The following is a 57,671-nucleotide window of genomic DNA, read 5'->3' on the forward strand; positions in this document are numbered from 1 at the left end:
ATATGTAGTATTAATTTATTTTGTTTTCAAAATAAATTAACTACTTCTCGATGGGAATTTCCTAAAGAAGATATAATAAAAAAAAATTTAAAAATAGGAATAATTTATCATAACTATATAAATCCCATCTTTTACAATGAAAACTATAAATACATTCCCTTTATCGGAATATTAACATCTTATAATGAATGGATTGAAATACAATTCAGCCCCATAAATTTTTTTACTATCCCAACAAATAAAGATTTTATTTCAAATACCTATTTCAATTTGGCTTTCACTATTTACATTGCTAAATATTCAATTTTAACTGATACACTTGCCATAAAATTATTTATTGGAACTCAAATCAATTTAACTCTGAGAACCGCTATATTCATAGGAAAAACAACTAATGCATTCCTCTATCCAATTCTTCCCCTAATTACCTTCAAATTTGAAATTGATTTCATGCCCAACAACTATAGTATTTACTATAAATTATCAACCTCTTTTAAAGAATTTATTCTTTTAGATCTAGGAATTTCTATATTTATACCATAAAAAATTTTAAACACCTTCCTTCTTTTTTTAAAATTCTAAGAAGAAAAGAGATTAATATAGTCCCTATTCCTTAGTGACATTGCAAAAGATCAAAAACAAATCTTCAAACAATTTCACTAAGGAATAAGGACTATATTGACACCCGAACTTAGAGACTTTTTAATAGCATTTTCAATATTAGAAAAACTTCTTGTAATTGCTCCCATATCATAAGAATCTGTTATCATAAGGCTAGTAATATTTAAATTTTCTCTTATAATATTAACAATACTTTTAGACATACTGGTTATATCTTTAGAAATTTTAGGAACATTTACATGGCCAATCATAATAAATTTAGCAGCTCTACCAAAAACAAATGGAACAAAATTATTTAACATTAAAAAGCTTTTACTGTAAGGCAAAAATGGTAAATATTTATGTGTATCTATGGTTGTTCCCCCTAATCCAGGAAAATGTTTGATTGCCGAAAATACTCCATGATTCTGCATACCACCAATAAAAGCTTCTACCATAAGTCCAATATTATAAGCAGAATCTCCTCCAAATGTCCTATTTAGTAAAGGAGTATGGGGTGCAAATTTTATGTCGGCAACTGGAGCCATATTTAAATTAATACCCAGTCTACGCAATTGTTTAGCAAGAACTTCGCCAATTTTATAAATAAGATGCAAATCCTTAACACCCCCTACATGCTCCATGGCCGGAAAATTATAAACCCCCATTTTTTTATTTTCACTAGCTCTACTAACTATTCCCCCCTCCTCATCAATAGCAATAAAAATATCATGTCCAACATGACTCTTTATTGCACTAATTAATCCTTTTGTCTGCTCAGCATCTTTTAAATTTTCTCTAAATAAAATTATACCAATCGGATTAATCTTTTTTATTCTATTAATATCATCGGTATTAAGCTCTTGAACATTCTTAAAATTTGTTAAATTTCTAATTCCAATAAATAGGTTTCTATCTTTTAAAATGGTTTGAAAATCTAATTCGCCTAAAAATTTCATCAAATCTACAAGATCTGATTTATCCTTGTTAAAATATTCATAATCTATTTCTGGTAAAGGTTCTATCGCAAATAAATTTAAACAAAAAAAGCTAAAAAATAAAAAAAATAAAGTTTTCAAAAAGTCCATTTATATAGCCCACAAAGCAAACCATAATCTTTTGATAACAAATCGGAAAAAGCACTAAAATTCTTAGCAGAATTATCAACCCTATTCTTACAACAATATCCACATCTATCTTCAATATTACTATTAAGCAACATATCAATAAATAACTTTGCGGGAAGAAATCTTCTATTTCTATCAACCGTTAAAATTAATGGATTTTCCATTAATTTTAACGCTTCCCACGTTACTTGCTCAACCGAAATATATTTACCGATTTCTTTATCTTGCTCTATAATTCTAATGGGCATTTTTTCTATTATTTCATCAATATTTTTTATCAAATAATCTAAATTAAAAAGTCCAGTTGCACAATTAAATAACAGTCTATTACCCTTATTCTCAAACTCTTGTACAATCTCTGAAGAAATCCCTCCACCAATATCAACACAAGTTAAACGATTTTCACCATTTACTGCCAATACCCCCCCCTTAAAATCCGCCTTGCTTTTAAAACTAAATTCAAACCCAGAAGAACAATTAGTCAAAGCCATTACAGCAAGTGCTTTAAAATTAATTGTAAAGCCCATATTATCAACATTGCCAATGTATATAAATCTTTTCCCAGATTCATAAAGCTTCAAATAAATATCTTTTAAAATTTTAAAATTTTGACCATGACCGGCAGGTAAAGCTAAAATAGAATTAGCATTTTTATTATCTTTAAGAGTAAAATATTGATAATTAGAGCTATTCAGTTTTTCATAACAATAAACTAAAGGTTGAACAGCTGTAAAAACATCTTCTTTTTTAAGATTACAAAAATTTACACTTTTAATCAAATCATCTACAAATAAATCATCCAAAAATTTTGAAATAAATTCATCCGTTTTGCAACTAGTCATTTGAAATATTGAGGGCTTGATCATTTTGCCATAAAAAGATTCATATCTTTTAGCAACCATTAAAAGATGCCTAATCTTCAAAGCCAAAAATGAAAATCCAAAACTACCGTCTTTATTAATATAAGCTGGAGTTATCCCCTTTGGAAATTCTCCAAATTTTTCTTTAAATTCAAGTATTTTAGATTCATATAGCATATATAAATCTTCATTTAACGCCCTATTTTTAGCTAAATCAAAATAACTTGTTGCAGAGCCCCCATTTAAGATTCCAAAAGAAAGGTACGGAAAAAGCATTAAACCTAAATTTTCAAGATCACAAGAAGAAAAAATATAACAATCACCTTCTTCTAATTGCAATAATTTAGAAAAATCATGAAAATATTTTTTTAAATTATTTTCAACCAAGCCTTTGTTGAACTTAAACCTCAATATTTTATCCGAAATATTAAAAATATTTTCATGGTTATCGCAAGGAAAATATTTAATGGATTCAAAAGTATTAGGACAAATCTCACCGGAATTAAGTTTTTCAAGTATCATTTCAGAAAAAATTCTATCAACTTTAACATTCATCAGTTAAAACCAAAATCCTTAAAAAAGCTTATTAATATAAGCAAAAAAATAAATTTTTAAGTATAATAATATTAGTGATCATTAATTATAGCAATAATATGGCTAGAATATCAATGAAAAGAAATTTACATGCTTAAACAATATTCAATTAACATGAAAAACTTTAAAAAAGCTTTTGATGAAATGATATTTTCTCCTTCAGGATTTAGAAAAATTTTTGCAATATCAAAAAATGAAGATTCAACAGAAACTGAAATAAACAATGAAGATAAAGCACTAATAGCACTAATAATCTTCACAATATCAAATTATTTTAAAAATGAACCTAAGCCCCATATTGGATTGGGATTAGACTCAAGACCAACTGGCAACATTATTGCAGAAATAACAATAAAAATATTAATAACAAACAAAGAAAAGATTAGGTTTTTTGGAATACTTCCAATAACTGAAATTTTAGCTTATACAAAAAACAGCAAAGATTCAAAAGGATTTATTTACATTTCTGCAAGTCATAATCCAACAGGATACAATGGGATAAAAATAGGATTAAACGATGGCGGCGTACTAAATTCTGCAAAAGCCCATGAAATAATACAACAAATTAAAAACAATAGCCAAAATGAAAAGCTAATAAACCATTTAATTAGCACTCTAAACAAATTTGATGAAGATAAATCCCATTTGGAAGATTATAATAAAATAATAAAATTAGAAAGAAAAAATAAAAACCAATCTTATGAAGCTTATAAAGCATTAATACATGAAATAACATATGAAAACTACATTAACAATAAAAATATCAAAATTTTAAAGAAAAGAATACTAAAAAATCCAATTGGAATAATAGCAGAAATGAACGGAAGCTCTAGAATTAATTCAATAGATAAAGAATTGATAGAATCTTTAGGATTGAAAGTAGAATTATATAATGATGAAATAGGCATTTTTAAGCATAATATTATTCCTGAAGGAAAATCTTTAAATGAATGTAAAAAGTTGCTACAAAATAAATATATACAAGACAATTCTTTTGAGCTAGGATACGTACCAGATTGTGATGGAGATAGGGGAAATCTAGTGTTTATAGATAAAGCCACAAACACTGCAAATATCATCGAAGCACAAAAAATATTTGCACTTGTAGTAATTTCAGAGCTTAGCTATCTCTATTATATAGGAATAAAAAATAACATAGCAATAGTAACCAATGATGCAACATCTCTAAATATTGAAAAAATTGCAAATTTTTTCAACGCAAAAGTTTATAGAGTAGAAGTTGGAGAAGCCAATATAACAGAAATGGCAGATGATTTAAGAGCCCAGGGATTGATTGTAAAAATCTCAGGGGAGGGATCAAATGGGGGCTGCATAATCCATCCTTCAAGGGTAAGAGACCCAATTACCACTCTACTTAGTATCGTAAAATTATTAAAAATGAAAGAACTTTACCAAATATGGTGCAAATTATCTAAAAACTACTATAAAGAAAAGTACGACTTAAAAGATATTTTAAATACAACAAATTTTTATAGCAATGTAATAGTATCATCCAAAAAAGCTAATTTAACAAATCTAAAAATAGAAAATCAAGAAATTTTAAAAAGCAATTATGAAAATCTATTGATTAAAGAGATAAAAAGCAATAAGTTATTTCAAGAATTATCAGTAGTTGATTATGAAATCATTAACTATGAAGGCAAAAGACAATCTAAGATTAGAACAGGAGATTCTTCGGGAGGATTAAAGGTATTGTTAAAAACTAATAAAGAAATTGTTGCAACCTTATGGATGAGAATTTCAAAGACAGAACCAGTAACAAGAGTACTTAGCGAAGTTATTTATGCAAAAAGAAACATTTTGTTCAAACTACTAGAATTTAACAAAAGATTGATAAAAAAGGCAAACTTACCTAATAATTAATATTGTTTGATTTAAATAATAAGTTAATCACCAATATAAGTCTAGCATAAAATCAATAATTTTCATTCTTCATTTTTTAATTTTTTCTCAGCACTATATTTTATTCCATTCCAAGTTTTTGAAAGTCCTATTAAATCCTTAACATCTTTTACTACTTTATTTGCAATAAACCTCGCCTTGCTCGTACCGTCAAAAATAATTTCATCAATGTACTCCTTTTTTTTGGCTTCATAAAAACTTCTTTTATCCCTTATTGGCTTTAAAAAGCTATTCAAAGCTAAAAATAATTTTTTCTTAACCTCAACATCACCTACTTTACCCTTCTTATACCTATTCTTAAGATCTTCAACTTCTTCATGATTACTATTAAAAATGCCGTGATAAATAAAAACAGGATTACCCTCAACATTACCAGGAATATCTGCTCTTATTCTATTTGGATCTGTATACATAGACATAATTTTTTTTTCTAACAAATTTTCATCATCGTTTAAAAAAATTGCATTATTAAGACTCTTACTCATTTTATTTTTGCCATAAATACCTACCAAGGGACGAGAATCTGTGAAAACAGATTCGGGTATTGGGAAAAAATTATTTTCGTACAAATGGTTAAACTTTCTTGCAAGCTCTCTTGCAAATTCAATATGAGATTCATTATCACGCCCAACAGGGACTAAATTTGCTTTTGTCATCAAAATATCTGCGCTCATAAGAACAGGATATCCCAAAAGGCCATAAGGAATCTCTTTAAGTCCAGCCGCAATGCTCATATCTTTTATACTTGGAATCCTTTGCAAGCGCGCAACAGTAACAATCATTGAAAATATTAAATGAAGCTCAAAAAGCTCAGGAATAGCTGATTGCAGATATATACTAACCTTATCGGGATTAATTCCACAAGCAAGATAATCTAAAACCATTTCTCTAACATTATAAGGTATCGTATTGATGCTCTTCAAGTCAGGCTTTGTAGTCAAAGTATGTAAATCGGCTATAATAAAATATGTTTCATACTCTTCTTGAAATTTCAATCGATTTACTACAGATCCCACATAGTGTCCTAAATGAAGAGCACCAGTAGGCCTATCTCCCGTAAGCATAACCTTTCTTTTCAAAATCAAATCTCCTTACCTTTACTCGAAATATGGCTAATATTACTTAAAATCTCAGAACCGCCTAAAAATACAGAAAAAGACTTAAGCCAACTCACATTGTCAACTATTACCTTTATAATCACAGTAAAAGGATAAGATATTAAAAGACCCACAATACCCCAAAGCCATCCCCAAAAAAACAAAAAACATAATAGCAAAAATGGTGATATATCAAGTCTTTTCCCCTGCATTTTTGGCTCAAGAATATTTCCAATCAACATTTGAATAGAAGTATTATATATAAAAATATAAAGCACTATATTTAAATTTGGATAAAATTGAATTAAAGATGTTATTACAATAAAAAACACAGCTAATATAGACCCAATGCTAGGAATAAAATTGAAAACAAAAGTAAGAACTGCCCATACAAGAGGAAAGTCCTGCCCAAATAAGGTTAATCCAATAAACACTAAAATGCCTGTTAAACAACTCACAAGAATTTTTATCCCCAAATATTTGCCAATTTGATTATTAATCGTATCTAGGGCCCCAATAAATCTAGTAGATACTGGCTTTTTAAAAGCTTTATCAAGCTTCATTCCAAAAACATGTATTTCTGAAAGCAAAAAATACAACAACAAAAATACTACTACTAAGCTGCTTGTAAATCCAATAATCTCATTATAAGCTCTTGTTAAAAACGGATATATGTAACCAGAAAAATTCATATCATTAATAACAGAACTATCAACTTTATATCGACTAAGCACATCTTTCATGATAAATGCTAATTGATTTTGATAGTAGGGCAATTGCTTCATTAAAACAGTAACGCTGTAATAAACAAAACTAAAAATCAAATAAGAAAAAGAAAATAATAAAAAAAATATAATAAAAACTATTAAAAATTTTGGAACTTTGAATCTTGCTAAAAAAGTATAAACGGGATAAACTAAAAATCCCAACACTATGGAAATAGCCAAAGGTTTAAATACGGCTTCTGCTATTTTAAAAGCCCCAATAAATATTAAAACTATGACAATACAATAAAAAACAGATTCCACTCTCCAAGGCTTTAGCCCTTGATTTGTATTTAAATCTTTAAGCATATTTCCCTCTTTTCGTTTTTTTACTGCTTTTATCAACTAAACAAAAGCAAGTTATATGAATCATACGCTCAAGCAAATTTTCTCCATTATCCAATTATACAACTTAGTACCCTTACTATAATTAGCCTCAGCAAAATCCCCAACTCTATTCTCATAAAACAATTTTTTTGCATTCTTATCATTTCCATGATACACTGTTAAAGTATTTCTACAATGTTTCAAAATATTATTTAAGATTTCAAATGCCGGAATATCGCTAAATCCATCTGCAATGTAAAATATATTTTTAAAAGGAATTTGTCTTTTACTCTTTGGCACTCTCTCATTAATCTTATCATAAGACCCTTTATTGATTTCAAAAATAACTCTAGTTTTTATTGTATGATCTACAAAATAACAAACACTACTTAAAATCTTATTTTTAGAAAATTTATCATCTCTGAGTTCGTAAAAAGGCATCAAATAAGAATCTATAAACTCACATGCCCACACCTTACTCACATAAGGCGCAATTTTACTTCCCAAAATCATTTGTCTAAACCCACTTGAAACAATGTAAATTTTAACCTGCGAATTACTATTTTCCAAATTCTTATTTATTTCAGCTATCTCATCAAATAAACTAATAACCCCTTCAAAAAATCTTAACTTAGCGCCCAAATTAAATAATACTCTATTATCCAGATTTTCAAAAAACCCTTCCCTTACGTAGGTTAAAAAATGGGACAAATATATCATTTCATTAGAAATTATATTATAACCGTTTTGCCTATAAACATACTCTAAACCTTCAACTTCTCTCCAAAAGGAACAAGAATCAACACAATACTCATCAAACAATACTTGCTGCATATTGCCATAAATAAGAGTATTATCAAAATCAAATATTAAAGCTATAATATTTTCTCTTTTATTCATAAATTCAAAAACAATTTAATTTAATAATTACAAACTGTGCTTATTTATATATTTTATATTATACTAATATAGGTTAATAAGTACAGTGTTTTCACATTGAGTAGAAAATTTATGATAGACATAAATGATTTAAATCAAATAAAAGATACTTTTTCAAGAATTTTAGATCTAAGCTTAATTAGTATCCTAGTATACTACATATATAAAAACGTAATCAATTCTTATTCTACAAATCTATTAAAAGGAATGTTGATCATCATCTCTATAGGAATTATCTCATATTATTTAAATCTCTATACCATTAGTTGGCTGTTAAATTATATAGCCAATATATTACCAATAGCAATAGTCATACTTTTTAATCAAGAAATAAAGAAAATAATAATGCAAATTGGAAATTTCAATTTAGCCTTTAAGCTTTCAAATAAAAAAGAAGAAACTTTAAAAGTTATTTCTGAAATCCTAAAAGCAGTCAAACACCTATCTGAAAACAAATCTGGTAGCCTGATATGCATTGAAAAAAAAATACAGTTAGAGCAAATAATAAACAAAGGAACTAAAATTGATGCATTAATATCTAGTGAATTGCTAATATCACTATTTGAACGCGAAACTCCTCTTCACGACGGAGCTATAATAATTAGTAAAAATAAATTAAAATACGCAGGCTCATTTTTACCATTATCTAATGTTGATTCTATTAGCAAAGCATTTGGGACAAGGCATAGAGCAGGACTTGGAATTTCTGAAAATTCTGATGCAATAACAATAATAACATCCGAAGAGACTGGGTCTATTTCTATTACAATCAATGCAAAATTGGAATACAATTTAAGCTTAAGTGAAATTAGAAATAAGTTAAATCTCGAGCTAATAGAGTAAAATAATGAAAATAGGCAAAAAAATAATAAATATAATAAAGTTGCTATTTGATGATTGGCAAAACAAGGCTATTTCCATTTTAATAGCTATTCTAATGTTTATAGCATTTAATTTTAATAAAATAGAATCAATAACAACTGAAAAAGAATTCAAAATTATCTTGAATGATCAAATAGCTCTTGGAAAAATGCCAGACTTTAGTAAAGTCAAGATTACAATAAAAGTCAATAAAGATGACTTAAAATACCTTGATCTTAATAAAATAATATTATTTATTGAAGCATCAAACATAAAGATTCCTGGAAACTATAAGCTACCAATAAAAATAAAAAATCTTAACTCAATACATATTGCAGAATATAAGCTTTCAAAAACAAATGTGTTGCTAAATCTTGATAACAAAGTCTCTAAATTAGTTAAAATAGAACCCAAGTTTAAACTTATAGAAAAAGATAGCAGAGGAGAATATTTTATAGCAAAATACAATATATTGCCTGAAAATTTATTAGTATATGGACCTGAACAAGAACTCAAAAAAATAAACACTATTCAAACCAACGTAAAAGAGTTTGACACAAGAACTCTATTTGTATCAGATTATCTTGAAGTAGTTCCACCAAATCCTCTAGTTATGTTTGAAAAAAGTCATGTGGTAGTCAATATTTATTTAAACAAAAAATATTCAAACACAACAATAAAATCTCCTAATCTTATTTTTAACAATCTTAAAAATGGCCTTGAAATTAAAGATAAAGAAAAAATAATAAACCCAGAAAATAAAATGTTTGTAAAAATAAAAACAAGACTTTCTGAAAAACAAATTAAAGCTCACATAAACAATCAAAATATAAGCCTTGCTTTTGATTTAGCAGATATAAAAACTCCCGGAATTTATAACATTGCTACAAATATAATTCTTAAAGAGAATATCAATGAAACAGAAATATATGATTATGAACCCAAAAAAATAAAACTAGAAATAATTGAAAGCTCAGAGATTAAACCATGAAGTCAATAGGATGTGATATAATAAAAGTAGAAAGATTTAAAAATTTTTTAGAAAATAAAAAAAAAATGGAGAGGTTCTTTACACATAAAGAAATTGAAAATTTTAAATTAAAAGGGGGCAGCATTATAGAAAGTTTAGCTGGAAAATTTGCAGCTAAAGAATCTTTAATTAAAGCATTAAGTCCGCTGTTGCAATATAAAATAAATTATACTCTTAAAGATATTGAGGTAATAAAATCTTTAAAAGGAAATGCCGAGTTTTGTTTGCATAATGAAATTGAAAAAATTGCAATAAAAATGAATTTAAAGCTATACCTAACAATATCCCATGAAAAGGAGTACGCTATTGCATTTGTAATAGTAGAAAATTAATTCATGAAAAAAATATCATATTTTACAAAAGAAAAAATTGAATGTCCTTTGTGCTCTTTTAAATTTCAAAAAGAAGAATTTTTGACTGGAAGCAGTAGATTAATAGCTGGAGAGTTAAAAATTGATCTAAAAAGAGAGTATATAAAAAACGACAAATATGGCAACATTTATCCTAGAATATATTCTATAACAGTATGCCCAAAATGTTACTTTGCAGCATTCCCAAGCGAATTTAATTCAATCCCCAAAAACAAGAAAGAAATTTTGCAAAATAAAAAATCCGAAAGAAAAAAAATAAATGTGATTTTTGATAACATGATAAACTTCAGCAAACCCAGAACATTAAAAGAAGGAGCTGCAAGTTATATTCTTGCCATGCTATGCTATGAGCATCTGGAAAAAAATTATAACCCCACGTTAAATCAAGCAAAATCAGCAATAAGAGCCGCTTGGACATTTGAAGACCTCGAAAAAGAAGAGCCAAATAAAAACTATAATTATCTTCAAAAAATATTTTACCACAAAGCTGCATATCTTTATAAACTAGTTATTGAAAAAGATAAAGACAATTCAGAACCTGTTAGCGCATCAACCATATTTGGCCCAGATACAGACAAAAATTATGGCTATGACAGTGTACTATACTTATCAGGTCTTCTAGAATACTTTTATGGAAATAAAGACAATAAAGAATACAGATATAAACAATTAAATGACATAAAAACCACTCTTTCTAAAATAGCGGGCATGGGTAAATTTTCAAAAGAAAAACCTTCAATACTTTTAGATAAAATCAAAGAAGTTTACTTTAAAATATCAAAGGAAATGAAAAATCTTAAATAAATGAAAAAAATATTAGCTGAAATTGCTTACGACGGATCTATATACCATGGATTTCAAATACAACCAACAAAGCCTACAGTTCAAGGAGAAATTGAAAAAGCTCTAATGAAAATTAACAAAAAAAAAGTAAAAATTCATTCATCTGGAAGAACAGATAAGGGCGTTCACGCAAAAAGGCAAATAATAACTTTTGATATAAGTATTAATATTCGACTAAACAATCTAAAAAAAGCTTTAAATGCAATATTATCAAAAAACAGCATAAAAATACTAAAGCTCAAGTATGTGAAAAATTCATTTCATCCACGTTTTAGCGCTCAAAAAAGAAAATATAGCTATTTTATATTAAACAGCAACAACTACTATCCCTGGGAAGGTTATCAAGCTCACTATGTAAATAAAAAACTAAACATAAACAACTTGAACCAAATGGCTAAAACATTGATTGGAAACCATGATTTTACCACATTTTCATGCATAAAAGATGAAAGCAAATCTAAATTTAGGCATATACATTTTGCCAAATTTAAAAAAAGAGGAAAATATATTATTTTTGAAATAATAGGATCTTCTTTTTTGTGGAAAATGGTAAGATCAATAATAGGCACAATGCTGGACATTGAAATAAAAAAAGAATCAATTTCTACTTTTGAAACAATACTAAAATCAAAAAATAGAAACCTTGCAAGAACAACTGCACCTGCAAATGCTTTATTTTTAGACAGAGTTTACTATGAATAATAGCATTTTAACTAAAAAACTTTTTTTACTTAAAATATTGACAAATAATATCGAAGGCAAAATTACAGAAAATTTTGAAAAAATAGACAATGAAATTAAACAAAAAATAGAAAAAGCTAAAACCACTAAAATTTATCAAAAAAACGAAAATAATAAAGAACCTACAAAATTACCTCTAGAAAACAAAAATTCAACAAAAGTATTGTTAAATAATAGCTTACAAGAAAAAAGTATTAACGATCACATCATAATATATGTAAACAAAACCTATCTCAACGAACCCTCAAAGGATATTATAACAAAATGGTGCAAAAGCATAAATATACACAATTATAAAATAATAGATACTATTGAATCACTTAACTTAGAAATCAGCAACAAAAATCCTAAAGCAATTTTATCTTGCGAAGAAATAGATTTTTTCTTAAATCAACCGCTAAGAATTCAAATTGTAAGAGGAATAGAGCTAAGATTTAAAGGAATTCCATTGGTTTTTACATATCTTCCTGCAAATCAAATAAAAAATCCAGAATTAAAAAAAGAAATATGGCAAGATTTAAAAATAATAAAAGGCATAATAAAATATGGTTGATCATTATAATTCAACTTATTACTATGAAATCGCAATAAATATTCCTTTAAATAAACTTTTTTTTTACAGATTTAACTTAAATCTAGAAATTGGAATAAGAGTAATGGTTAATTTTAATGGCTCCAATAAAATTGGAATAATTATTAAAAAATATTTTGAAAACGAATTTAATGAAAAATTTGAATTCAAAATAAAAGAAATTATTAAAATAATAGATACAACCAAAGTAATAACAGAGCATAACATTAATTTAGCACATTGGATTAGCAAAAAAACATTTTCGGGATTTGGTGAAACTTTATTCTTTGGGTTGCCCAAAAATTCAAAAGCTAAAAAAAATCAAACATTATCTTTAATAAATGAGCATCCAGATCATAAAAAATGCCTTCAGCTAAATAGCGAACAACAAAATATTTACAAGGAAATTATCGGGTCAGAAAAAACTAATATTTTTTACCTTTTTGGAATACCTGGATCTGGAAAAACTGAAATATTTATCAAATTGTGTGAATACTATTTAGAACTAGAACAACAAGTACTTTTTTTGATTCCTGAAATATCATTGGGATATCAAATAATAAAAAGAATAAAATACGCATTAAATATGCACCATAAAATTTATGAATATAACTCTAAAGTCCCAAATTCTAATAAAAATTTAATATGGAATAAAGTCAAAAATGGAGAAAGCCTGGTTGTAGTTGGCATTAAAAGCGTTCTAATGCTACCTTTCACCAAATTGAAATTAATAATTATGGATGAAGAACACGAAACTACATATAAATCTGAAAATATTCCAAGATTTCACTCAAGACATATATCATTTTTTTTACAAAAAAAATTTAATGCTAAATTTGTAATGGGAAGCGCAACACCTTCTCTTGAAGCATACCACGCAATGAAAAATAACCAAATAAAAAAAATAATAATGCAAAACAAATTCTCTCAAAGCAAAATAGAAGATATAAAAATAATAAATATGAAAAAAGAACCTAGCACAATTTCATCAGAGTTATTATACAGTATACAAAAAAGTTTAAAGGAAAAAAGACAATCTTTAATTTTCATCAATAAAAGAGGATATCTAAAAAATCTAGAATGCAACGAATGTGGGCATACAATTTGTTGCCCAAATTGCTCATTTGGCTTGATTTATCATAAAAAAGAAAATAAACTTTTATGCCACTATTGTAGTTATAAAACAAAAATAGCAAGCCATTGCCCTCAATGCAAATCAAAAGACATTAAATACAAAACCTATGGAATTCAACTTGTTGAAAAAGAATTAAAAAAATTTTTGCCAAATGCAAAAATTGCAAGAATAGATTCCGATATTACAAAAATAGAAAATATAGATTCAATAAATAAGTTCGAAAATCAAGAAATAGACATACTTATCGGAACACAAATCATCGCAAAAGGATTCAATTTTGAAAATATAAAAACACTAGGCATAATCAACGCAGACATTGGAATGGGACTGCCTGATTTTAGAAGTAGCGAAAGAATTTTTACAACACTCTCACAGATTATGGGAAGAGCCGCAAGATTCAAAGATGACAACACAATTATTATACAAACAAAAAATCCCAACTATTATGCCATAAAATATGCTTATAAGAACCAATATGAACAATTTTACGAACAAGAACTAGATATACGAAAAAAATTGAACTATCCCCCGTTTAACAAAATTATTAGAATAATATTTAGAGGCAAAAATGAAGAATCGGTTAAACAAAAATGTTGGGAATTTTTTGAAAAATCTAAAGAATTTTTGCAAGAAGGAATTGAACACTTAGGCCCATCAGAAGCTATTATGAAGAAAATATCTAAAAATTACAGATACAATATAATATACTTGTCAAAATCCTACAGCTTACTTGAAAAACTAGTTAACAAGGCAAGAGAAAGGGTGAAAATGACAAATACTGTTTACATTGAAATAGATTATTACCCAATATCATTAATTTAGGTAAAATCTAATCCTTCTTTACTTAAAGACTTAAGAAACGTTGAAAGCACATAAAGCGCTTTATCATTGTGGCCTCCCTCAGGAATAATAAGATCAGCATATTCTTTGGTAGGCTCAATAAATCTATAATAACCCCATCTAGTGGTATTTAGATACTGATTAATCACCGACTCTACAGTACGTCCTCTTTTTGAAATATCTCTTCTTAAACGCCTAATAAATCTAATGTCATTTGGAGTGTCAATATATATTTTAAGATCTATTAAATTTCTTACTCTCTCTTCAACAAAAATCATAATACCCTCAACAATAACAACAGGAGTTGGAACAACCAAAACCGTTTTAAGCTGTCTTTTATGATTAATAAAATCGTAAAGGGGCATATCTATTGGACTATTTTTTTTTAAATTTTTTAAATGTTCATAAAACAAATTATTATCAAAAGCATCCGGATGATCAAAATTTACCTTAGAAAATTCATGTTCATAATCACCCACACTCTTATAGTAATTATCTTGAGAAATAAGGACAAATTCTGGAATAAACTCACTAATCTTGCTTACAACTGTAGTTTTTCCGCTTCCAGAACCACCAGATATCCCAATAATCTTAGCCATCAACCAACTTCTTTTTTTTTCGTTTGTGGCATGTCTTTCAAGGTACCAGCCACAAACACATTCTTAAATCCCATGCTTTTTAAAACTTTTTTAGCCTCATAAGACTTATTAAAACTTTTACCATAAACAATTATTTGGGACTCAAAATCGCCTAATTTATCCTTTTTAGCAAATAAATTATTAAAAGGAATGTTAATTGATTTCAAATAATGAGATTTATTATATTCTTTGGGAGATCGAATATCCAAAATTTTTGCTCCATTTTGGATTTTTTCCAACAAAAACAGATTAGTTCTTTTCATCCTAAGGATAATAAAAAACCAAATATAAAAAAAAAGCAGAACTATTAATACTGCAAATCTTGCATAATTCATCGCCATAGTTTCATGAACATAATATCAAAAAAAATAAAAAAAGTGAATAAAATTGTTTTTTTTGCAAAATTAATATAGAATTCAAGTAAATTACTAGCTTTAACTTAAAGTAAATCTAGCGTTAAGATGAAAAAGAAAAAAAAGATACGTTGTCGTAGAATTAAAAAAAAACTCAAACTATTATTAATAATTCTAATAAAAAAATTAAAGACTATAGCCAAAAATCCCAAATTAATATTTGATAGCACAATACAAATAACTTTAGGCTCTGCACTAATGGCAATTTCCACTAATGTTTTGTATATTCCTCATGGACTTCTTAGTGGAGGAATCGGGGGCATTTCATTAATGCTGCATTACCTGTTAAGCTTCAATTTGGGATGGACAATATTTGCATTAAACATACCATTATTTCTTATTGGAATAAAATTTTTAAACATAACATTTATAATTCAAAGTTGGATTTCAATGGGATTGTATTCTATTATCATAAACTACTCCCAATTTTTACAAAATAAAATACATCTTAACGATATGATGCTTGTATCAATACTAGCTGGACTTATTTCTGGACTTGGGCTTGGGCTAATATTTAAGGGCAAAGGATCTTCAGGGGGATCAGATATAATTGCTATGATTATTAAAGAAAAATATTCAATTAGTATTGGAACAACAAACTTCATAGTTAATCTGGTGGTATTAATACTTGCAACCTTTTTCTTTAATATTGAAATCGCCCTTTATACACTAATAGCATCATTTGTAACATCTATCATGACAGATAAAACAAGCACTGGATTTGGCAATCAAAAAGCGATATTAATCATTTCAGATAAAGGAAAAGAAATTGCTTATCTTCTTACAAACAAGTTAAAATTAGCTGCCACATTAATAGACGGGAAAGGAGCTTGGGCGGGAACAGAAAAAACTATAGTATTTATAGTAGTTCCAATAATGCGTTTATCAAGAATTAAATATATATCACAAAAAGTTGATCCAAATTGTTTCATTACTGTTATTAACACTAATGAAATCACTGGGGGCAAAATAATAACTGACCCAATCTCATTAAAACAAGAAATTTCAAATTAAAAATCTCTTAAGAAGAGAACCAAATTATCAATAATTAAATTCAATTCATCGCTCTTATAAAAATTTGACAAAAAAATAACAAATCTTTTAGGAAATTCAGAAATGAATTTCCTAAAAGAATGTTTTCCAATATCAATTTCAAGCTTATAAGAATGAAGCATCAGCGTGATTTTTTTAAAACTGCCTTCTACCCTACCATAAACCTCATCTCCCAATATTGGAAAATTAAGATATCTCATATGAACTCTCAATTGATGAGTACGGCCAGTTTTAGGCTTTAAAGCTAAAAGAGAATATTCCCCAAAATTAAGCAACAATTTATATTCTGTTAATGCCTTTTTACCTCTATCTTTAGAAACACTAAATTTTTTCCTATTGCGTTTATCTCTATCTATAAAAGATTCAATGCTTCCAAAAAAACTATTAAAATTACCCTTAACAATTGCAATGTAAACTTTATTTGTCCTTTTATCTTTAAATTGCTGAGCTAAAAATCTTAAAGTATTAATGTTTTTTGCACAAATTAGAACCCCAGAGGTATCTTTATCTAATCTGTGAACAATTCCAGGTCTAATTTTTTCTTCATTAAAATTAATTTTCAAGCTTTTTATATGGTATAAAAGAAAATTCACAACAGTATCGTCCCAATGCGATATTCCAGGATGACTCAAAATTCCTTGTGGTTTATTCAAAACAATAACATTAGAATCTTCATAAATTATAGTAATAGGGATATTACTAGGCCTAAGGTAATCAATTTGACTACCCTCCTCGTCAAATTCAATTAGTATTTCATCATCTTTAAAAACAGGCTTGGACAATTTTATCTTCAAAAATTTTCCATTACTCTTTTTAAACGCTTCTACATTTCTTCTTTTGATCTGACTTCTAGTAAAAACTTCCAAATTGCTTGATAGGTAAAGATCCAATCTTAAAGCATTTTCTTTAACGGTAAATTCTTTCTTAAGCCTTATCATATTTAAAGAAAATAATCAATCAAAGCAATAGTTAATGCAACTATTGCTCCAATGGAAGCTGAAACAATAAATTTTTTATAAATCTCATCTTTTGAAAAACTAGGACCATTTGAAAAAGGATATGGAACATAATTTGAATTCATTCCGCTATAAAAATAGTACCCAACATCAAAAAAAAACAAACTCAAAAATAAAACTATTGGAAAAGAGCCAATACTAATAGCTGAAAACCTAAACAAATCTTTTGCTGATTTTGACTCAAGATCATTCTCAAGATTTAAAGCTTTATTTTCTTGAATATTTTTATAAAGAAAAGAATCGTCATTATCAGCAACAGACATATTATTATTTTTTTTATGAGAAACAAAATTGCCACTGGAAGTCGATTTGTCTTGCAATGGCAAACTTTTAGCAATACTCAAATTTAAATAATTAAAATTCGGCTTGAAATAATCAAGTGAATTTGAATAAACATTCAAAACACTAAAAAATAACAACAAGCTTCTAATAAGCATAAACTTTCACTTTAATAATTCTAACTTTAAAGTCTCAGTTATTTCATCAACAATCTCAGAAGAACCAAAATATTGCACAGGACCTGGACATAAATATAAATTATTCAAAGCCCACTTATCACGATTTTTAGCAAACTCTTTAAATGGCCTTCCTTCTAAATCAACTAGAGCTTTTTTTATAACAGGCTTTTTCTCTCCATACCTTTCTTCCATGTTCATCAACATTGTTAGAGGCACTCCTCCTGCAATCCAATCTGTTGGCTTTAAATTTAAATTTTTTATACAAGACATATAGCCTGTAAGACCATTTAAAATAAGAACAACGGCATTATACCCTAAGCTATAACAATAATCACTATCAAAATTAGAAGGAAAAGCGCTTCTGCCTTCATAGCCAAAAAAATGATCAACTGGAGTAAAACTTCCCTTATATTCTCCCTTTTTTTTCAACTCACTTAATCTTGATTGAACCATTTCAATCAACAATTTTTCAGTAGGAACTCTTGAAACATTAAAATTCCCATGAGGATCCCTTTCCAAAATTGAATTTACAAGTTCAAATTGAATAAACAAAGGCAAAGATAAATAAACTCTCTTCATATAATCACCAAGCTTAGCAACAAAAACTTCTTTCATTCCTTCAATATTAAGCCCCTTAAACTCACCTTCATTTTTATCAAAAATATCACATAATTCAACCATTAAAGACTTAACTTCTGGAATAAATTCAATCAGACCTTCAGGAACTATAACTATTCCAAAATTATCCCCATTTAAAGATCTCTTTAAGATAACAAAAACAATTTCATCAACAATCTCAGATAAAGTTTTCTTTTTAGCCAAAACCTCTTCAGACACAATGCAAATGTTTGGATGGGTTTTTAAAGCACATTCCAAAGCAACATGAGATGCACTCCTGCCCATAAGCTTGACAAAATGCCAATATTTTTTAGTTGACATGGCATCTCGACATAAATTGCCTATCATCTCAGAATAAATTTTTGTAGCAGAATCAAACCCAAATGAAATTTCAATATGATCATTTTTAAGATCCGCATCAATTGTCTTTGGAACTCCAATAACTTGAATATTCTCTCCTTTCTTTTTGAAATACTCAGCAAGAATAGCAGCATTTGTATTTGAATCATCACCACCAATAATAATAATTGCATTAAGATTATTTTCTTTGGCAACAAATAAAGCTTTCTTATAATGTTCTTCGGTTTCTATTTTTGTTCTCCCAGAAGATACAATATCAAAACCCCCAGTATTTCTGTAGGAATTTACTAAGCCCTCAGTAAGTTCAATTTTGTCATTCTCTAAAAGGCCTAAAGGGCCCCCTTTAAACCCAAAAATCTTTGAATTTGCATTAAATTTTTTTATTGCATCAAAAACGCCAGATATAACATTATGCCCCCCAGGAGCAGGCCCTCCAGAAAGAATAATTCCAATATTTAAAGCTTTTGAAAAAGATAAACTAGATTTTCCCTCGGTAAAACTTATAATTGGCAAACCATAAGTATTCTTAAAAAATTCCTTTAAAGCCTGTCTATCTTGAATTGCTTCGGTCTTTTCTCCATAAACCAAACTAATATTATTAAAATCTTTTTTTAAAATATTTGGCAACTTAGGAATATACTTTTGCCTTTCTTGCTTAAAAAGAGAAGTATTCATACATTTTCCTCCTAATGATTTAAGTTAAGCCTTTATCATAACTTAAATATTAAAATAATTCACAACTAATATCTATATATGATTTAAAACTAACATAGCATCACCATAAGAAAAAAATTTATAACCTGTATTTATAGCTTCTTCATAAGAACTAAACACAAAATCTTTACCTGCAAATGAAGAGACCAGCATCAAAAGAGTAGACTGTGGTGTGTGGAAATTTGTAAAAAGCATATCAACGAAATTAAAACAATAGTTCTTGCCAGGATAAATAAAAAGATTTGTACTTTGCTGACCTGTTTTAAACTTCTTAAGTTTATTGTCATAAGATGACTCTAAGGCCCTAAGAGTTGTAGTGCCAATTGATAAAATTTTTTTACCAAGAAACTTCACATTCTCCAATCTATTAGCCACATAATCTTTTATTAAAAAAGTTTCAAAATGCATATTGTGTTCTTCGACCTTTTTTGATCTTACGGGAAGAAAAGTGCCAAGCCCCACATGAAGGGTAATAAAATCATATTCAATATTGTTCTTTTCAAAAGCAGAAAATAAATCTCTACTAAAATGCAACCCCGCAGTTGCAGAAGCCGCAGAACCAACATATTTAGAATAAACAGTTTGATACCGATCCTCATCTATTTTGTCATAATCTCTTTTAATATAAGGAGGTATGGGAACAAAGCCATGTTTTTCAAAATAATCTTCTCCAACATCAACATCAAATTTTAAAACAATTTCACTACCATTTTTTGACAAAATCTTGCCTATCAATCCTTCAGGGAATTTGTAAAGATTGCCAACAATTTGTTTTTTGGATTTAGAAACAAGAGCAGTAAACAAATTAGCACCAATTCTATCCAAAATTAAAAATTCAACATTACTGCCTATCTCTGATTCTGCATAAATTCTTGATTTTCTAACTTTTGAGTTATTAAAAACAATAAAAGTGTCACTATTTATATACTTTAAAATATTGTTTACAGAATCTTCATGGTAAATTTTTTGCAATTTAGGATCTAGTACCATTAACCTTGAAGATCCTCTTTTTTCACTTGGATATTGAGCTATTAAAGAATAGGGTAAATTAAAATGAAACTCTTTGGTTTTCATTAAGACCATCCTCTTTCATCTCTAAGTTTAAGTGAAGATACGCAAACTCAGTAGCTTTACGACCTCTGTGAGTTCTACTGATAAATCCTTTCATAATTAAATAAGGCTCATAAAAGTCTTCAAGAGAATCTGCTGTTTCCCCTACAGAAATAGCTAAAGTATCAACACCTACAGGCCCTCCATTAAATTTCAATATTAAACTTCTTAAAATATTTCTATCTTGCTCATCAAGGCCTTCTCCATCAATTCTAAGCATTTCAAGCCCAATTGAAACAATATCACTTGTAATAACCAAACTTCCAGTTACTTGAGCAATATCTCTTATTCGTCTTAGCAATCTATTTGCTATTCGAGGAGTCCCTCTTGAACTTCTTGCAAGAAGAAAAGCAGCATCCTCTTCTATTTCAATATTTAAAATAACAGAATTTCTCTTTATTATCTCAACAAGCTCTATTTCGCTGTAAAGTTCAAATCTTGCAGTAATTCCAAATCTCGCATAAAGTGGAGATGTTACTTTTCCCGGTTTAGTAGTAGCTCCAATCAATGTGAATTTTGGAAGTGGCATTCGAACAGTTCTTGCATTAGCTCCTTGCCCTATTACCCAGTCCAGCTCATAATCTTCCATGGCAATACAAAGCATTTCTTCTATTATTGGTCTGAGTCTATGTATTTCATCAATAAATAAAACGCTCTTCTCATCAAGACCTGTTAAAATTCCAATAATATCTTTGGGTTTATCAAAAGCCGGAGCTGACGTAATCTTAATCGAAGCATTCATCTCAAAGGCAATAATACTTGCAAGAGTAGTTTTCCCAAGACCTGGTGGACCACTTAAAAATACATGGTCTAAGGCTTCATCCCTCTCTTTAGAAGCTCTTATAAAAATACTAAGGGTTTCTTTAACATTAACCTGACCTTTAAAATCTTCAAAAACTTTAGGCCTAAGCTCATTTTCACTCTTATCATATAAATAATTTTCACTAGAGCTTAAAAAACTTATACTATTTTCGTCTTTCATAAACACCCCTAAAAACTATTTTATAACTATAAAACTAACAATTAATTCGATATTCTTTTTAAAACCTCCTTAAATAAAAACTGTTCCTTTTCAGAATCCTTTAAATTTGAAAATTCAGCTAAATTGAAAGCCTCTCTAATCTTACTATTAACAATTTTTCTATCAAATCCCATACTAACAATCGATTCTTCTAATTCTTTAAATCTAAAAAGACCAGTAGATTCAAGCTCACTATTAATCAAAAGCTTGCCTTGAAGATGTAAAAACATTTTACCAGCCATTTTTTTGCCAATGCCTTTGATTTTAGAAACAAGCTCAACATCCTCTCTATCAATAGCCTCCTTAAACTCATTATACCTTATATTGGATAACACTCTTAAAGCGGCCCTTGGCCCTATTCCACTTACTCCAATAAGCCCTTTAAAGATCTCTCTTTCATCTGAATTCAAAAATCCAAAAAGTTTTAATTCATTTTCTCTCGTATAAAGATAAGTAAACAGCTCAACTTTGTCTGACAAATTAAAATTAGCAAGGCAAAATGCACTAACTAAAAGCTCAAATTCAAAAACAGTAGTCATTAAAACCAAACTAGATTCTTTTTTTTCTATAACTTTACCATGAATCTTATTTATCATATAATTAAATTATAAATTATATTACACAGAAACATTCAATTTAAAGCAAAAGCCTTAAGCAAAAAAAAGGACACTAAATGAAAAATCAATTTCTAAATAGCTATTTTCAATTAATTACAACTATTTTCTTAATCTCATCTATAACTATGGCAGCAGAAGAAACAACAAGCACACTAAAAGTTCCAAATGGATTTAAAGTTGAAATTTTTTTAAACAATACAATTGAAAAGCCAAGGGGAATCACAAGCGATCAAGATGGAAACATATTCATAGGATCTGGGAGCACTTTTGCATACTTTGTAGCAAAAAACAAAAAAATTTATACCATAGCAAAAAAATTACAAAAACCTATTGGTATTGCTTATTGGGATAATAAACTCTATATATCTTCTGTAGATAAAATATATGTAGTTGAAAATGTAAAAGAAGAAATTAATAAAAGTATAAAATCAAATAAAGACTATACATGGGAAATGCAAATTTTTTCACTTTTACCAAAAAATAATACCAAAATGCACTCAGGACGCTACATTAAAGTGGATCCTAAAAATAAAAAATTAATAGTAAACATAGGATCCCAACACAATGTTAAAATTCCTCCAAAAAAAGAAGCAATAATCCTTAGCATCGATTTAAAAACAAAAAAAGAAGAAATAATAGCTTTTGGAGTGAGAAACTCAGTTGGGTTTGATTTTCATCCAATTAGTAATGAAATATATTTTAGCGACAATGGCCAAGACGGATTAGGAGACAACATTCCCCCAGATGAAATAAACGTAATAACCGAATATAAAGAACATTTTGGATTTCCCTATATGTTTGGAAAAAACCAAAAAAATTACAATTTCTACGACAAAGCACCCAAAAACACTAAGTTTATCCCATCTATTTATGAACTTCCCGCACATGTAGCTCCACTTGGAATACACTTTTACCAAGGGAATAATTTCCCAAAAGAATATGTAAATAAATTATTCATAGCAGAACATGGCTCGTGGAACAGATCTTCTCCTGTTGGCTACAAAATAACAACATTGGACATTGATTTCAAAACCAAAACGGCAAAAAATTACAAAACTTTTTTATCTGGATTTTTAAAGCCTAATAACTCTAAATTTGGACGCCCTGTTGATATGATCACATATTATGACGGTTCAATTATTTTTACAGATGATTTTGGAAATAAAATATACAGAGTCTACTACGAAAAGATTTAAATAAAACTAACTTAATTCTTCTGGGATTTCTAAATTATGAATTACCTCCTGAACATCATCAAAATCTTCAAGCTTTTCAACAAGAAGAATTATTTTTTCTGCTTGCTCTTTGTTTAAAGAAATTTTATTTTCAGGAATCAAAGCTATCTCTGCCACTTCTTCTTTAAATTTAGTTTTTAAAAAAGATAAAACCTTATCAAAATCATCAGGACTTGTTATAACTTCTGCTTCATTGTTTGAAACTAAAATATCTTCAGCACCAATTTCTAATGCAAATTCCATTATTTCATCCTCAAGATATTTTTCTAAATTGTAAACAATAAGACCCTTTCTGTAAAACATATATGAGACTGAACCTGGAGTGCCAATAGATCCTCCACCTTTTGCAAGAACACTTTTTACATCACTAGAGGTTCTGTTTTTATTGTCCGTTAAGCATTTAATCATTAAAGCAACCCCATAAGGAGCATAAGCCTCATAAGTTATTTCAAAATATTCAACCCCTTCATTACCACCAATACCCTTTTTTATTGCCTTTTCAATATTATCTTTTGGCATATTGGCAACCTTAGCTTTATTAATAGCTACCCTTAGTCTCGGATTAGATTCAATATCCCCACCCCCCATTTTAGCTGCAATAGTTATTTCTCTTATTAGCTTTGTAAAAATTTTATTGCGCTTTGCATCAAGAGCGCCCTTTTTTCTTTTTATTGTTGACCATTTACTGTGACCAGACATTTACACCTCCACCAATTTTTCTAATCGATCTAAAATGTCAAACATCTTATTATTAATCAAATGAGCTTTAATTGTATTAAACATTAACATAAGAACCGTAACAGGACCTATTCCCCCCTTAACAGGAGTAATAAATTTAACACACTCTTTAATATTGTTAAAATCTGTATCGCCTGAGAAAATTTTTCCGTTATCAGTTTCAATTTCAGAAATACCAATATCAATCACATAAGGTTTTCCGCACAACATACTTTTATCTATTAACCTAGGCTTACCAACAGCAGAAATAACAATATCTGCCTGTCTTAAATAAACATCTAAATAAATGCTATTGCTATGACAAGTAATAACAGTTGCATCATAAGGTTTTGATGAGAGCAATATTGAAATAGGCCTTCCTACAAGAGGGCTTCTACCAACCACAACAACGGTTTTTCCCGATGTTTTTATCCCTTCATCTCGCAAAATCTTTAATACAGCAAGAGCTGTACAAGGAATAAATCCTTTTTTATCGCCCAAAATCATTTTTCCTAAATTAACAAAAGATAAGCCATCAACATCTTTTGAATAAACTATGCCATTTAAAATAGAATTTAAATCCATGCCTTTCAAAAGGGGTAATTGAACAATAATTCCATCTGTACTTAAATTTTTATTTTCTCTATCAATTACTTCTAAAATATCGCTTTGAACAGAATTCGTAGAAAATTTAATTACTTCAACATTTAAGCCAATCTCTTTTGCAACCCGACTCTTAATTGAAACATAAAGCTTGCTTGCAGGCTCCTCATTTGCTAAAATAACTTTTAATGCAACTTTATCTCTCAAGCCATGCTGCTTTAAGAATTCTTTGAGCATTAAGTAATACTTATTCGCAAAATCTTTCCCATTAAACACAGTATTCAAAATATGCCCCTTAAACCTAACAAGATTACCTTAATATTATACTTAGATTGTCAATATAAGGAAAGCCAAACGACCAAATTTCAAATTGTAATTAAATTTATTTTCAACTATAATAAACAAGGATAATAATTTTAAAAGAATGGAGAATAATGAGAAAGTATCTTTTTATAACGCTAATTGCAGTCTTGCTAATTGGTGTAAACATAAAAAAAATTACAGCCGCAGTCAATATTGATAGGCATACAAACTCCACTTTAGGCATAGATTTAAGCGTTGGAGTTCCTATTTTTTACAACGATTTATCAAAAGCCTATCCTACTAATTTATATCCAGGAGGTATTGGGGCAATAAAATACCAGTATCATATTTTAAACAATTTAGCAATTGGACTTGAACTAAGATATATGTTTAACTTTGATATTAACCATTCTTTTAACATATTAAATCCAGACTCAAGTGTAGGTAAAATTTTTTATAGCGTACCCATCACATTTTCAATAAATTATATATTTGATATAGGAGAATTATTTCAAATTCCAGTCTTCACAAATATAGGATTTTCTCTTAATACATATGGAGATAGAAACAATAATATTACAAATCTAAGAACTTTTGATGCACTCCCTACAATCTCTTTTGGATCTGGAATTTTATGGAACTTTAACTATAAATGGGCTTTCGGAGCAACAGCATCTTGGTGGATGATGTTTGAATTTGGAAACTCTGCTAAAATGGCGCATTTTGCACTTATATCATTATCAGTTACAGTGAATGTAAATAAATTGTAGGATAAAAATGAAACAAAAATATGAAAACTATTTTAAAAAAAGATTAACTTTAAACCTATTAATATTTTTACTACTAGCATGCTCAAGCGAATCCATATTTTCCCAATTAGGAAATCTGCAAAAAATAAAACATGAATACAATATTTTGGGCAGTTCAAGTCCAAGAGGAATTTCTCTAGTAGGAGAAACTCTCTACATTGCGGCCATGCATTTATTTAAAAAAGAAAACGGCAAGATTGAAAAAATTGATTTGAGCAATTCTTATGAGTTTATAAACGACATTGTAAATATATCTGGGAAAACCTATCTTTTAGCGCAAAACAAACAAGAAGAACTAGAAGTTTGCGAGCTAAATGGAAAAGATTGGGTATTAAAATTTAAAAAACCACTAAAAGCATATAAATTCTTAAAATCCGTGGGAAGAGATGGTGTAAAAAACGCATATATTTTAGCTATAGACAAAAATAATCGTGAGAAAATTTTTGATCTACAAGGAGCTGACAAAACGCCACCACAAGCTACTGAAAATGACAAATTTTTTCAAATATCAAATGAAGACAACTTAATTACAGGAAATTCACTCAAAATATGGCAAATGAATAACAATACATATACAAACATAGACTATCAACAAGCCAAAGAAATAATGCCTATCATTAAAACAAGCATTAGAGGTTCTTCTGAAATTTTAGTAATAACTGGTGGTTATAATAATTTAGATACAAAATTTAAAGTATACTCAAATGCAAATAATTACACAACACCAATATTTATTCAAGACGAAGTAGGCGAATTTAGCAGCTACTTTGCAAGAGAATTTAATGATACAATATTAATCGGAAGTAATAATGGATTTGCAGAATTCACAAAAAATAAAGCAGGAATTTTTGCTCTACAAGCACCTTCAAAATCCGTAGAACCTGGAGCTTATAACGGATCTCAGCTAAGCAAAACGGGCCTTAATGATATTATTCCTGTATCAAACAACACAATTTACATATTAACTCAGGGCAAAGGTTTGTGGAAATTGGAAAACAGAAAATTAACCAAAGAATAAAGAATAAAAATTCGTTATAAATTTATTATATCTAGATTTATTAAAATCTCCATCATAATATTTTTTAATCTTAATTTTCAAATTGAAATTAATCTTAGATCTAAAATATAAATAATTTATATTATTTATATCAAAAATTAGACCTTCATCATTCATAACCTTAACCCCAAGATCTAAAAGGAATTTGGCAAAAAAAATATCTCGGGTAATCACAAGACTGTGTGCATCCGCTAAATTCAAAATAAATGAATCAACATTGTCTACCACCTCCAAGGCAACATTTTCTGTTTTTTCCAGACTTAAAAACTTATTAGAAACTACAATAAGTTTTGATTTATTGTGTAATATAAATTTTTGTAAAAATTTTATTATCTCAAAATTGCAAGAATCAGCATCAACAAAAATTTTACTTAACAATCTTATAGTCCACTACCTTAAAGGCCAAAAAAGAAACAATAGCATTTTTATTAATAGGTCCAAATATTCTAGAATCATTTAAAACACTTAAATTGTCATTTAATAAAAAAAATTCATTTTTTTTCAAAGTAAAACATTTAATCACTTCATCTGTATTAAAAAAATTATTCAACTTGTAATAGCTAACCAAATTACCATTCAAATAAAAAAAATTTGTATCCTTTTTATTTACCAAGACATTTAAACCTCTAACATAAACAGAATCGCCCTGAACAGCTGCTATTCTTGATACTTTATAGCTTGCTCTTTTAAAAATTTTATTTAAAAAAAAGAAATCTTTTATTAAAGTTAACAAAAAATTATTACTTAACCTAAAATCCTCATAAAGAACAATATCATTCATTTTCAAAGGAATAAAAAAAGAAGTTATATGTGTTGCTACAAAAAATAAACTAGCATTTCTTGTTATTGTTGGGAGCATCTCATTGCTTTTAATCATAAAAATTTGCAAAACAAACTTTGTGAAAAAAAAATTTAAAATTAAAAATGTTAAAACATATTTTAAAAAAACTTTTCTTTGCTTTTTCCTTAAAAGCCTTTGTTCGAAAGTTAAATATGGGGCCACTTTAAATAAATCCTACTCTAGAAAATGGAAGATATATTATCAAGGTTCTTCCAAGCACTTTATTCTTATTGATTACTCCAAAAAACCGACCATCATGAGAATTGTCTCTATTGTCTCCAATCGGCAAAACATACCCATCAGGAACATAAATTCCATAATCCCTTATTATAGCTTTTTCCATATAATAATCAACATAGGGCATAAAAGCAGATAAATACTTATACTCCAATCTTTCAAACTCAAACCTATCAATTACTCTAACATCAAAAAATGAGAAATCGGGGGTGCTAGTTAAATTTATATTTAGCTGACTTAGAGCAACAAACATAGCAAAATCACCATAAATCTCATAGTCCTCATTTGCCACAATTTTTTTTATTTTAAAATTTTTATCAACCAAATCCCAATAAGAATCTTCTACAATAAAATTCTCTTCTCCCTCTCTTTTAATATAAGCTTTACCGTTATTAAATCTAACAATTTTACCATCTGCAAACAAACCTCTTTTTACAAGAAACCTAACACTAGGATTGCCATATTCATCTCTATCAAGATCAACAAAAGACAGCGTCAACATGTAAAGTATTCTTTGAAAGATATCAAAAAAAACACCCTTTGATTTATACTCTGGATTTTCAAAAATAATAATATCGGATTCTTCTGGAGCTTTAAAACCATTAATCTTAAACAGCCCCGGTAAAAGCTCAGGACCGTAAGAAAATTTATCTACAAATAAAAAATCCCCTATTTGAAGAGTATTTTCCATTGACCCTGATGGTATTTTATAAGCTTGAACAAAATATTGATTTATTACCAATACAAAAATTGCTGCTGCTACAAAATCAAATAAAAAGTTAAGCAAAAAACCCCGTTTCTTTGCCCTTAATTTGCAAAAATATTTCTTTCTTTTTCTATATGTCAAATATTTTTCAACAATGTGTACCAAAAAAGATGCAAATTTATCCAATCTTCTTAAATACATAATCTAACCTCAAGAATTAAATCATACAAAATATTGACACTTATTTAAATACTTTTCTATACTTTAAAAGATGAAAGAAGTCCACGAAAATTCAAATATTGAGCTTTTTGAAGTTAAATTAAAGCCAATTCTAGGAATAGCACCCAAGGTTTACGTATTTCTTACAACAATAATACTACTTTTAAGTTTAATATCAATTTTAATAATCATACCTAAGTTTAAAAATCCAGGAGCATATTTAAAAATAAATTCCAATATTGCAAACACTTACATATATTTAAACGAAAAATATATCGGCAGAACTCCACTTAACAAATATATAAATGCCACTGAAGGAATTATTAGAGCAAAGAGGATGGGATTTAAAACATACGAACAAAAGATGAAAATTCACAACAAATTTTTTGGAAGCTACAATTTGCAAATAAATTTAGAACTGGTTGATCCTGAAAAGATAATTAAACAAAGACAAAAAGAGCTCTCTATCATGGTGAAAATAAAAAATACTAATGAAAATACAAAACTAATTCCTGTTTTTTCATTAATATCTAGTGAACTCAAAGAGCATCCTAAATACATTAAAAAATTTTTAAAAAATTCCATACCTTACTTAAATTCAATCGAAATGTTTAAAGATTTTTTAGATTCATATAAAGTCGTATATTCAATAGACCAAAACAATAGTAATCAAGAAGAAATATGGAACTCTTTGAAAACAAATTTTGATTTAGAAAATAGAGCTATCTTTTGGTTTTTAGAAAATTTAGATAAAGATTTAAAAATACTAACAAAAAATGAACCTTGGGTTAAAACATTAGCCAAAACTCTAGACAATGAAAATATTCAATTAATTTCTAAAAATGAAAAAATCAATATAAAATTACCTGGATTTAAAAAAATAAATTCAAATAAAATCGAAAAAATTCAAAATTATGAATTAGATTCAAAAAATATTTCACTAAAATCTACCTATAGTATAAAAGAATTTCTTATTCAAGAACAAAATGTTACAAAATACGAGTATCAAGATTTTTTAAAAGAAAATCCAAAATGGGCATTAAATAATAAAGAAAATTTAATTAAAGAACAACTTGTAGATGAAAATTATCTTAAAAATTTTAATCAAATAGGCTTAAATGAAGCCATCACAGGAATATCTTATTTCTCAGCAATAGAATACGCCAACTGGTACTCTAAAAAACTTCCCACAGGATTCAAAGCAAGACTGCCCATATCACAAGAATGGGAATTATACCAAAAAGAACCAAACAAAAACCCATTAAATATTAATGAAATATCAAAAAAAGTTGGATTTTGGAATTTAATGCAAAATTCATCCTTTAATGATATCGCAATATTCAAAAATGAAAAAAATTTTTATAACGAAAATTCAAATTTTTACTCATTGATAACAGAAATTAGGACATACTCCCATCAAAATAATAATTTACTCAATCCATCAACTAAAGCTTCTTTTTTGAAAAATTGGAGTTCTCCAAACATTGGGTTTAGGTTGATTGTATCAAAGGAATAAAAGGAATAGATTTGAACACAAACACTTTGCTTATTGAAAACAAAAAAGCAAAATTTAACTACTTTATTGAAGAGAAAATAAGTTGTGGAATAGTACTAAAAGGAACTGAAGTGAAATCAATAAAGGCAAAAAAATTATCATTTAACAATAGCTTTGCAAGCATAAAAAAAGAAGAATTATGGCTTGAAAACTTGCACGTATCAAAATATAAAGAAGGGAATATCTTCAATCATGATGAATTAAGACCCAGAAAACTTTTAATCAAAAAAAAGGAATTACAAAGGCTAAAAAAATTTAAAGAAAAAGAAGGATATACTTTAATTCCTATTAGCTTTTATTTAAAAAAATCAATAATTAAAGTAGAAGTTGGAATATGTAAAGGAAAAAAATTGTATGATAAAAGAGAAATACTAAAACAAAAAAGCATAAAAAAAGATCTTAGTAGAGAAATAAAATACAAATAAAAGCTCTTTTAATTACAATGAGCAATCACAATACAAAATTGCAATCACTCATTTTTGTAATAAATAAAATTAATAGCTTTTTTTGAAAGACAGTTCAAACCCAAGAGTACTTGCTTGACTCATAGCAATATCAAAACTAGGCTCAAATCCTCCTAAAGCTACATTAAGGCTATTTTTTAACTTCCTATTATAACTATTAGCAAATGTAAATGGAAGAATAATTTCTGTCAATCTTGTCACAGCCATAGTAACCACACCTGCTAACATAACTCCCTTACCCCAAGTCCATTGAAAAGCAGCTTTTTTGGCATTAATATCAAGAGCTTTGATATCTAAATAAGCTCCCGTAAGTATCAGCCCTATACCAACCGCATCAAATCCAAGAATAAGAGAACCTCCAAGAATATCTCCTTGAGCAAAGGAGCCTATTCCAAACCCTAAAAAAAGGTTCAATAAAAATGGTACAATAGGATCTTGCTTGCTAGTTTCATAAACCAAAAGTTTTTCTCCAGCACTCATACCAAACGAACCACTTTTAGAATCATCAGCTTGAGCAAAGCTAGAAAAAACACAAAAGGTTGCCAAAACTAAAATTAAAAATTTATTCATAAAAACCCCTTTATTAAAACTGGTACTATGGTAGCATATTAATTAAATTTAAAAAAGGTTTTTAAAACTATTTAAATTTAACTTTTTTCAAATTGTTGTTTGAAATTCGCTTACCAATAGAGCTTCTTGATTTTACTATAAAATTAGCAATTTCAATTCTTTTAACAATGTCTTTATTTGTCGAAAATTCTACAAATTTGGGATTCAATGAAAAATCAATAAATTCATCATTTTCTCCTAAAAATTCATAAACTTTATCTGTAATAAATTTATCTATTTTAAACCTTTTAACATAATAAAAATTGTCAAGTTTGTTAAGATAAATTATTGAAAATATTTGCTCTTTTGAATTATTTATATCATAAACTAAAGCACATACATTCTTTTTATCTATAAATGTCTTGTCCTCAATATTTTTAAGAACATAACTATTTTCCCTAAAAACCAATATTTTATCATAATAACTAGCATTTCCAATAAATTCACCATCAAAAAGACTAGTTCCTACAAAACCTTCTGCCAAGTTTAAATAAACTTTCATATTCTTTGTAGCTATTTCTTTTACATTCTTTGATTTGATCAAAGAAATTTCAGTCTTTCTTTGATGCTCTTTAGAATACTTTGCAAGCAATAAATCAATAAAGTTTATTGAATATCCTCTTATTGAAGAAATATTGCTATTTATACTCTTTAATTCTTTATTTAAAATTTTAATATCCTTGGAATTCTTATCAATATCAAAAAGACTTATTTTTCTAATTGGAATCTTAAGCAAATTTTCAACATCTTCTTTCAAAACTTCCCTTGAAAAAGATTCTTTATACCTTAAAACCTCTGACAATATTATACTTACAATATTTTCTTCTTTAGAAATTGTTTCAAGAAGTTTATAAATCTTTTTTTCAATAAAAATTTGCTCCAATGTTTTATAAAATATTTTTTCAAGAATCTTGCTTTTCTGCAATTCAAGTTCCATTTTTAAAACTTTTTGAAGATGAGCTGCATGAAACTTGATAAGATCTTTAATAGTATAAACAACAGGATATCTCTCGCTAAGCAACAATAAATTAACAGAAATTGATATCTGACAATTTGTATAATGATAGAGCTTTTCAATTACTTCACTTGCATAAACACCTCGAGGCAAAGATAGCTCTATGGCCACATTTTCAGCAGTAAAGTCATTAATGCTTGAAACTTTAATATAATTTTTTCTAATTGCTTTCTCAATCGAAGATATCAAGCTCTCAGTAGTTTCACCAAAAGGCAATTCCCTTATTACAATTGTTTTTTCATCTATAGTTTCAATTTTAGCTCTAACTAAAACTTTACCGTTACCATCAGCGTATTCATTAACATCAACTATTCCTCCCGTTGGAAAATCAGGATAAATATCGTAACTCTCTCCAAGAAGCTCGCTCTTTACTGCATTTAAAATCTCATTAAAATTGTGAGGCAATATTTTAGCTGCCATTCCAACAGCAATCCCTTCACTCCCCTGAATTAAAATAACAGGAATTTTTGCGGGATAAAGCAAAGGTTCATTATTTCTTCCATCATAAGAAGATTCATAAATTGTTATCTCTTTGCTGTAAAGAACATCAAAAGCCAAAGGGGTTAATCTACATTCAATATACCTAGAAGCAGAAGCAGGATCACCTGTAAACAAATTACCAAAATTGCCCTGCTTTTCAATAAATAAATCCTTGTTAGCAATATTAACAAGAGCCTCATAAATTGACGTATCACCGTGAGGATGGTATTTCATTGTATTACCAACAACATTTGCAACTTTATGAAAGTTGCCATCATGCATTTCAAAAAGAGAATGTATAATTCTCCTTTGAACTGGCTTAAACCCATCAACAACACTAGCAATAGCACGATCTTTAATAACATAAGATGAATATTGCAAAAAATTATCTTTAAGTACAGTTCTAATATCCATTAAATCAAATTCTCCATAATAAAATTCCGCCTTTCAGGAGTGTTCTGCCCCATATAAAAACCCAATTTATCTTTTATTTCTTTAATATTAAAAAGGTCCACTTTTGTAAGCTTAATGCTATTAATATCAATAAAACCTTTAAATTCATTTGGAGAAATTTCACCAAGGCCTTTAAACCTTGTTACTTCACATCCCCCCTTAAGCTCAAGAATAGCTTTTTGTTTTTCTTCCTCAGAATAACAATAGATCGTGATTTTTTTGTTCCTAACCCTAAAAAGAGGAGTTTCTAAAATATACATATGCCCATTTAAAATTAAATCTTCAAAAAAAGTCAAGAAAAAAGTTAACAACAAATTTCTAATATGAAATCCATCAAAATCTGCATCGGTTGCTATTACAACCTTATTGTACCTTAAATTTTCAATTGATTCTTCAATGCCAAGAGCCACCATCATATTATAAAGCTCTTCATTTTTATATATCTCAGATTTATTTTTTTCAAACATATTTTGAGGTTTTCCCCTAAGAGAAAATATAGCCTGAGTATAAACATCCCTACAAGACACCATTGAACCTGTTGCAGAATCCCCTTCTGTTAAAAAGATCATGGTTTGTTCTGACTGCTTACTGCTGTCGTTAAAATGAAATTTGCAATCCTTAAGTTTAGGGATTTTAAAAGATATTTTTTTTGCTCTCTCTCTTGCTTCTTTTCTTACACTACTTAATTCTTTTCTGAGTCGTTCATTGTCAACTACTTTTTTCTCAATCAATTTTGCAAGTATTTTATCTTTATATAAAATTTCAGAAATTATCTTCTGCACTTCTTTTGCAACATTGCCTCTAGTTTCAATATTCCCAAGCTTATTCTTAGTTTGACTTTCAAATATTGGATCTTTAATTTTAACAGAAAGAGTTGCAACAAGCCCCTCCCTAATATCTGTTGAGGAATATGTTTTTTTAAGAAAATCGTTAATAGCTCTTACAAAGCCTTCTCTAAAACCAGTCTGATGGGTGCCTCCATCGTTGGTATATTGCCCATTAACAAATGAAAAATAAGTCTCCCCATAATTACTTGTATGGGAAAAAGCAAATTCTAAGGTTTTACTAGAATAGTAAACAACATCATAAAGCAAATCATCACTTTTAATTTCTGAATTCAAAAAATCTAAAAGACCATTTTTAGATTCAAAAATTTGATCATTATAGTTTATTACAAGTCCCTTATTCAAACAAGCATAATGGAAAAATCTTCTTTTGAGAAAATCTTCACTGTAAGAATATTTTCCAAATATTTCTGAATCTGCTAAAAACTCAACATAAGTACCATCTTTATCAGAAGATTTTATTTCTCTAGATTCCAATAATTTTCCCTTAGAAAACAAAGCCTCAAAAGATTTGCCATTTCTTGTTGATCTTACTAGAAATTTTGAACTTAAGGCATTAACTGCCTTAGTTCCAACCCCATTAAGCCCCACAGAAAATTGAAAAACATCATCATTATACTTGGCTCCAGTGTTAATAATTGAAACACTCTCAATAACTTTTCCAAGAGGAATTCCTCTTCCATAATCCCTAATAGAAATAAGATTATCTTCTTTTTTTATAAAAATTTCATTTCCGTAACCCATAATAAACTCATCAATTGAATTGTCTATTATCTCTTTAATTAAAACATAAATACCATCATCAATATTAGAGCCATCTCCCAAACGTCCAATATACATACCAGATCTTAATCTAATATGTTCAAGAGAAGATAGAGTGATTATTTTACTTTCATCATAATTTTGAGTCTTCATCTAAATCCTTGCTTTACAAATTAAATTTTAATAGTTTCAAGCTTTTTAACTATTTGATCTCTAATAATACTAGCGAGATTCTCTTTTTCATACTCACTTAATTTTAAAATATCTATCAAAGGATGGACATGAATATAAACAGATAGACCAGAATTAAAAATAATATTTTTAATAAAAAAGTTATTAGTATTATAAAGAGTAACAGGAAGAATTGATGTTCCTGTCTTTAATGCCATCTTAATTGAACCTTTTTTAAAAACCTTAGTATCCCCCCCTCTATTTCTAGTCCCTTCAGGGAAAATTCCAATAGATCTGCCCTCTCTCATAACCCTTATTGCCTTAGCTTCAGCAGCAGCGGCAGATCTTATGCTCTTTCTATTAACAAAAATAACACCCATAACAATCAAAACAATATTCACAAAAGGAACCCTAAGCAAAGAATGTTTTGCCAATATTACAAATGGACTGGCAAAAGTATAAATAAAAATTAAAGGATCCATAGCTGCAATATGATTTCCCATTATTATTACATTGCTTTTTTTAGGAATATTCTCAGAACCCGTAACAATAATTTTAATCCCAGCAAGCCATAAGCTAATCTTAATGCAAGCTCGCATCATAATGAAACTAAGTCTAACAACATAACGCTCAAGTAAAAAAATTTTACAAACCAAGTAAAAAGGAAATAAAAAAAAAATTAAAATTAATAAAAACAATAAAACATTAAAATAAGTTATAATACTTCTCAATATTTTCATAAAAACTATTATCCTATTTTTTCTATTCGCTCAAGCTTTAATTTTTGCCCTTTAACTAAGCTTACATCATCTTTCAAAATTTTAATAGGATTCAAAATGATTGTAGAAAATTTTTGCTTTTGAACAACTCTTTCGTTATGTTCAAGAAAAAAAGATTCTACAAGCTTGTAACTACCCATGTCAATCTCATATTCAAGAACAAAATTATTTTTTAAAGGGAAAATATTAAAAATGCCATAATAAATTTTATTCTCATCAATATAAGTTAAATGGGGATAAGAAAAGTCATAAATTTTGTCCTTATACACGTAATTTCCACTAGGAATAAAATAAATATCATTACTCCTTTTTTTAACATTTAAGACATTCTCATCAAATCTCTTAAATGCGCCCGAAAATCCACTATTATCATAAGAATTCGTACTAGTGTCAATTTTGATTTCAATGTTTTCTTTATCTACAATTTTTATCCAAAAGTTGTAAACTATCAAATCTGAAAAAAGAGACTTTGCGCTAACATTAAGTGTATTGTAAGCGGGTTTTGAAATATATTCAATCTTTGCAACTTCTTGAGAATTTTTTCTAAAAAGATTAATCTCGCTTGATTGCCTTTCAAAAGACAAGAATAAAACTTCGTCAATATCTTTGTCATGCTTTTTATTATAGTCATGAACATCATACCAAACTCCATGCAAAAATTTATAAACTTCATCTTTGCTTAAATTCTTTAAAGTTTTATAAATATTATTATCAATTTTACCAACTTTTTCACTCACAGAAGAAAGATAATATCTACCCTGAACATGAGAATATTCATATTTTTCAATCTTGCTAATTATTAAATCCTCCCCCACTTTTTCATATTTTTCTAAAGAAATAGGATAGCTTTCTCTTGATCTGTTTTCTTCATAGGCTGAAGACCTTGCATACTTATTGATAAGAACAGTGCCATTAACTTTGTCAAAAAATATAGGCTTGTAAGAAGACACATCATTTAAAACAGACTTTTGAAAAACGTACAAAACAGATTTATCTTTTAAAAATCCCTGAACAACTATATTAAAATCATAATCACCTGTAATATCCTCAAGATACATGTTATAAGAATTTTTTGGATCAATATCTATTTGGGTTTTAAAAAGAATCGTTCCAACTTTACTTTTAGGATCAAATCCAACAATAAACAAATACGCATTAAGATTTGAAAAATTTTGAGCTAAAACCACCTGTTCAAAATACACATCTAAATTTAAATTTTCCTGCTGAACTGCAAGAATTTTATAACCTTTTAAATCTATAATATCCCCAAAAAAATCTTCCATTTTATTAACTTCTAAAACATTAGAATTCGGATTATCGATTCTGGAAGAAGATTTTACATCTTTGTTAAAAACAATAAAATCTTTGCTTACTTTAGAGCAAGCAAGCAATGTAAAAAAAAAGAATAAAAACAAAAATTTATAAAACCGAATTAATTCTTTATCCTTACTCAGAGCAATTACACTAACAGCCAAAACCTTTGTCATAACATTTATTTCTTAATTTTGACTAAAGTTTTGCAAAGCAAAAAACGACTCATTAAAATTATTAACAAAATCTTTTTTATTCAGTAAAAAATCTGTAATCAGCCCGCTATTTGCAATGTTAAAATTGTCAAGAAGTTTTTCATTTTTGATCTCTTCTTTGAGCCGATTAGATCTTTTTTTAGCTGAATTGAGAAAAAATAAATAAACTTTTTTATTTGCCACAAAAGGCTTAGACCAAGAATTTTCTTTTAATCCAAAAATAACATCATAAAAAGACTTGCTATTATTAAACTCAACTAACTCCTTTAGAGTATTTGGGTAAATATTAATATTATAAGACAAATTAACAATTTCTTCTTTTAAGCTAAGCTGATACTTTTCAAGAACTTGGCTTAAACTACTAAATTTAACATCACCAAGAAAATCAGATAGCTTATTTTCCAAATAACCTTCAATAACGCTTGGTTCATAAGTTTCAATGTAATTTTTAACAGAACTAATATCACGATCTGAATTTTTATCAAAATCATGAACATTACTAAATGCCTTATATATTTGATATTCATTTTTATTTTTAATCTTAATAGGCTTGCTAAATTCACCTTCACTTAAAGAAAAAATGGAATTTAGATCTTCTTTCTTTTCAACATTAAGATCTAAATCAAAATAATACTTATCCAAAGAAACAACGCCTTTGAAATTAGCTATATCATCTGAATAAAGCTTAGCAAGCTCTTCAAATGGAGTTTTGTTTAATAGCTTATCGTAAGCGGTCCGAGCATCATTCATATTTTTAAAACGAATAGACGCAAGCGATAAACGTTTGAATAAATTTAAATTTTTCTCAGCATAAGATATTACCTCTTTATTAGAAAAATCCTGATAGGAAAGAGAAAGATATGAAATATGCCTTTCTACAGTGCTCATATCTTTAATCAGATCAAAAATAGAATCGGGAAATATCAAATTACTATTTAAAAAAATTTTCACATTAGAAAACAATATATTTTCTACCATCTCATCATAAATTTTAACTTTTTGATAATCAGAAGCTTTATTATATCTTTTAGAACTGAAATTTCCACTAGAGTCTAAATATTCTGGAGATCTAAGTAAATTTTTATTCAGCATTTCCTTAGAAATATAAAAATTATATTTTTTTATTAAGTCCAAAAAAGCAACATCCTCAACATATTTCATAAATGCCAAATACCAGGCATTATAATCTGTATTAATATTTTTAGCATTACCCTGCAATCTAGAATAAAGATTTGAATAATAATTAACATACTTGGCAAACTTACTATCTTTTTTATAGTAAATAGGTTGACCTTTATAAGAACCAAATTTTAAACCAGATGAATCAGCATTATCAAATATCCCCGGAAGTAAAGGTGCAATAATAAATCCGAAAACAATTAAAATAAGAGCAAAAATACCCCACATACCAACTTTTTTTTCTTTAGATTCAAGCACAACTAAATCATTTTTGACTTTTCTACTTCTTTTTCGCATAAAACAACCTTTAATAAGTAAGCATACTAATAATAATTTAACTACTAAATTATCACAATTGAAAAATTATTGCAATTGAAATATCTAACTTAAGCTATACGCTTAAATATTATAGAACTAAAAAAATTTTACATTTCTAGTATAAAAACGAATCGCTTTGGATAAAAAAGGAGAATGAAATCAAAAGTATATGAATATGAATCAAAACAAATTCAACCTCAATATAAATATAACTAAGGACGAACTTTTAAGATTAATAAAAATAGTTTATAACAACTTTGGAATCAATCTCAGCGAAAAAAAAAAGCTGCTAATTGAAAGCAGATTATCATCTCTTCTTAAAGTTAAAGGTTTTAAAAATTTTACTGAATACATCGACTTTTTAGAAAAAAGCACTGGAAATATTCAATTAATCGAATTAATAGACAAAATATCAACAAATCATACCTATTTTTTCAGGGAATCTAAACATTTTGATTTTTTAAATAATAAAATATTGCCTAAACTTACTGAAAAAATATTAAACTCAGAAAACTCAGAAATTAGAATATGGTCAGCTGGCTGCTCAAGTGGTGAAGAGCCTTATACAATTGCAATGATACTAAAAGAATACATGGAACATAATAAAGTAGATTTTAAAGTCAAAATCTTAGCAACAGACATTTCAATTAGCGTTCTAAATGAAGCTCGTGAAGGGATTTATCCTGAAGATCGCATAATAAATTTGCCCAAATATTTAAAAATTAAATATTTAAATCAACTTCAAGATGATAAATTCCAAGTTAAAGAAATTTTAAAAAAAATGGTTTACTTTAAAAAATTAAACTTAATGGATGAGAAATTTCCATTTAGCAAAAAATTTGACCTAATATTTTGCAGAAATGTCATGATCTATTTTGATGAAAAAACCAGAAACAACCTTGCCAATAAATTCAACTCATATCTTAAAAAGGATTCTTATCTTTTAATTGGACATTCAGAAACAATCAGAGGAAACAAAAATCTTGAATACGTAATGCCTGCCACCTATAAAAAGAATTAATGCTCAAGAGCATTAATTCTTTTTATAATAAATTTCCTATTATGTAAAATGTAAAATTTATTTGACTTTAAAGGTCTAAGAATACTGCTGCTAAGTTAAGTTTACTTTTTCACCTATTCTAATAAAATAGAGCAATTCACCAATCGTTGCTACATGATCACCTACTCTTTCTAAAAAACTATTCAAAAATAATATATTTAAAAGATAATCCAAATTTTCAGGATTTTTTTTCATAGCATCAATAACAATACTTTTCTGCTTTGAAAATAATTTATCTATTATATTGTCATACTTAACTATCTTTAATATTTTGGTAAAATCTCCATCAAAATATGCGTCAAAAATATCAGACAACATTTCTTTAGCTGTATCGGCCATTTCTCTTAAAGGTTTAAAATATAAATTAAGAAAATTAAAATCATCCAAATCTGATTCAAGAAGAAGAACAACCTTTACAATCTTAGTGGCATGATCTGCAATCCTTTCAAGAGAGCTTATTATTTTAATAATTGCTAAAATTTCTCTAAGCTCTGTAGCAACAGGATGCTCAGTCGCAATTATTCTTCCGCACAAATCTTCAATATCGTACTGATAATCATCTATTATTTTTTCATCTTCATTGATTATTTTTTTAGCTAAATTTTTATCTTTAGATTCTAAAGCTATTAAAGAATCATCAATAATCTTAAGCACACATTCTTTCATATCCCAAAGATAATCTTTTATTATTTCAAGTTGTTTAGTAAGCTTTCTCCTTATCATATTATATCTCCTAAAAAAACCGCTTTAAAAATAAATATCTTATCTTGGCTCTCTCATAATAATAACTAAAAGGGTAATTATCAATAACTAATTTATAGTAATGCAAAGCCTTTAAAAAATCTTTATACTTGCTCTCAGACTCATAAAGTTTTCCCAACAAATAACTATATTTGTCTGAAAAGCTTGAATTAATATACTTAGGAAAGTAAAGAGAGCTAAAATTTAAAGCAAACTCATGCTCTCCCCTTGTTACTAAGAATTCAAAGATCTCAAGATAAATACTCTCAGAAAAATCAACATTCTTTTCAACTAAATATCTAGCGTTCTCTAAAACCTCTTCTTTAATATTTAATTCTATACCAAGCTTAATTAGATCAAAAACAATGCTTTGAAAATATTTGCTCTTCAATTTCAAATAATTTTCATAAGATTTTAAATAATCCCCATTTTTATAATGAATTTCCGCCTTCAAGAAAATATATTTATCATCATTGAAATTATACTTATTAAGCAAATTTATTGCCCCTTTGTAATCATTTATGTAAGATAAATTTAAAGCCCTGACAATAATCTCTTTAGAGGTCATCCCATTAATGCTATCCCTTCCAAGTTCAAGATTATTAACACTTTCAATGTTATTGTTCTTGCCAGAGACAGCACTACCACTATGTGGAATTGCAACTTCAAGCTTCTTTGTAATTTTCAAGACAATTATTTTATTAAATTCACTTGAATCTTTAACATTTTGATAACTGAAAACCAATTTAATTTGGCCTTCTTTTTTAAAAGTTTGAAAAGTAAAAACAACACCGTTATCATAAGATTCTCCAATTAACTTAATAAAAGATTCATTTTCAATGCTTTTGATATAAATCCAAGACTCCTCTTTAAAAGAAAGCCTAAACTTTGAATTGGTATTTACATTAATATCTACCTCTCTACTACTAAAATCAAGCTCGTATGAATCGCCTTGATTTATAAAAGCTGGCTTAGAGCAAACTTCAAAAACAATAAATAGCAAACTTATATAAATCAAATATTTTCTAATCATTTGGAAATTTCTAAAATCTTATCTATTAATTTTTCATTCTCCTTCTCAATATCAAAGTTAAATAAATTTTCCTTTTTAATCCAAAGATCCTTGAAAAAATTTTCATCAAGAAACTTATTTTTAATCAGCCCATCAACAACTAAATTTTTATTTAAATTTTCATTTAAAAAATCAGGCCTTGGAATAAAAAAATCATCCATATTAAGACATTCATTTAAATCAAAATAAAAATCTTCCATATCAACTAATTTAACCTTGGCGTCTAAATTGTCTTCAACAGACTTTTGAGATTTCTCTAACATTTGAGTTGAATAGAAATAAGTAATGCCTGAAACAATAAAAATCAAAAATATTAAAATTAAAAAATATTTTCTAAAACTAAACTTTCTATCTTGCATGTTAATTTCCTTAAATCTAACTTAATTATATATTAAACACTCTGCTTTCACCATTATCAAGTGTAATACCTATCAAATTTTCACCACCCTCAGAAACATATGCATTATGGGTTATTACTAAGAGTTGAATTTTTTTCCCCAATTCTTTTAAAAGTAAAGAAAGTTTTTTGCTATTCTCAAAATCAAGAGCCGCATCTATTTCATCAAGCATGCAAAAACAAGCAGGAGAATAATAATAAAGTGCAAATAAAAAAGCCATACTAACCAAAGTACTCTCGCCTCCTGAAAGCATATTATTGTTTTTAACAAACTTGTTTGAAAAATTTATTCTAATCTCAACATTATCAGTATTTTCATTATAAAAAAGACTGGCGGTTCCTTTAAAAATTTTTTTAAAAAAGTAAGAGAAATTTTTATTAATCTCATCAAATGATTCTCTAAATTTTTTATAAATCTCATTTTTTATTTTTTTTTGAAGCTTTTGTAATGAATATTTTGAAAGCTTTAAATCTTCTACTTGTAAACTTACTTTTTCAAAACGATCCTTAGTTTCATCAAATTCTTTATCAATATTAAAAAATACATAATCCCCCAGATTTATTGCATCTATCTCTTTGCGTAACAACTCTCTGGTTGCAAGATCTTCTTCCAATTCAAATTTATCAGACATTTCATTAGAAACATTGAAATTTTCTATTTCGCTCTTAATGCTTACATTAGAATTTAAAAGAAATTCGTATTCTGTCTGTTTTTTTATATATTCATAATAATTAGTTTTTTTAAAATCATTTAAAAAAACTAAAGAACTAAAATCTTTCTCCTTAAAAGGCTCACTACTAAATTTTGAAGCACCAATAAGATTACTTAAATTAAGCTGAATATCGCTCTTTTCTAAATTTAGATTTTCAAGCTTTAAATACAAATCTTTAAGCTCTTCATCAAGGCTATTCTTAGATTCAAATAAAAATTCTAAATTACCATCTATAAGTTTAATTTCGTCTAAATTTTTAAATTTAGAAAGCTCTATATACTCAAGCTCACCTAATACATCATTTAATTGAAGAGTCTTTTCTTCGATTAATCTCTCGATATTTGTTATCTCTTTAGCAAGATTTGATTTTAAAGCATTTTTTTCAAGCAAAAATTTTTTCAAATTAACATTTTGATCGAAAATAGGCTCAATTTTATCCCTCAATAAAGCCAAAAGATTCTCATCTTTACTTATATACTTGATTAAATTTACTCTAATCTCTTTAATATATTTTATACTCAATGATTCTTCAAAAAGTTTAAGAGAGTCTAATATATTCTCTTTTAATAAAACAAACTCTTCCGATTTGGCACTCTTTAATACAGATAAAATTAGATCAACAAGTTCAAAAAAACTTTTAGTATACCTATTAATCTCGTCACTTAAAGAAAAAAACTCATTTTTCTTTTCTTTAAGCAAACTATTTAATTGATATAAATTGTTATTTATAGAATTTTTTTTCTCTTCAGACTCAGATTTGCTCTTGGCAAACTTATCTTCCAAATTCATCTTTAACATCTTTTCTTGCTCTAATTTTTGAATTTTAATCTCTAGCCCAAGAATTTTAGACTTCATAAGCTCAAGATCTTTTTCTAATTCTTGAATATTATTAATGACATTTTTTTCCCTAAATGAATAAAATTCTAACTTTTCCTTAAAACTAGAAGACAAAAATTTACTCAAACCGTCTAAATTTAATTCGCTCTTCAAGACATTAAGATCAAAATTAATATTGAAAAGCTTTTTTAACGTTATTGTTTTTTCTAAAGCTTCTAATTTTTGACTTAAATCTTGATGTTTTTTTCTCAAAAGGTAAACATTTTTTATGTTATCGTACTTTTGCCTTAAATTTTCTTGCAAGGACAACAAAGATGATAAATTTTGATTAGATTGCTTAAAATTTTTCAAAGCCTCTTCTTCCTCAATTTTTAAAACATCTATTCCGCTTGCCTGTTCAATTAAAGATTTGAGATTTACACTTCTTTCCAAAGAAATGTCTTCAACCCTACCTTGATTTATAAACATATAAGGCGATTTTTTAAACTTAAAACTGTTCAAAAGTCTATTATAATCTTGAAAATTTAAAATTTTATTATTAAAATAATACTCACTTGAACCGTCCTTATAAAGACGCCTGCGAATATAAAAATCCCCTTCAAATTCCTTTAAGGTCGATTTTTCAGAGTTAATGTTACTAAAAAAAAGAGTTACTTCTGCAAAATTTGATTTTCCTAATTTTGAAACAGAAATTAAATCAGAAACATCTTCAACCCTTAAAAATTTTAAATTATCTTCTCCCATACAAAAACGTACAGCATCAATAAGATTGCTCTTACCACACCCATTAGGACCTACAATAAAACTTAAATTTTCACCTATTTCAAACTCTTGTCTATTTAAAAAAGATTTAAACCCCAAAAGCGCTATTTTTTTTAAAACCAAACTAACTCCCAATTAAAATTAAAAACCAATTACTGATAAATCTACAATTTCATATTATAATAAATAAAAATATTTTAAAAAAAGGTCAATTATGATTTGTGGAATAGATGAAGTTGGAAGGGGTTGTATTTTTGGACCTATTCTAAGTGCTGCTGTAGTTTTCAAAAAAAAACCTAGCTTTATAAAAGAATTAGACGATTCTAAAAAGCTAAAAAAAGAAAAAAGGGAGTACCTATCATCATTAATACTTGAAAACTCATATTATGCATTTGCTGAAATTTCAAATATAATAATAGAAAAAATAAATATTCACAACGCATCCCTTCTTGCAATGCAAACTGCATACGAAAACCTAAAATTAAATTGCAGTTTAGTGCTTGTAGATGGCAAATTTGTCCCCAAAATAACAGCAAAAAATGTTAAAGCAATAATTAAAGGAGATTCAATAATAGACGAAATAAAAGCTGCTTCAATTATTGCTAAAGTTAAAAGAGACAAATTAATGGATGAATACGATAAAATTTATCCATTATATTTACTCAGAAAAAATAAAGGATACCCCACAAAAGAACATAAAAATGCAATAAAGAAATATGGGGTTTTAAGCCTTCACAGAAAAAATTTTAAACTAATTTAAAAAAATAAAAATAAAAAAATTTAATAATCCTTCTTTTTAAATCGCCCACCTGATAAATGAGATTTCTTATCAAATCTAGAATCATCTAATTTAGATCTCTCTCCATATTCACCATACCCTTTATTATACCTGGCAGAAGAACTACCAGATCCCGAAGATACTTTCTGTTTAATAACTGCTATTGCCTTAAGCAAATTGGATTCAAATTCATTTATATTCTCTTCATATACAAAAATAGAATGTCTTTCAAAATCTCCACTCGGACTTCTTTTGCTTTCTACAATATTTAAAAAATAATCTCCTTTTCTATTTTCCTTGACATTAAAAAAATAAGTTCTCTCAGACTCTGTAAATAGCTTCTCAGAGTATACTTCCCCTCTCTCTCCCATCAATTTCCTCCACACAAGTTTTTGTACTTGACTACATTTAAGTTAAATTAATTGTACTTATTTAAAAAAAAAATTGCTAGCCAAAAATAACATTACAATAAATCTTATTGACATAAATTGATTTTTTTTATATAAGTAAATTATTGTATTGCGTCCTTCGTATAATGGCTATTACCTTAGCCTTCCAAGCTAATGATGTCGGTTCGATTCCGATAGGACGCTTAAATTAATGGCAGCACACTTTCTAAGCTTGACAATGCTTATTAAAGAATAAGAATTATATCTAAAAGATAAATAAAAAATGAAATTAATGGAGATGGCGGGAATTGAACCCGCGTCCTAAAAACAATACTATAAGCTTCTACAAGCTTATCTAGCATTTTATTAAGCAATATGGTTTGGAAATGCTAGCAAACCGCCAAATTGCTCTCAAGTATAAAAGTCCCTAAAAATCAACTTGAAAACATTTTTAAGCAAGCTTTGATGTCAAAAAGAGTATAAGTGAACCTCAAAGCAAAATTCAACAAAACCCTCTGCTAACTTAAGCAGCCATTACAAGATTTGAGCTTGTAAAGTTATTATTTTTTGCATTTATTTTAGAAGTTTTAAGAGATTCCCTCTGCCTGCAACTTACAATATTAGCATTTTTAGTCAAATCCAAAACATCCCCTTAAGTAAAGGGTATTATAGCATAATTTTAAGAAAACAAAAATGCTTACCACCTTCATTTGCAAAAACTAAGCTAAAATTTTATAATAGTAAATCCGATTATAGGTAAAAGGGAATTTTATGTTTAATGAAATTTTATGGTTTGCTATGCTAATTACTACTTATTCATTTTTGATTATTGTATCCCTTTTTTTTAAAAAAAACGGATTATTTGCATGGGTTGCAGTAGCAATTATTATAGCAAACATTCAAGTTTTAAAACAAATTACAATATTTGGAATTAATGCTACATTGGGCAACATTATTTATGCATCATCATACATTGCAACAGACATTCTCTCAGAATTTTATGGGAAAAAAACTTCAAAAGAAGCCGTTTATATTGGATTTATTAGCTTTATTGTCTTTGCGGTATTAACAAATGCACAAATTCACTTTATGTCAAATAGAACTCAAGAAAATTTTAAAAGTTTAGAAAACATTTTCTCTTCAATACCAGCTTTACTATTAGCCTCTCTTATTGCATACTTAGTATCCCAGTTAAACGATGTTTATCTATATCAGTTTATTAAAAAAAAATTTCCTAAATTTTTATTTTTCAGAACAAATGGATCAACATTAATAAGTGGCTTAATAGATACAACAATTTTTGTAAGCATAGCAACATATTTTAAAGTATTTCCAAAACAAGCCTTCCTAGATATAGTAATTTCCACATACCTAATTAAAGGTTTAGCAGGAATTTTGGGAACACCTTTTATATATTTTGCAAAATATATAAAACTTCAAAAATGAAAAAGTTGATTTGCGCAAATAAAAAACTTTATCTAAGATAATTAATCTGGTACAATTAAATGCTATGAATAAAGATATGTTTGATTTAAGCTTGTGGATAGGAATGTTCCTATTTATATATATAACATTGGGAATTCTTTACCGATTTTTTGGAAAATCTGGGCTTTTTTGTTTCAATGCAATTATTTCAACAATGTCAAATATTATAATATTAAGAAATTTAAAAGCATTTGGAATGTCCTTAAATTTATCAGGCATTACTTTTTTATCGGCATCATTCTCTTTAAACCTAATGGTAGAAAAATACAGCAAAAAAGAAGCGACAAATTCCGTGATATTGAGCCTTTTGTTAAACATAACTTTTACAATTATGATTAATTTTATGATACTATTCAATCATAATAAATTAGACACCGCAGATATTCATTTTAAAATATTGTTTAATAACTTTACATACATTTTAACAATATTAATTGGAACTTATGTGTTTTTTCTATCCCAATATATAAACATCTTACTATATAATTATTTTAAGCAAATAAAAATAAAATCTTTATGGGTCATTCATCCTCTATCAAGACTAATTTCTGGATATCTGGCTAATTTGCTAGTTTCAATATCTATAAATACAATACTTAAATTCTACCCTGAAACAAAAAATATCGAACTTACAAAAGGATCTCTTATTATTACATTAATAATAATTGCAATCGATACCATTTTTTACCTATTTATAAATTCTTGGAAAAAAATTAAAGAAGCTTAAGAATTAATAAGATTTTCAATAAATTGATAATTTTTAACAACTTGTCTATAATATTTTAATCTCAAATTTGACTTCTCAACTTCATTTAACAAATAATCAATGCCACTTTTTCTTAAGCGAATCAATAAAGAGTACATAACTATCGAAACAGCTACAGAAATATTATAACTTTGAGTAAATCCATACATAGGTATTTTTACGTATAAATCGGCAACTTCCAAGACTTCTACACTAAGCCCTGTTAACTCTGTACCAAAAAATATCGCCATTTTATTGTTAATTGGAAAATTTTCAAGATTTATTGATTTTTCATTCAAAGATGTGGCTACTATTTTATATCCATCAGACCTTAACCTATCAATTGCAAGCTTAGAATTTTTATATTTATTTAAATTTATCCATTGTGAAGATCCCAAAGTAATATCTGGATTTAAAGTATACTTATTCTTTTTTTCAATAACATGAACATCACTAAGTCCTAAAATTTCGCCTGTTCTAATAGTAGCACTTGCATTTTGAGACTGGAAAATGTCCTCAAGCACAAATGTTAAATAATTGGTGCGAAAACTTAATACTTTCTCAATCCTAGCTTTTTTTTCATCTGTAATAAATTTAGACAAAACACCTATTCTTTTTAAGACATCATCATCCATAATAAAAATTAAATTTCAAAAATAACAAATTCATCCTTTAATATATTTCAAATTACAAACTATTTCTTATATAATACAAAAATGAAAGTAAAAATTGAAGAATCTTGGAAAGAAGTTTTAAACAATGAATTTAATAAAGAGTACTTTAAAGAGCTTGTGAGATTTATAAAACATGAATATAAAACAAAAAATGGAAAAATATTTCCTCCTCCAAAACTTATATTCAATGCTTTTAATTCTTTACCATTTAAAGACATAAAAGTGGTAATAATTGGACAAGATCCATACCACGGGAAAAACCAGGCAAATGGACTTGCTTTTTCCGTAGATTCAAAAATCAAAATTCCACCGTCTTTACAAAACATATTTAAAGAAATAGAAAAAAGCTTAAAAATAAAAACCATCCCAAACGGAGATTTAAAAAGATGGGCAATTCAAGGTGTATTTCTAATAAATACAATCCTAACAGTCGAAGAAGGTAAACCTTCTTCTCACAAAGCTATTGGTTGGGAAATTTTTACAGATGAAGTAATAAAAATAATCTCTAAAAATTTGAAAAACATTGTATTTATGCTTTGGGGCAATTTAGCAAGAAGTAAAAAAGGGCTAATTGACCCAACAAAGCATCTAATTCTTGAAACAAGTCATCCATCTCCATATTCAGCAAACAATGGATTTTTAGGATCAAATCATTTTAGCAGTGCTTTAGATTATTTAAAAAAACACAATAAAAATATAATAAACTTTCAATAAAATTAATAAATTTAATAATGGTTATGATTTAAAATTTCTTTATGTAAAAACTCTGAGTAAATACTACTCAGAGCATACACAACATTATCCAATTAAATTATTTTTCTTTCAAATTGTTTTCTTTAATTTCATTAATATTAGTATCTGATTCATTATTCTCATCATCCCAGAAAGTTGAACTATTCTTGTTTTCAGTCTTTATATCATTTAAAAAGCTATCATCTGCTCTTCTAGTATTTAGAAAAGATAAAAAGACTACAAAGATAAAAAAGAGTGCTATAAAAAATCCAGTAATTTTTACAGCAACACTTGAAGACTTTGCCCCAAAAATAGAAGAACTGCCGCCCCCAAAAACACCGCCTATTCCATCGCCCTGCTCATCTTGAATTAAAACCAAAAGGATAATAAAAATCGAAACAATAACAAAAATTATAAAAATAAGAAATCTAACTAAATCCAAAACAAACCTCTTTAACTAAAGAACACTATTAATTATAGATAAAAAAGATTCGGCCTTTAAAGATGCTCCACCTATTAGCGCACCATCAATATTAGGTTCATTTATAAGCTCTTTTACATTGCTTGAATTAACAGAGCCTCCATACTGAATTATAATATTATCTGAAGCTGACTTTGAATAAAGCTTCATAATCTCAAGCCTAATTGCCTTATGAACCTCTTCTGCTTCCTCTTTAGTTGCGGTTTTACCCGTTCCAATTGCCCAAACAGGCTCATAAGCTAAAATTATCCTTTGAATATCTGATTCGGAAACACAATTTAACCCCTTTTTAACCTGATTTAAAACAACGTCTAAAGTTTTTCCAGAATCTCTCTCATCAAGAGTTTCTCCAACACAAAGAATTAAGTATTTAAAAGGATGCTTAAGTCCTGAAAGAATCTTTTTATTTATTATTTCATCTGTTTCTGCTAAATACAATCTACATTCAGAATGACCAAGTATAACATATTCTACTCCAAATTCTAAAAGCATTGAAGGTGAAATTTCACTTGTCCTTGCTCCACTTTCCATATAAGACATATTTTGAGCACCAAGGAGAACATTACTGCCCTTAATACATTCTGAAACCTTGGATAAAGCCGTAAATGGAGGAGTTATCATTATTACAACATCATCTTTTAAAGCCTTAACTTCAGTTGCAATTTCTTTTGCAACAATAGAAGCTTCTGCACTTGTATAATGCATTTTCCAATTTCCCGCTAAAAATGTTTTTCTCATTTTAATTCTCCAAAACCTTAATACCCGGCAAAATTTTCCCTTCAAGATATTCAAGTGATGCACCACCACCTGTTGAAACATGAGTAATCTTATCAGATAAATTAAATTTATTAACAGCTGCAACAGAATCTCCACCACCAACAACCGTTAAACCTGAACAAGATGCTACCATTTCGGCAACCTCAGCGGTTCCTTTTGAAAATAAATCAAATTCAAATACACCAAGAGGGCCATTCCAAATTATAGTTTTGGCGGTTTTTACAACCTTTTCAATTTCTTTTAAAGTATTAGCTCCAATATCCATGCCAATCTTGTTTTCAGGAATATTAAAGGAATCAATATACTCAGGAGTTGCATTTTTATTAAAATCATCAGCCACAATATGATCAAGTGGTAAAATTACTTTAACACCCAACTCTTTTGCTTTTTTTAAAAAAGAAGATGCTATATCAATATATTCGTTCTCCAAAAGAGATTTACCTATAGAATATCCTTCGGAATACAAAAAAGTATAAGCCATTCCACCACCAATCACAACTACATTTGACTTTGACAAAAGTGATTCTAGTACCGCAATCTTTGAAGAAACCTTAGAGCCACCAATAATTGAAACAAATGGCCTTTCAGGATTTTTCAATACTCCACCAAGAAATTTATCTTCTTTTTCCATTAAAAATCCACCAACAGATGGCAAATAATCAGCAACCCCTACAGTTGAAGCATGGGCTCTATGAGCTGCGCCAAAGGCATCATTTACAAAAACATCTCCATTCTCAGAAAGTTTTTTTGCAAAATTTTTATCGTTTTTCTCTTCTTCTAAATAAAACCTTACATTTTCCAGTAATACAACATCGCCATCCTTCATTTGCAAGGTACTATTTACAATTTCACTTCCAATACAATCAGAAAGCATCTTGACATCTTGGCCCAAAAGCTCTGACAATCTATTCGCAACGGGTTTAAGAGAATATTTAAGATTTTTCTTTCCCTCTGGTCTACCCAAATGACTTATAAGTACAATCCTAGCTCCTCTTTCTTTTAGATACTCTATTGTAGACAATGCAGCCTTAATTCTAGTATCATCGCTAATGCTCCCCTCTTTTAGGGGAACATTAAAATCACATCTTACTAAAGCTCGCTTACCTGCAAAGCTACTAAAGTCTTTTACTGTTTTTATTGACATTTTATTACCTTAAGACTACTTATTTTACCAATTTTTGAGCAAGATCAACCACTCTTGTAGAATATCCAAACTCATTGTCATACCATGACAACACTTTTGCAAATCCATTTTCAAGAACCATTGTCTCAAGGCCATCAACAATAGAAGAATGAGAATTCCCCTTTATATCTGAAGACACAATTGGATCTTCCGTGTACCCCAAAATACCTTTAAGCTCGGGTGTTTCTGATGCTTTCTTGAGGACAGAATTAATCTCTTCTTTTGTAACATCTTTTTTCTTGAGTTGAACTGTAAGATCAACAATTGAACCTGTTGGCACAGGCACCCTCATTGAAGTCCCATTCAACTTACCCTTAAGTTCAGGCAAAACAAGTCCAACTGCTTTTGCAGCACCGGTTGAAGTTGGAATAATAGAAAGTGCAGCAGCTCTTGCTCGTCTAAGATCAGAATGCGGAAGATCCAAAATTCTTTGATCATTAGTATAAGCATGAACGGTTGTCATAAGTCCTTGTTCAATTCCAAATGATTCATGAAGCACTTTCGCAAGAGGAGCCAAGCAATTGGTTGTACATGAAGCATTTGACACAGCCTTTAAATCAGAATTAATATCGTGATCATTTACACCAAGAACTATTGTTTTAATCTCATCTTTAGCAGGAACTGTTAAAATAACTTTCTTAGCCCCAGCATGATTCACATGATCAAGATATCCCCCTTTATCACTAGTTGCTGATGAAAAAACACCTGTTGCCTCAATTGCAACATCAATTCCAAGCTTTGCCCAAGGAAGATTTTTTGGGTCTCTCTCAGCAATAATTTTTATTTCTCTTCCATCCACAACAATAGCACCATCTCTTGACTCAACTTTTTTATTATATACTCCAAAAGTCGAATCATATTTCAAAAGATGTGCAAGAGTTTTAGGATCTGTTAAATCATTTATTGCCACAATATCAATTCCTCTTTCAAAAGCAATCTTAAAAACATTTCTACCAATACGACCAAAGCCATTAATAGCCAATTTCATATAAAATCCTCCAATTTTTTTGATTTTATTCCTACTAGAATTATTAAATCACAAATTAACAACAAGTGTCAAACTATCTTTTTATAAGCACAGTGGCTCCTTCTTGAATATAATCCTTTAAAAAGGTAGAAGATTTTATAATACCTCTAGAAATATAATCACTTATATCCTCAATCAAAATCTCTCCCAAAATATCTGATTTTTTATAAACAATAAAACCAGAATCTCTAGTATCACTATTTAAAGCACCTTCTTTAAGAATCAAAAAAACATCGCCTTTTACAACACCGTTTACTTGGCCAAGATTAATAAGAGCATCGTCACTTTTAATCTGAAGAATCTTTCCTTTTTTAGGCAAATAATCATGAAAATCTTTTGAAAGAGAATTTAAAGCATTGCTTAAATAATTAACACCCCCCACATCATAAGAGAAAGAACCAACCTTAATCCCTGTTTTACCTGAAAAAATATTCACTACCAAAGTAGCTGTATTCTTCAAAATATCTGCCTTAAAATCAAAAATTAAAAATAAATCCAAATTATTATTTCTTGAATAAGAAAATCCTTCAGAAAAATTATTAATTAGATAGTCTCTATTTTTATTGTAATCAAAATTATAGTTAACTATTTCCATATTTAAATTACGCTCAAGAACCCTTTCAGCGTATCTTAATATCAAATCATTTGCCCCAAAAAACTTATTCTCACTTTGAGTAAAAATAGCCATTTTATAAACCACTCTGTCATCGTAAAGCTTATTAAAATCAGAAATGCTTTTATATCCGTACTTATAAAATAAAGACTTTCTAACATCAAAAGACACAACATCATAAAAATCTAAAATTCTAGAATCAGTAGAATTTCTTTGTTTTGCTAAATAAAAAAGCTGCTCATAGGCCATAATATCTAAATTCATAAGCTTATATATTTTTGAAAGCAAAAACCTAGCACTATCATTATCAGGCCAAATATCAACAGCATTTTTTGCATTAAATAATGCTTTGTTTAAATTTAAAGATTTAAAAGCTTTAAGCCCCTCATTTTCATAATGCTTAGAAATTCTAGAATTGGAATTATTTTTCAAAAAATTTCTAAAATTAGATGCAAAAAAACTCTCCTCAAGAGCAATATTATAAAATTCTAAATCTTTTTTAAGATTTTTAGCTCGCTCCAAATTTAAAATAGCCTTTTCAATATCCCCAAATTTTAAGTAAGAATATCCCAATAAATAATAAAGTTCATCAGAATCTTTATTAACTAAAATAGCTTTCTGCAATGCCTCTATTGCATCTTCATATTTAAATTCATGCAAATAAACAAGCGCAAGCAATCGATATGCATCAACAACTCCAAAATCTTTGTAAGAACTTTCAATTAAAGCCAAATAATTTAAAGCATACTTTTCAGCAAGCCCTAAATTATTAATACTAATATAAAATTCAGCTACTCTTTTATGAAAATCTGGAAAAGATAAAAAATTTACCCTGACTTTATTTATCAAATGCCTAATTTTATCATGCATTCCTAGCCTTTGATAAATATCCATAAGATGTTCAAAAGCACTATAATTATTTTGACTATAATCAAGAATAGATAAATAATAATTAGCTGCGGCTATAAATAATCCATTTTTTTCAAAAATTGAAGCAAGTCCAACCAAAGCATCAATATTATTCCTTTGTTTAACCAAAACCTCAGAATAGATTTTTTTTGCTTGATCAATTTTATCATTTTTTAACAATATATTTGCATAAAGAATTTTATACTCAGTATCCTCGTTAGACATTTTAGAAGCTTTTTCTATGAAAAATTGTGCTTGAGTATATATCTTAAGAGAATAATAAATTGATGCAATAAATTTATAAGCTTCATAATAATTGGGATTAATTTTTATAGCCTCAACAAGCTCATCAATAGCATCATAATACCTTTTAGACAAATAATACTCACGAGCCTTTTGATAATGTCCTAATGCTGTAGTATCACTTCCCAATAGAACACTAAAATTAAAAAGGAATAACATTAAAAACCAATTAAAATTCATAAACCTTCCTTCTCGGAAATCTTTATAACCTTAATATTTCTTTGATGCATATTTTTAATCGAAAAAACCAAATTATTATATTCCACCTTTTCATTTTTCAAAGGAATCCTCCCAAAAAGATCATAAACGAAACCACCAAGAGTATCAAAATCTCCATTTGGCAAATTTAAATTAAGTTTCTCATTTAAATCCTCTATCAAAATTCTTGCATCACAAAGATAAGATCCATCATCAAGGCGAACTATCTCATCAAGTTCATTGTCAAATTCATCTTGAATGTCACCTACTATCTCTTCAAGGATATCTTCAAGAGTTACAAGACCTGAAACCCCGCCATACTCATCAACCACAATTGCAATATGAACATGATTTTCTTGAAATTCTTTTAAAAGAGAGTCTGTCTTTTTGCTTTCGGGAACAAACATAACCTTTCTCATAATATCTTTTAAGTCTATTTCGTAGAAATCTTTTTTACACATATGCAATAGTATGTCTCTTGTATGAATTATCCCAACAATATTGTCAATGGTACCATGATACACAGGAAATCTTGAATGACTGCTAGATGTTACAACCTTTAAAAGCTCATCCTTGCTCTTAGCATAATCAACAAATATAACTCCTATCCTAGGAATCATAATCTCTTTTACAATAGTCTCTTTAAGCGCATTGAAATTTTTTATCAAAGAAGTTCCAATATTCGACTTATCTTCAAGATCATTTTCTGGGCTTCCTTTTTTCTTCTTTTTGTTTTTAAAATTAAAAAATCCCAACATCTAAAATACCCTTTTATTTTCTCTTAAGATACTTTCTTGAAGAATCAACATACCTTCCTTTTGAAAATCATTAGTTTCATGTTTATATCCCATTAAATGCAAAATCCCATGAATAGTGACACGTTGAAGTTCTTCATAAATTTCAACATTAAACTCTTGAGCACTAAATTTTAAATATTCAAAAGATATTACAAGATCTCCTTGTATTTTATAATTTATGCCATCAACCAAATCTTCGTTAAGCTCATTATGTTCATTATAATTAAAAGAGAGAACATCGGTTGGCTCGTTCTTGTTTCTAAATTTATTATTCAATTTTTGTATATAAACATTATCACAAAGAATAACTGAAAGTTCAAAATCACTAATAGAAAGGGTATTCAAAACAGATACAATAAAATCATAAAAAACACCAAGATGTTCAAATTTAATATTTTCTACCAATAAATTCAAATCAGATTTGGACAAATTAAATATACCCTAGAATAATTCATATATAACTTACAAATATGATTAATTGCTATAGCAATTAAATTATTTTATTTTGCAAATTAAAAACCAAAAAAATCCTTAATTATGCTTTCAAAAGCATCTTCTTGTAAAAAGCCAACAGAAACCTTTGGCTTGCCATCAACAGGAATAAAAAGAACAGTTGGAAGACTCTGTACTCCAAGCGCAGAAGAAATATCTTGTTCTTTGTCTGTATCTACTTTGTAAAAATCAATGCTATTCTCGTACTTTTTAGAAAGTTTTTCAAAAATAGGAGAAAGCATTTTACATGGACCACACCAATTAGCATAAAAATCAATTATTGCGGGCCTATCGCCTCTAAAACTCCACTCTTTATTATTTTTATAATCAAAAACCTTAACAACAAAATCTTCTTCGGTTAAAGAAATAGCCATATATTTTACATGCCCCCCTATCGACTTAAAATTATATCACAAATACAATATTAATAATAAGGAATTATAAGAAATGAATCTAATGTTAATAACTTTTAATGAATTTAAAACAGGAATTTCACTCAATGACACTAGGGCAGAACATCTTGTTAAAATCTTAAAATTAAAAGATAATGACAAATTTAAATTTGGAATTCTTGGAGAAAAAAACATTTACCATTGCATTTACAAAAAAGATAAAAAACTATTTTTCAAGAAAATTTTTAAAATAGCTGAATCTAATAAACTTAAAAAATTATATGTACTAATTGGAATGATAAGACCAATTGTTGCTAAAAGAATCATAAAAGAACTTGCTAGCATTGGAATATACAAAATAATTTTTTTTAACACTGAGCTTACTGAAAAATCATATTTAAATTCTAAAATCTTTAAAAACAATGATTGCGAAAAACATTTAATAGCCGGAGCAATGCAAGGAGGAGTAACCTACTTACCAGAAATAAAAATTATGAAAAATTTGAAAGACAGTCTTAAATATATTAAACAAAAAAATTTTGAAATAAAAATATTGCTTGAAAAAAATAGTGGAAAAAATTTAATTGATA

59 protein-coding genes, 1 tRNA gene and 1 other RNA gene (1 of these 61 running past the window's edge) are annotated in these 57,671 nt (G+C 27.9%); 22 read left to right on the forward strand and 39 right to left on the reverse strand.

The annotated features are described in order from the left end of the window. Nucleotides 1-543, forward strand: a 543-nt coding sequence (locus tag HNQ06_RS03240) for a hypothetical protein (protein ID WP_221415492.1), incomplete at its 5' end; no start/stop codon positions are given. Nucleotides 544-659: 116 nt separating this feature from the next. On the opposite strand, the gene HNQ06_RS03245 is transcribed toward HNQ06_RS03240, so the two are convergent. Together HNQ06_RS03245 and HNQ06_RS03250 are read right to left on the reverse strand one after the other, a co-directional pair. Further along, nucleotides 660-1,688 carry a glycoside hydrolase family 3 N-terminal domain-containing protein gene (locus tag HNQ06_RS03245; RefSeq protein WP_184107517.1) on the reverse strand — a complete coding sequence of 343 codons (1,029 nt, stop codon included), beginning with the start codon at nucleotides 1,686-1,688 and terminating at the stop codon, nucleotides 660-662. Further along, on the reverse strand, nucleotides 1,676-3,142 hold the full coding sequence (locus tag HNQ06_RS03250; RefSeq protein WP_184107518.1) for a UTP--glucose-1-phosphate uridylyltransferase: 1,467 nt from the start codon (nucleotides 3,140-3,142) through the stop codon (nucleotides 1,676-1,678). The genes HNQ06_RS03245 and HNQ06_RS03250 overlap by 13 nt, the downstream gene beginning before the upstream one ends. 129 nt (nucleotides 3,143-3,271) lie before the next feature. Between HNQ06_RS03250 and HNQ06_RS03255 the strand changes: the two genes are divergently transcribed. After that, nucleotides 3,272-5,065 carry a phosphoglucomutase gene (locus HNQ06_RS03255; RefSeq protein ID WP_184107519.1) on the forward strand — a complete coding sequence of 598 codons (1,794 nt, stop codon included), beginning with the start codon at nucleotides 3,272-3,274 and terminating at the stop codon, nucleotides 5,063-5,065. A 62-nt stretch (nucleotides 5,066-5,127) separates the two neighbouring features. Here HNQ06_RS03255 and trpS read toward each other — a convergent pair whose 3' ends face one another. From trpS to HNQ06_RS03270, 3 genes are read right to left on the reverse strand one after another with little or no spacing between them, the layout of a single operon-like run. Continuing rightward, nucleotides 5,128-6,183, reverse strand: a complete 1,056-nt coding sequence (trpS, locus tag HNQ06_RS03260; protein WP_184107520.1) for a tryptophan--tRNA ligase — start codon at nucleotides 6,181-6,183, stop codon at nucleotides 5,128-5,130. Nucleotides 6,184-6,185: 2 nt separating this feature from the next. After that, the gene (locus HNQ06_RS03265; protein ID WP_184107521.1) at nucleotides 6,186-7,274 is read right to left on the reverse strand and encodes an AI-2E family transporter; all 1,089 of its coding nucleotides are present in this window, start codon (nucleotides 7,272-7,274) and stop codon (nucleotides 6,186-6,188) included. 60 nt (nucleotides 7,275-7,334) lie between these two features. Continuing rightward, nucleotides 7,335-8,192, reverse strand: coding sequence for an HAD family hydrolase (locus HNQ06_RS03270; protein ID WP_184107522.1), 858 nt, complete (start codon nucleotides 8,190-8,192; stop codon nucleotides 7,335-7,337). A 111-nt stretch (nucleotides 8,193-8,303) separates the two neighbouring features. Between HNQ06_RS03270 and cdaA the strand changes: the two genes are divergently transcribed. The 7 genes from cdaA to priA are packed head-to-tail and all read left to right on the forward strand — an operon-like array spanning nucleotide 8,304 to nucleotide 14,605. After that, complete coding sequence (gene cdaA, locus HNQ06_RS03275) at nucleotides 8,304-9,074, forward strand: diadenylate cyclase CdaA (protein ID WP_184107523.1); 771 nt, start codon at nucleotides 8,304-8,306, stop codon at nucleotides 9,072-9,074. A gap of 4 nt (nucleotides 9,075-9,078) precedes the next feature. Then, nucleotides 9,079-10,083, forward strand: coding sequence for a YbbR-like domain-containing protein (locus tag HNQ06_RS03280; protein WP_184107524.1), 1,005 nt, complete (start codon nucleotides 9,079-9,081; stop codon nucleotides 10,081-10,083). Next, complete coding sequence (locus HNQ06_RS03285; protein WP_184107525.1) at nucleotides 10,080-10,454, forward strand: holo-ACP synthase; 375 nt, start codon at nucleotides 10,080-10,082, stop codon at nucleotides 10,452-10,454. Before HNQ06_RS03280 ends, HNQ06_RS03285 begins: the two co-directional genes overlap by 4 nt. Nucleotides 10,455-10,457: 3 nt before the next feature. Then, nucleotides 10,458-11,297 (forward strand): DUF2225 domain-containing protein, encoded by an 840-nt coding sequence (locus HNQ06_RS03290; protein WP_184107526.1) that lies wholly within the window; start codon nucleotides 10,458-10,460, stop codon nucleotides 11,295-11,297. Continuing rightward, complete coding sequence (truA, locus tag HNQ06_RS03295) at nucleotides 11,298-12,038, forward strand: tRNA pseudouridine(38-40) synthase TruA (protein ID WP_184107527.1); 741 nt, start codon at nucleotides 11,298-11,300, stop codon at nucleotides 12,036-12,038. After that, nucleotides 12,031-12,630, forward strand: a complete 600-nt coding sequence (locus HNQ06_RS03300; RefSeq protein ID WP_184107528.1) for a uracil-DNA glycosylase family protein — start codon at nucleotides 12,031-12,033, stop codon at nucleotides 12,628-12,630. Before truA ends, HNQ06_RS03300 begins: the two co-directional genes overlap by 8 nt. After that, nucleotides 12,623-14,605, forward strand: coding sequence for a replication restart helicase PriA (gene priA / locus HNQ06_RS03305; protein ID WP_184107529.1), 1,983 nt, complete (start codon nucleotides 12,623-12,625; stop codon nucleotides 14,603-14,605). Before HNQ06_RS03300 ends, priA begins: the two co-directional genes overlap by 8 nt. Here the strand turns inward: priA and udk are convergent. Both udk and HNQ06_RS03315 read right to left on the reverse strand, forming a co-directional pair. After that, a complete protein-coding gene (gene udk / locus HNQ06_RS03310) occupies nucleotides 14,602-15,222 on the reverse strand; it encodes a uridine kinase (protein ID WP_184107530.1) in 621 nt (206 codons plus the stop codon). The genes priA and udk overlap by 4 nt on opposite strands. Further along, complete coding sequence (locus HNQ06_RS03315) at nucleotides 15,222-15,596, reverse strand: rhodanese-like domain-containing protein (protein ID WP_184107531.1); 375 nt, start codon at nucleotides 15,594-15,596, stop codon at nucleotides 15,222-15,224. Before HNQ06_RS03315 ends, udk begins: the two co-directional genes overlap by 1 nt. A 126-nt stretch (nucleotides 15,597-15,722) precedes the next feature. On the opposite strand from HNQ06_RS03315, the gene HNQ06_RS03320 reads away from it, so the two are divergent. Further along, nucleotides 15,723-16,688 (forward strand): YitT family protein, encoded by a 966-nt coding sequence (locus HNQ06_RS03320; protein WP_184107532.1) that lies wholly within the window; start codon nucleotides 15,723-15,725, stop codon nucleotides 16,686-16,688. Here the strand turns inward: HNQ06_RS03320 and HNQ06_RS03325 are convergent. The 6 genes from HNQ06_RS03325 to ruvA all read right to left on the reverse strand — a co-directional run bounded on the left by HNQ06_RS03325 (nucleotide 16,685) and on the right by ruvA (nucleotide 22,620). Next, entirely contained in the window at nucleotides 16,685-17,665 is a 981-nt protein-coding gene (locus HNQ06_RS03325) for an RluA family pseudouridine synthase (RefSeq protein ID WP_184107533.1), read from the reverse strand. The genes HNQ06_RS03320 and HNQ06_RS03325 overlap by 4 nt on opposite strands. Before the next feature lie 2 nt (nucleotides 17,666-17,667). Then, nucleotides 17,668-18,180, reverse strand: coding sequence for a hypothetical protein (locus tag HNQ06_RS03330; RefSeq protein WP_184107534.1), 513 nt, complete (start codon nucleotides 18,178-18,180; stop codon nucleotides 17,668-17,670). A gap of 6 nt (nucleotides 18,181-18,186) precedes the next feature. Beyond that, entirely contained in the window at nucleotides 18,187-19,854 is a 1,668-nt protein-coding gene (locus tag HNQ06_RS03335) for a diphosphate--fructose-6-phosphate 1-phosphotransferase (RefSeq protein WP_184107535.1), read from the reverse strand. A gap of 72 nt (nucleotides 19,855-19,926) precedes the next feature. Then, nucleotides 19,927-20,967 (reverse strand): tRNA preQ1(34) S-adenosylmethionine ribosyltransferase-isomerase QueA, encoded by a 1,041-nt coding sequence (gene queA, locus HNQ06_RS03340; protein ID WP_184107536.1) that lies wholly within the window; start codon nucleotides 20,965-20,967, stop codon nucleotides 19,927-19,929. Continuing rightward, the gene (gene ruvB / locus HNQ06_RS03345; RefSeq protein ID WP_184107537.1) at nucleotides 20,942-21,985 is read right to left on the reverse strand and encodes a Holliday junction branch migration DNA helicase RuvB; all 1,044 of its coding nucleotides are present in this window, start codon (nucleotides 21,983-21,985) and stop codon (nucleotides 20,942-20,944) included. The genes queA and ruvB overlap by 26 nt, the downstream gene beginning before the upstream one ends. Nucleotides 21,986-22,026: 41 nt before the next feature. After that, on the reverse strand, nucleotides 22,027-22,620 hold the full coding sequence (ruvA, locus tag HNQ06_RS03350) for a Holliday junction branch migration protein RuvA (RefSeq protein ID WP_184107538.1): 594 nt from the start codon (nucleotides 22,618-22,620) through the stop codon (nucleotides 22,027-22,029). Nucleotides 22,621-22,697: 77 nt separating this feature from the next. Here ruvA and HNQ06_RS03355 point away from each other — a divergent pair, with 77 nt between their 5' ends. After that, nucleotides 22,698-23,837 carry a PQQ-dependent sugar dehydrogenase gene (locus tag HNQ06_RS03355; protein ID WP_184107539.1) on the forward strand — a complete coding sequence of 380 codons (1,140 nt, stop codon included), beginning with the start codon at nucleotides 22,698-22,700 and terminating at the stop codon, nucleotides 23,835-23,837. A gap of 6 nt (nucleotides 23,838-23,843) precedes the next feature. Here HNQ06_RS03355 and HNQ06_RS03360 read toward each other — a convergent pair whose 3' ends face one another. Then, entirely contained in the window at nucleotides 23,844-24,575 is a 732-nt protein-coding gene (locus HNQ06_RS03360; protein ID WP_184107540.1) for a YebC/PmpR family DNA-binding transcriptional regulator, read from the reverse strand. Then, nucleotides 24,576-25,481 (reverse strand): bifunctional 5,10-methylenetetrahydrofolate dehydrogenase/5,10-methenyltetrahydrofolate cyclohydrolase, encoded by a 906-nt coding sequence (locus tag HNQ06_RS03365; protein WP_184107541.1) that lies wholly within the window; start codon nucleotides 25,479-25,481, stop codon nucleotides 24,576-24,578. Nucleotides 25,482-25,630: 149 nt separating this feature from the next. Between HNQ06_RS03365 and HNQ06_RS03370 the strand changes: the two genes are divergently transcribed. Beyond that, nucleotides 25,631-26,269, forward strand: coding sequence for a BB0027 family outer member beta-barrel protein (locus HNQ06_RS03370; RefSeq protein ID WP_184107542.1), 639 nt, complete (start codon nucleotides 25,631-25,633; stop codon nucleotides 26,267-26,269). Between the two features lie 7 nt (nucleotides 26,270-26,276). After that, complete coding sequence (gene bamB, locus HNQ06_RS03375) at nucleotides 26,277-27,326, forward strand: outer membrane protein assembly factor BamB (protein ID WP_184107543.1); 1,050 nt, start codon at nucleotides 26,277-26,279, stop codon at nucleotides 27,324-27,326. Here the strand turns inward: bamB and HNQ06_RS03380 are convergent. From HNQ06_RS03380 to lepB (HNQ06_RS03390), 3 genes are read right to left on the reverse strand one after another with little or no spacing between them, the layout of a single operon-like run. Beyond that, nucleotides 27,312-27,743: a DUF188 domain-containing protein gene (locus tag HNQ06_RS03380; RefSeq protein ID WP_184107544.1), complete on the reverse strand. Its 432-nt coding sequence runs from the start codon at nucleotides 27,741-27,743 to the stop codon at nucleotides 27,312-27,314. The two genes, bamB and HNQ06_RS03380, sit on opposite strands and share 15 nt — an antisense overlap. Further along, the gene (lepB, locus tag HNQ06_RS03385; RefSeq protein WP_184107545.1) at nucleotides 27,733-28,368 is read right to left on the reverse strand and encodes a signal peptidase I; all 636 of its coding nucleotides are present in this window, start codon (nucleotides 28,366-28,368) and stop codon (nucleotides 27,733-27,735) included. The genes HNQ06_RS03380 and lepB (HNQ06_RS03385) overlap by 11 nt, the downstream gene beginning before the upstream one ends. Before the next feature lies 1 nt (nucleotide 28,369). Then, nucleotides 28,370-29,350, reverse strand: coding sequence for a signal peptidase I (gene lepB / locus HNQ06_RS03390; RefSeq protein WP_184107546.1), 981 nt, complete (start codon nucleotides 29,348-29,350; stop codon nucleotides 28,370-28,372). 70 nt (nucleotides 29,351-29,420) lie between these two features. Between lepB (HNQ06_RS03390) and HNQ06_RS03395 the strand changes: the two genes are divergently transcribed. Together HNQ06_RS03395 and smpB are read left to right on the forward strand one after the other, a co-directional pair. Next, entirely contained in the window at nucleotides 29,421-30,884 is a 1,464-nt protein-coding gene (locus tag HNQ06_RS03395; protein WP_184107547.1) for an SUMF1/EgtB/PvdO family nonheme iron enzyme, read from the forward strand. Nucleotides 30,885-30,895: 11 nt separating this feature from the next. Further along, the gene (smpB, locus tag HNQ06_RS03400; RefSeq protein ID WP_184107548.1) at nucleotides 30,896-31,348 is read left to right on the forward strand and encodes an SsrA-binding protein SmpB; all 453 of its coding nucleotides are present in this window, start codon (nucleotides 30,896-30,898) and stop codon (nucleotides 31,346-31,348) included. A gap of 69 nt (nucleotides 31,349-31,417) precedes the next feature. On the opposite strand, the gene HNQ06_RS03405 is transcribed toward smpB, so the two are convergent. The 6 genes from HNQ06_RS03405 to HNQ06_RS03430 all read right to left on the reverse strand — a co-directional run bounded on the left by HNQ06_RS03405 (nucleotide 31,418) and on the right by HNQ06_RS03430 (nucleotide 39,503). Further along, the gene (locus HNQ06_RS03405; RefSeq protein ID WP_184107549.1) at nucleotides 31,418-31,957 is read right to left on the reverse strand and encodes a P13 family porin; all 540 of its coding nucleotides are present in this window, start codon (nucleotides 31,955-31,957) and stop codon (nucleotides 31,418-31,420) included. A 67-nt stretch (nucleotides 31,958-32,024) separates the two neighbouring features. Next, nucleotides 32,025-33,905: a DNA topoisomerase IV subunit A gene (locus HNQ06_RS03410; protein ID WP_184107550.1), complete on the reverse strand. Its 1,881-nt coding sequence runs from the start codon at nucleotides 33,903-33,905 to the stop codon at nucleotides 32,025-32,027. Further along, entirely contained in the window at nucleotides 33,905-35,704 is a 1,800-nt protein-coding gene (locus HNQ06_RS03415; protein ID WP_184107551.1) for a DNA topoisomerase IV subunit B, read from the reverse strand. The genes HNQ06_RS03410 and HNQ06_RS03415 overlap by 1 nt, the downstream gene beginning before the upstream one ends. Nucleotides 35,705-35,724: 20 nt before the next feature. Then, complete coding sequence (locus tag HNQ06_RS03420; RefSeq protein WP_184107552.1) at nucleotides 35,725-36,462, reverse strand: 1-acyl-sn-glycerol-3-phosphate acyltransferase; 738 nt, start codon at nucleotides 36,460-36,462, stop codon at nucleotides 35,725-35,727. 8 nt (nucleotides 36,463-36,470) lie between these two features. Beyond that, nucleotides 36,471-37,988 (reverse strand): pallilysin-related adhesin, encoded by a 1,518-nt coding sequence (locus HNQ06_RS03425; RefSeq protein ID WP_184107553.1) that lies wholly within the window; start codon nucleotides 37,986-37,988, stop codon nucleotides 36,471-36,473. 12 nt (nucleotides 37,989-38,000) lie between these two features. Further along, nucleotides 38,001-39,503 carry a peptidylprolyl isomerase gene (locus HNQ06_RS03430; RefSeq protein ID WP_184107554.1) on the reverse strand — a complete coding sequence of 501 codons (1,503 nt, stop codon included), beginning with the start codon at nucleotides 39,501-39,503 and terminating at the stop codon, nucleotides 38,001-38,003. A gap of 190 nt (nucleotides 39,504-39,693) precedes the next feature. Between HNQ06_RS03430 and HNQ06_RS03435 the strand changes: the two genes are divergently transcribed. Next, entirely contained in the window at nucleotides 39,694-40,545 is an 852-nt protein-coding gene (locus tag HNQ06_RS03435) for a protein-glutamate O-methyltransferase (RefSeq protein WP_184107555.1), read from the forward strand. A 90-nt stretch (nucleotides 40,546-40,635) separates the two neighbouring features. Here HNQ06_RS03435 and phoU read toward each other — a convergent pair whose 3' ends face one another. Genes phoU through HNQ06_RS03455 form a run of 4 tightly spaced genes read right to left on the reverse strand, consistent with a single transcriptional unit; the run spans nucleotide 40,636 to nucleotide 45,229 of the window. Beyond that, a complete protein-coding gene (gene phoU, locus HNQ06_RS03440) occupies nucleotides 40,636-41,307 on the reverse strand; it encodes a phosphate signaling complex protein PhoU (protein WP_184107556.1) in 672 nt (223 codons plus the stop codon). A gap of 10 nt (nucleotides 41,308-41,317) precedes the next feature. Continuing rightward, on the reverse strand, nucleotides 41,318-42,358 hold the full coding sequence (locus HNQ06_RS03445) for a hypothetical protein (RefSeq protein WP_184107557.1): 1,041 nt from the start codon (nucleotides 42,356-42,358) through the stop codon (nucleotides 41,318-41,320). Continuing rightward, nucleotides 42,355-42,756, reverse strand: a complete 402-nt coding sequence (locus tag HNQ06_RS03450; RefSeq protein WP_184107558.1) for a hypothetical protein — start codon at nucleotides 42,754-42,756, stop codon at nucleotides 42,355-42,357. Before HNQ06_RS03450 ends, HNQ06_RS03445 begins: the two co-directional genes overlap by 4 nt. A 25-nt stretch (nucleotides 42,757-42,781) precedes the next feature. Then, a complete protein-coding gene (locus HNQ06_RS03455; RefSeq protein ID WP_184107559.1) occupies nucleotides 42,782-45,229 on the reverse strand; it encodes a chromosome segregation SMC family protein in 2,448 nt (815 codons plus the stop codon). Between the two features lie 91 nt (nucleotides 45,230-45,320). On the opposite strand from HNQ06_RS03455, the gene HNQ06_RS03460 reads away from it, so the two are divergent. Next, a complete protein-coding gene (locus HNQ06_RS03460; protein WP_184107560.1) occupies nucleotides 45,321-45,866 on the forward strand; it encodes a ribonuclease HII in 546 nt (181 codons plus the stop codon). Nucleotides 45,867-45,886: 20 nt separating this feature from the next. Here the strand turns inward: HNQ06_RS03460 and bpuR are convergent, their stop codons facing one another. Further along, nucleotides 45,887-46,255, reverse strand: a complete 369-nt coding sequence (gene bpuR / locus HNQ06_RS03465; protein WP_184107561.1) for a transcriptional regulator BpuR — start codon at nucleotides 46,253-46,255, stop codon at nucleotides 45,887-45,889. Between the two features lie 150 nt (nucleotides 46,256-46,405). Here bpuR and HNQ06_RS03470 point away from each other — a divergent pair. Beyond that, nucleotides 46,406-46,477 (forward strand) — tRNA-Gly (locus HNQ06_RS03470). 86 nt (nucleotides 46,478-46,563) lie between these two features. Here HNQ06_RS03470 and ssrA read toward each other — a convergent pair. After that, nucleotides 46,564-46,925: a transfer-messenger RNA gene (ssrA, locus tag HNQ06_RS03475) on the reverse strand. Nucleotides 46,926-47,044: 119 nt separating this feature from the next. Here ssrA and HNQ06_RS03480 point away from each other — a divergent pair. Beyond that, a complete protein-coding gene (locus HNQ06_RS03480) occupies nucleotides 47,045-47,719 on the forward strand; it encodes a queuosine precursor transporter (RefSeq protein ID WP_184107562.1) in 675 nt (224 codons plus the stop codon). A gap of 76 nt (nucleotides 47,720-47,795) precedes the next feature. After that, on the forward strand, nucleotides 47,796-48,485 hold the full coding sequence (locus tag HNQ06_RS03485) for a queuosine precursor transporter (RefSeq protein ID WP_184107702.1): 690 nt from the start codon (nucleotides 47,796-47,798) through the stop codon (nucleotides 48,483-48,485). On the opposite strand, the gene HNQ06_RS03490 is transcribed toward HNQ06_RS03485, so the two are convergent. Beyond that, a complete protein-coding gene (locus HNQ06_RS03490; protein WP_184107563.1) occupies nucleotides 48,482-49,138 on the reverse strand; it encodes a TrmH family RNA methyltransferase in 657 nt (218 codons plus the stop codon). The genes HNQ06_RS03485 and HNQ06_RS03490 overlap by 4 nt on opposite strands. An 81-nt stretch (nucleotides 49,139-49,219) precedes the next feature. Here HNQ06_RS03490 and ung point away from each other — a divergent pair, with 81 nt between their 5' ends. Further along, nucleotides 49,220-49,891, forward strand: a complete 672-nt coding sequence (gene ung / locus HNQ06_RS03495) for a uracil-DNA glycosylase (RefSeq protein WP_184107564.1) — start codon at nucleotides 49,220-49,222, stop codon at nucleotides 49,889-49,891. Between the two features lie 97 nt (nucleotides 49,892-49,988). Here ung and secG read toward each other — a convergent pair whose 3' ends face one another. The 8 genes from secG to trxA all read right to left on the reverse strand — a co-directional run bounded on the left by secG (nucleotide 49,989) and on the right by trxA (nucleotide 57,063). Then, on the reverse strand, nucleotides 49,989-50,351 hold the full coding sequence (gene secG / locus HNQ06_RS03500; RefSeq protein ID WP_184107565.1) for a preprotein translocase subunit SecG: 363 nt from the start codon (nucleotides 50,349-50,351) through the stop codon (nucleotides 49,989-49,991). 15 nt (nucleotides 50,352-50,366) lie between these two features. Beyond that, nucleotides 50,367-51,128: a triose-phosphate isomerase gene (tpiA, locus tag HNQ06_RS03505; RefSeq protein ID WP_184107566.1), complete on the reverse strand. Its 762-nt coding sequence runs from the start codon at nucleotides 51,126-51,128 to the stop codon at nucleotides 50,367-50,369. 1 nt (nucleotide 51,129) lies between these two features. Then, nucleotides 51,130-52,311: a phosphoglycerate kinase gene (locus HNQ06_RS03510; RefSeq protein ID WP_184107567.1), complete on the reverse strand. Its 1,182-nt coding sequence runs from the start codon at nucleotides 52,309-52,311 to the stop codon at nucleotides 51,130-51,132. Nucleotides 52,312-52,330: 19 nt separating this feature from the next. Beyond that, nucleotides 52,331-53,338 carry a type I glyceraldehyde-3-phosphate dehydrogenase gene (gap, locus tag HNQ06_RS03515; RefSeq protein WP_184107568.1) on the reverse strand — a complete coding sequence of 336 codons (1,008 nt, stop codon included), beginning with the start codon at nucleotides 53,336-53,338 and terminating at the stop codon, nucleotides 52,331-52,333. 73 nt (nucleotides 53,339-53,411) lie between these two features. Next, nucleotides 53,412-55,382 (reverse strand): tetratricopeptide repeat protein, encoded by a 1,971-nt coding sequence (locus HNQ06_RS03520; RefSeq protein WP_184107569.1) that lies wholly within the window; start codon nucleotides 55,380-55,382, stop codon nucleotides 53,412-53,414. After that, nucleotides 55,379-56,158 carry a hemolysin family protein gene (locus HNQ06_RS03525; protein ID WP_184107570.1) on the reverse strand — a complete coding sequence of 260 codons (780 nt, stop codon included), beginning with the start codon at nucleotides 56,156-56,158 and terminating at the stop codon, nucleotides 55,379-55,381. Before HNQ06_RS03525 ends, HNQ06_RS03520 begins: the two co-directional genes overlap by 4 nt. Beyond that, nucleotides 56,159-56,626, reverse strand: a complete 468-nt coding sequence (ybeY, locus tag HNQ06_RS03530; RefSeq protein WP_184107571.1) for an rRNA maturation RNase YbeY — start codon at nucleotides 56,624-56,626, stop codon at nucleotides 56,159-56,161. It abuts the gene before it with no gap. Nucleotides 56,627-56,709: 83 nt separating this feature from the next. Further along, a complete protein-coding gene (gene trxA, locus HNQ06_RS03535) occupies nucleotides 56,710-57,063 on the reverse strand; it encodes a thioredoxin (protein WP_184107572.1) in 354 nt (117 codons plus the stop codon). Between the two features lie 73 nt (nucleotides 57,064-57,136). Here trxA and HNQ06_RS03540 point away from each other — a divergent pair, with 73 nt between their 5' ends. Next, a protein-coding gene (locus tag HNQ06_RS03540; protein WP_184107573.1) for a 16S rRNA (uracil(1498)-N(3))-methyltransferase crosses the window boundary here: on the forward strand, nucleotides 57,137-57,671 show its 5' portion. The gene runs 182 nt beyond the window's last position; only the first 535 of its 717 coding nucleotides appear in the window; it begins with the start codon at nucleotides 57,137-57,139; the stop codon falls past the right edge of the window.

Source organism: Borreliella lanei (assembly GCF_014205895.1).
Lineage (GTDB): Bacteria > Spirochaetota > Spirochaetia > Borreliales > Borreliaceae > Borreliella > Borreliella lanei.

Coding starts and splice junctions, on each gene's coding strand:
- HNQ06_RS03395 (WP_184107547.1), top strand. CDS start 29,421: ATGAAAGAAGTCCACGAAAATTCAAATATTGAGCTTTTTGAAGTTAAA.
- tpiA (WP_184107566.1), bottom strand. CDS start 51,128: ATGAGAAAAACATTTTTAGCGGGAAATTGGAAAATGCATTATACAAGT.
- ung (WP_184107564.1), top strand. CDS start 49,220: ATGAAAGTAAAAATTGAAGAATCTTGGAAAGAAGTTTTAAACAATGAA.
- priA (WP_184107529.1), top strand. CDS start 12,623: ATGGTTGATCATTATAATTCAACTTATTACTATGAAATCGCAATAAAT.
- udk (WP_184107530.1), bottom strand. CDS start 15,222: ATGGCTAAGATTATTGGGATATCTGGTGGTTCTGGAAGCGGAAAAACT.
- HNQ06_RS03445 (WP_184107557.1), bottom strand. CDS start 42,358: ATGATTAGAAAATATTTGATTTATATAAGTTTGCTATTTATTGTTTTT.
- cdaA (WP_184107523.1), top strand. CDS start 8,304: ATGATAGACATAAATGATTTAAATCAAATAAAAGATACTTTTTCAAGA.
- HNQ06_RS03320 (WP_184107532.1), top strand. CDS start 15,723: ATGAAAAAGAAAAAAAAGATACGTTGTCGTAGAATTAAAAAAAAACTC.
- HNQ06_RS03430 (WP_184107554.1), bottom strand. CDS start 39,503: ATGCGAAAAAGAAGTAGAAAAGTCAAAAATGATTTAGTTGTGCTTGAA.
- HNQ06_RS03450 (WP_184107558.1), bottom strand. CDS start 42,756: ATGCAAGATAGAAAGTTTAGTTTTAGAAAATATTTTTTAATTTTAATA.
- bpuR (WP_184107561.1), bottom strand. CDS start 46,255: ATGGGAGAGAGAGGGGAAGTATACTCTGAGAAGCTATTTACAGAGTCT.
- HNQ06_RS03300 (WP_184107528.1), top strand. CDS start 12,031: ATGAATAATAGCATTTTAACTAAAAAACTTTTTTTACTTAAAATATTG.
- HNQ06_RS03290 (WP_184107526.1), top strand. CDS start 10,458: ATGAAAAAAATATCATATTTTACAAAAGAAAAAATTGAATGTCCTTTG.
- HNQ06_RS03360 (WP_184107540.1), bottom strand. CDS start 24,575: ATGTCTGGTCACAGTAAATGGTCAACAATAAAAAGAAAAAAGGGCGCT.
- HNQ06_RS03480 (WP_184107562.1), top strand. CDS start 47,045: ATGTTTAATGAAATTTTATGGTTTGCTATGCTAATTACTACTTATTCA.
- HNQ06_RS03405 (WP_184107549.1), bottom strand. CDS start 31,957: ATGAATAAATTTTTAATTTTAGTTTTGGCAACCTTTTGTGTTTTTTCT.
- HNQ06_RS03510 (WP_184107567.1), bottom strand. CDS start 52,311: ATGTCAATAAAAACAGTAAAAGACTTTAGTAGCTTTGCAGGTAAGCGA.
- HNQ06_RS03355 (WP_184107539.1), top strand. CDS start 22,698: ATGAAAAATCAATTTCTAAATAGCTATTTTCAATTAATTACAACTATT.
- queA (WP_184107536.1), bottom strand. CDS start 20,967: ATGAAAACCAAAGAGTTTCATTTTAATTTACCCTATTCTTTAATAGCT.
- HNQ06_RS03490 (WP_184107563.1), bottom strand. CDS start 49,138: ATGGATGATGATGTCTTAAAAAGAATAGGTGTTTTGTCTAAATTTATT.
- ruvB (WP_184107537.1), bottom strand. CDS start 21,985: ATGAAAGACGAAAATAGTATAAGTTTTTTAAGCTCTAGTGAAAATTAT.
- HNQ06_RS03370 (WP_184107542.1), top strand. CDS start 25,631: ATGAGAAAGTATCTTTTTATAACGCTAATTGCAGTCTTGCTAATTGGT.
- truA (WP_184107527.1), top strand. CDS start 11,298: ATGAAAAAAATATTAGCTGAAATTGCTTACGACGGATCTATATACCAT.
- HNQ06_RS03520 (WP_184107569.1), bottom strand. CDS start 55,382: ATGAATTTTAATTGGTTTTTAATGTTATTCCTTTTTAATTTTAGTGTT.
- HNQ06_RS03250 (WP_184107518.1), bottom strand. CDS start 3,142: ATGAATGTTAAAGTTGATAGAATTTTTTCTGAAATGATACTTGAAAAA.
- HNQ06_RS03420 (WP_184107552.1), bottom strand. CDS start 36,462: ATGAAAATATTGAGAAGTATTATAACTTATTTTAATGTTTTATTGTTT.
- HNQ06_RS03435 (WP_184107555.1), top strand. CDS start 39,694: ATGAATATGAATCAAAACAAATTCAACCTCAATATAAATATAACTAAG.
- bamB (WP_184107543.1), top strand. CDS start 26,277: ATGAAACAAAAATATGAAAACTATTTTAAAAAAAGATTAACTTTAAAC.
- HNQ06_RS03315 (WP_184107531.1), bottom strand. CDS start 15,596: ATGAATTATGCAAGATTTGCAGTATTAATAGTTCTGCTTTTTTTTTAT.
- phoU (WP_184107556.1), bottom strand. CDS start 41,307: ATGATAAGGAGAAAGCTTACTAAACAACTTGAAATAATAAAAGATTAT.
- HNQ06_RS03325 (WP_184107533.1), bottom strand. CDS start 17,665: ATGATAAGGCTTAAGAAAGAATTTACCGTTAAAGAAAATGCTTTAAGA.
- HNQ06_RS03245 (WP_184107517.1), bottom strand. CDS start 1,688: ATGGACTTTTTGAAAACTTTATTTTTTTTATTTTTTAGCTTTTTTTGT.
- trxA (WP_184107572.1), bottom strand. CDS start 57,063: ATGGCTATTTCTTTAACCGAAGAAGATTTTGTTGTTAAGGTTTTTGAT.
- HNQ06_RS03330 (WP_184107534.1), bottom strand. CDS start 18,180: ATGCTTATTAGAAGCTTGTTGTTATTTTTTAGTGTTTTGAATGTTTAT.
- HNQ06_RS03525 (WP_184107570.1), bottom strand. CDS start 56,158: ATGTTGGGATTTTTTAATTTTAAAAACAAAAAGAAGAAAAAAGGAAGC.
- lepB (WP_184107546.1), bottom strand. CDS start 29,350: ATGTATTTAAGAAGATTGGATAAATTTGCATCTTTTTTGGTACACATT.
- HNQ06_RS03265 (WP_184107521.1), bottom strand. CDS start 7,274: ATGCTTAAAGATTTAAATACAAATCAAGGGCTAAAGCCTTGGAGAGTG.
- ruvA (WP_184107538.1), bottom strand. CDS start 22,620: ATGATAAATAAGATTCATGGTAAAGTTATAGAAAAAAAAGAATCTAGT.
- HNQ06_RS03285 (WP_184107525.1), top strand. CDS start 10,080: ATGAAGTCAATAGGATGTGATATAATAAAAGTAGAAAGATTTAAAAAT.
- HNQ06_RS03335 (WP_184107535.1), bottom strand. CDS start 19,854: ATGAATACTTCTCTTTTTAAGCAAGAAAGGCAAAAGTATATTCCTAAG.
- HNQ06_RS03415 (WP_184107551.1), bottom strand. CDS start 35,704: ATGAAGACTCAAAATTATGATGAAAGTAAAATAATCACTCTATCTTCT.
- HNQ06_RS03270 (WP_184107522.1), bottom strand. CDS start 8,192: ATGAATAAAAGAGAAAATATTATAGCTTTAATATTTGATTTTGATAAT.
- HNQ06_RS03280 (WP_184107524.1), top strand. CDS start 9,079: ATGAAAATAGGCAAAAAAATAATAAATATAATAAAGTTGCTATTTGAT.
- gap (WP_184107568.1), bottom strand. CDS start 53,338: ATGAAATTGGCTATTAATGGCTTTGGTCGTATTGGTAGAAATGTTTTT.
- HNQ06_RS03410 (WP_184107550.1), bottom strand. CDS start 33,905: ATGGATATTAGAACTGTACTTAAAGATAATTTTTTGCAATATTCATCT.
- HNQ06_RS03425 (WP_184107553.1), bottom strand. CDS start 37,988: ATGACAAAGGTTTTGGCTGTTAGTGTAATTGCTCTGAGTAAGGATAAA.
- HNQ06_RS03255 (WP_184107519.1), top strand. CDS start 3,272: ATGCTTAAACAATATTCAATTAACATGAAAAACTTTAAAAAAGCTTTT.
- HNQ06_RS03460 (WP_184107560.1), top strand. CDS start 45,321: ATGATTTGTGGAATAGATGAAGTTGGAAGGGGTTGTATTTTTGGACCT.
- HNQ06_RS03485 (WP_184107702.1), top strand. CDS start 47,796: ATGTTTGATTTAAGCTTGTGGATAGGAATGTTCCTATTTATATATATA.